Raw genomic sequence first — 57,671 nt, 5'->3', positions numbered from 1 at the left:
CGGGCGCACCTGCCGCCATCAAGCCGGTAGTCGCCAAGGCTAGCGCCTCCGCCAAGCTCGCCATCTCGGGTAAGACCGTCTCGCTCACCACCGCCAAGGCTGGCATGGTCGCTGTCGAAGTGTTCGGCATGAACGGCAAGCGCGTGGCAACGCTCTACAAGGGTAACCTCGCCGCAGGCACCAGCGCATTCAGCCTCGCCGATATGCCCAAGGGCCGCTACATCGTACGCGTCAAGGGCGCAGGCCTCGCTGCCACTCAGCCGGTCTTAATCAAGTAAGTTTCTCTTCATGACTCCTGAATCCCCGTGGTCGACGCAAGTTTGCCGCGGGGATTCTTCTTTTCAGAACACTTTTTTTAGGCTACAAAATTTTCAAACCGGGAAAATTAAATTATTTTAAAAAGAACCGGAGGTTGTATGAACACCTATCATTTTTTAACCGCATCAGCACTCGCTTTATCGACCTACTCCATGGCCGCAGCCATTCGCGTTGAGGCCGAAGCCGCTGTACCCGCCGACGACCACAAACTTGAAACCGTTGCAGACGCAAACGCTTCGGGCGGCAAGTACGTCGAAATGGGTGAAGGCGATCTTGCGTTCTCCGTAGACATGCCTAGCGACGGTTACTACACGCTGTATGTGAACTACAAGCTCCCTACCGATCGCGGCAACAAGACTCAAAATTTGACTTTGAACGGAAGCTCCGCCGGCCAAATCACCTTCGGCTCTGCCGATGAATTCACGACGCTTAAAGCTGCAGGAAAAATCAAGCTGAAAAAAGGTGAAAACACCATCGGGATTACGCATTCCTGGGGATGGGTCGGCATTGACTATATCGAAATCACCGAATTCGAAGCGACACCTTGGAACATCAGCCCCAAGCCCGTCACTCCGGAGCCCACCGAAAGCGCCCAGAAGCTCTACAACTTCTTGTACACGAACTTCGGCAAGAAAGTCATTAGCGGCGTGATGACCGAACGCCCCTTCGAAAACGACGGCAAATACACCCCGCAAGATTTTGACACCCAGACCGAACTCAGCTACATCAACAAGGCAAGCGGCAAGAACGTGGTTCTCGTCGGTTTTGACTTCTTGCATTCCTCCGGCAAGAATTCCGATCAACAATGGTATCAGGGTTACACGCATGCTTCCTTAGAAATGGCAAAGACCGTATGGAAGAAGGGTGGCATTCCGCAATTCAACTGGCATTGGAAAGACCCGATGCACACCGTAGAAGCATTCTACACACAATCGAGCGGAAACGATCCCTACACCGAATTTAGCATCGGCCTCGCTTACGACACCACTACCGGCAAGTGGAAAACCGACAGCGACGAATACAAGGCCATTATGCGCGACATGGAAATGATCGCCGATTCCCTGCTCACGCTCCAGAAAGAAGGCGTAGCCGTGCTGTGGCGTCCGCTTCACGAAGCAAGCGGCAAATGGTTCTGGTGGGGCACCGACGGCGCCAAAGCCTGCGTAGCCCTGTACAAACTCATGTTCGACACCTTTGTGAACAAGAAAGGTCTGCATAACTTGATTTGGGTTTGGACCACTGACGAAGCGCCCGATGCACTGGATTGGTATCCCGGCGACGAATACGTAGACGTGGTGGGTCGCGACTATTACTACTACCCGCGCGAATCAAATCACGCCTCGCTCATTAGCTCTTTCGAAAAAGTCAAGGATACGTACGGTGCCAAGAAAATCGTCACACTATCTGAAAACGGCTCCGTGCCCTACCCCGATGAAATGAAGGCCGATGGCGCCAACTGGAGTTGGTTCATGCCGTGGTACGGTGACTACGCCATGGAAGGCTGGGCAAACGACAACAATGCTGAAAGCTGGAAGACCGTCATGAACAACGAATACACATTGACGCTCGAAGACATGCCCGGCTGGAACAAGTACGAAATGCAGACGACCGTGATCGCCTCCGCCAAGAAAGCAGCCTCTACAATCCAGCTTGTCGGTCGCGATTTGCAGGTAAACTTGAACGCCTCAACGGCACAAGTCTCGATTTATGATTTGCAAGGAAACCGCGTGCTCGCGAAAAAGATGAGCCAAAACGGCACGATTGCGCTTTCTCGCCTCGCCCGCGGACCGTACCTAGTGCGTATCCAGGCGAACAGTTTGACTCAAAACCACAAAATTACGCTAAAATAAGCAAATTTCACTAAAAAACGCCTTTTAGGCTATTGCGGAAAAGACAACATCTTTTCCGCTTTTTTGCTTTCAAAATGAAAATCGCGGCCATTCGAAGGTATATTTAAGGCATAAATTAAGGAGTGTTGTATGGGATGTAAATTACTCGCGGCGCTGTCCGCATTCTCTATGGTGTCTGCTTTTGCAGCCCCCACCATGTACGAAGCCGAAGATTTGCCTGGCGCAAGCGTTGCCGAAGGCGCCGAATTTTCGGGCGGAAAATACGCAAAGACCGCAGACCCTAGCGGCATCACGTTCACCGTCAAGGTTGAAGAAACCGCCGTCTACGATATTACCACCAAGGTTTTAATCAAGCAATACGACTGGACCACCTCTAAAATCGCGGTCAACGGTGTGGATGTAGGTTCCATGCTTACCACCCCGCGCAACTGCGATTCGAGCTACGTGGTTTCGGCATCGGCCAAAATGAAGGCCGGCGAAAACAAAATTACCGTGGGTAACCAGGCTCTTGGCGTGGACTACATTACCATAGAACGCCACCCCGACCCGACATTCAACATCGGAACTGCACCAGTCACGCCGAACGCAAGCGAAAGCGCCCAGAAGCTCTATAGTTTCCTGCGCGAGAACTTCGGCAAAAAGACCATTAGCGGCATGATGATTAGCGACCAGAATTTCAACTACAATTATGGCGACATGAAACTCTTGGGCCCCGGCGAATGCACGCCCGCAGACTCTTGCAAGTTCAGCGACGAAGAAGTCTCGTGGAAGGGCCAGACCGACATCGCCGAATTCTACAAGCGTAGCGGCCACTACCCCGCTATTGGCGGCTTCGACATGCTGTTTGCCGCAGGCGGCCACCACGAAGAAGGCTGGTTCAAGGGCTACACCGAAAACAACCTGTTCATGACCGAAGACCTGTGGAAAATGGGCGGCATTCCGACTTATACCTGGCACTGGAAGGTGGGCGAAGACACCGTATTCTACACGCAGGGCACTCCCGCAGGCTTTAACAACCCCGGCTGCACCGAAGGCGTCATGGGCACTTCGAACACAAATACCTGCTTTAACTACACCAAGGCTTTCAAGGGCGACAAGTGCCAAGAAATTGATGAAACCTCACAGGAATACAAGGACATCGTCGCCGACGTGGACATTGTCTCGGGCTACTTCAAGCAACTGCAAGACAAGGGAATTGCCGTCGTATGGCGCCCCTTGCATGAGGCCAGCGGTGGCTGGTTCTGGTGGGGTACCGCAAGCGCCGAATGCTATGTACAGCTGTACCGCTTGGTATTCAAGCGCATGGTCGAAACCAACAAGCTCAACAACTTGATTTGGGTCTGGAACATCAATACCGACCCGAAATTCGGTTACGACTACAGCGCACTGAATGCAGCCTGGTACCCGGGCGATGAATACGTGGACATTGTCGCTGTTGACATTTACGACCCGCTGAACGACCACAACTCTGCCGCCAATTACTACAACAAGATTGTGAGCGACGTGGGCACAAGCAAGATGATTGCCTTGAGCGAAAACGGCGCTATTCCGGACATCGACAGCATTGCCGAAGACAAGGCTTATTGGAGCTACTGGATGACTTGGAGCCAGACCTGGAGCGGAAACTTCTTGGAAAAGACTCCTGCCGACATGTGGAAGCGAAACCTGGACGACGAACGCATTATCGCTCTCGACAACATGCCCGGCTGGGACAAATACATCGCCGAAGTTACCACAAGCGCATTCAACCGAATTTCAAATAAATTAAGCATCACGCTGCAAGGCAACAACCTGAACATCACCATTCCGCAAGCAGGCCACACAAGCATCGCGCTCTTTGACATGCTCGGACACAAAGTAGCAAGCCTCGCCAAGGGCAACCTGCCCGCAGGTTCCCTGCAATTCAGCCTCGAAGGCATCGCCAGCGGCAACTACATCGTACGCGCCAAAAACGGCACCGCAGGCTACGCGCAGAGAATCAGGGTGAAGTAGGCGAAGCAAAAAATATTCCCAATTTTCCACAAACAAGGACTCGCTCAGGCGAGTCCTTCTGTCTACTGTCAACTGCCTACCGCTCACTATTTTTTATATTTGTTAACATGGAAAAGAAGCACCCCCTTTATTTTACGATCCACGGTCACTTTTACCAGCCGCCTCGTGAAAATCCTTGGACGGGCGTTATCGAGAATCAGCCGAGCGCACGCCCTTTCCACGACTGGAACGACCGTATTGCAAGTGAATGTTATAGTCCGAATTCCGCCAGCCGTATTTTGAGCCCGAACGGACGTATTGTCGATATTGTCAACAACTACGATTTTATGAGCTTCAACATGGGTCCGACTCTCATGGGTTGGATTCGCACGAACGCGCCCGACACCTACAAGCGCATTCAAGAAGCCGACAAGCGAAGCGCCGAACGCCTAAATGGTCATGGTAACGCCATTGCGCAGGTGTACAACCACATCATTATGCCGCTCGCATCTGCCGAAGACAAAAAGACGCAGATCCGCTGGGGCATCGAAGATTTTAAGTTCCACTTTGGCCGCATGCCCGAAGCCATGTGGCTCGCCGAAACCGCCATCAACTTCGAGACGGTGGTGGAACTCATCAAGGCCGGTATCAAGTACACGATTCTTTCACCCACGCAGGCCGACAAGTTCCGCAAGCTGGGTGATACCGAATGGACCGGCTGCAGCAACACCGATATCGACACGACTCGCCCGTACCGCATTTACCCGCGCAACAAAGACGGCGTACTCGTTTGCGACGGCTACCTGGATGTATTCTTCTACAACCCGTGGCTTTCTTCTGCCGTGGGCTTTGAACACTTGCTGCGCGATGCAGGCACCTTCGGCAACCGCATCAGGGATGCCTGGGACGAAAAGCGCACCGACCCGCAGCTGGTAAGCATCGGTACCGATGGCGAAAGCTACGGTCACCATGAACCGTTTGGCGACATGTGCGCCGCCTGGCTCTACAACCACTACGCTCCCGACCATAACATGGTGCCGGTAAACTACGGCTGGTTCCTCGAAGAATTCCCGCCGCAGCACGAAGTATTGCTCAAGAATTTCTACAGTGAAGGTTGCGCCTGGAGCTGCGCCCACGGTGTTGGCCGCTGGTACCGCGATTGCGGATGCTCGACAGGCGGCGGCCCGGGCTGGAACCAGAAATGGCGCGGTCCTCTGCGCGACGCATTCAACCACCTGAAAAAGCTCGCCGACGACATCTTCTACCGCGAATTCGAAAAGATTTCGGATGTGGATCCGTGGGAAGCCCGCAACAACTTTGTGGAAGTCCTGGTCGCTCCCGAAGACGAATCCCGCATCAAGGCGTTCCTCGCCAAGACCGTCAAGGATCCGAACGATCCGGACATGTGCGCGAAAGCTATCCGCCTGCTTGAAATCCAGAAGTTCTGCCTGTTCAGCTTTACGAGCTGCGGCTGGTTCTTCAACGACATCGAAGGTCTGGAACCGGTGCAGAACATGCGTTACGCACTGCGTGCCATGGAGCTTCTGGAACCATTCCTGCCGTACGGTCACCATATCAAGAACGAAGTCATTAGCATTCTCGCCCGTGCCACGAGTAACGAACACAAGTGGAACGGCGCCGAAGTGTTTACGAACTACGCCGAAGAAAAGGTTCCGGTGGTCGTGAAGGAAATGGCCGAACAAGCCGCCATGTTCCACTTGAACCTGGAAGACGATTCGGAAAAGAACAAGAAGATTGTTGCCACGAAGATTGCTTCTCGCAGACGTCAGACGCTTGTACGCACCGAGTATTACGACAAGTACATCAACGAGCGCCGCATTTCGACGGTGCTTGCCATTACCGACATGCTCGGCCGAATCAACCTGGTGGTTGCCGATGGCGAAAACGAACAGAACGGTCTCAAGTTCGTCGAAAACCCGAACATGAGTACCCAGGAACTGCAGGATACCTACCCCACCGCCTACGTGGTGCGTATGCGTAACCTTATGAGCGACTCCATCAAGCGCATCAACCAGATTTCGACTAAGAAGTACCTGAACGAAATTACGGAATCGTTCTCAAACTTCGCCCTTTCGCATGGCCTTTCAATCGACAGTCTGGCCGACCTCGACCATACCCTGCCGGACACCATGCGCAAGATTCTTTCGCTCGAAATCAACTCCAAGATTCACCATCTGGCGCTCGCCTACATGGAATCTGACGACCAAAAGGTCTTCGACGAAATCAAGGACCTGATCGAAGAAGCAAAGGCATTGCATACCCACTTCTCGTTCGGCGGTACAGGTCGCATGTTCCATGCCAAGCTCGTAAAGCTGATTGATTCCGTGTTCGAAAGTTTCGACCCGGCTGCAGTCAAGCACATTACGGGCCTCATTACCGTGGCCGACTGGCTTGGCCTCGGCATCGACAAGACGAGCCTCGAAAACAAGGTGTTCCCCGCATACCAGGAATACGTGAAATACCCGACCAGCAAGATTGCGGCACTCAAGCCCATGTTCAGCTGGCTGAACTTTGAAACGTAATTCCTTGAGGAGTAAAGCATGTACAGGATGTCCGAAAAACCGCTGATTGACGCAACCGAGATTCATGAACGGGTGGCAACGCTTGCCCGTGAAATCGCTGCGGCTTACGATTACGACATCCTGATTTCGGCACTCACCGGCGCCTACATGTTTACCGCCGACTTGACTCGCGAACTCGCCAAGGTTCAAGGCATAAATGCGACTCAAAAGAGAATCGCCTTCATCAAAGCCTCTAGCTACGGCGAATCCATGGAATCGAGCGGCAAGCTCCAGGTGCAGGGTCTTGAAAGAATCAACCTTCAGGGCAAAAAAATCCTGATGGTCGATGACATCGCCGACACAGGTTCCACACTGCTCGGACTTTGCGAAATGCTCCGGGAAGCGGGCGTCCAAGACGTTCGTACCTGCGTTTTACTGAACAAACAGGAGCGTCGCGAAGTAGACATCACGGCAGATTTTGTAGGTTTTGAAATAGCAAACGAATTCGTGGTAGGTTACGGGCTCGACTACGCAAACAATTACCGATTCCTACCGGATATATGGACACTACAGGAGACCAACTAAATGGAAAACAACGATTTAGATGACGTCCGACTCCATGCCACCCAAGCTTTCGAAGCTGTAGAACGCAGCTACAACAAGCTCGGCCGCGGCAAACGATTCCTGATTAACCTGGGCGTATGCTTGCTATTCTTTATTGCAGGTTTCATTACTTGTAGTGTGTTCACCAGCATTCCGAACGAAGGCATTATCGAACGCGTGGCGGCCCAGCCCGACATGCCAAACAAGTGCAAGTACCGCTACGATCGCGCCATGGAATACGCCATTATGCACGAATGCGTTTTTGGCAAGGGAACTCCCGGCAGCGAAAAGTCTTTGATACAGCGCATCAACTACTGCACCTGCGCGCTCGAAAGCGTGCAGAAGAAAAAGCCCTACCAGAAAATGTTTGAAAACAACCTCGTTGACTTCACCTTCAAAATCCGCGAAGAAAACCTGTGCCGCGAAAACAAGGTGATTCCCACTTTGGATGACGAAGAAGAAGACTCGAAGGACAAGGCAAAGAAATGAACGTCGAAGAGATAGAACACAAAATTCGCTGCGAAGCCGAAAAACTGGTTCACGACGAACCGCTTTCGGTGCTGATGATTACGGAGCAAATTCTTAACAGCAAGAACTTTGCCGCGATGCTTTCGGTCACTCTTTCATGTCAGCTTGCAGGCGAGGTGATTGACCGCGCCGAACTTGAAAAGGTTTTCGGCATTCTTTACCTCAAGTATCCGGAACTGGTCACATGCGCTGGCAAGGACTTGTACGCTACAGTCCTCCGCGACCCGGCTTGCACGAGTTTTCTGGAACCGCTTCTGTTCTTCAAGGGTTTCCAGGGTCTGCAGGCTTATCGCGCCGCCCATGCCCTTTGGCAAGAAGGTCGTTCCTTCCCCGCCAAGATGCTCCAGAGCATCATTAGCCGCAAGTTTGGCATGGACATTCATCCGGCCGCCAAAATCGGTTACGGTCTTTTGATTGACCACGCCACAAACATCGTCATCGGTGAAACCGCTGTCGTCGGCAACAACGTCAGTTTCTTGCACGGTGTGACCCTCGGCGGTACCGGCAACGAAGTCGGCGACCGTCACCCGAAAATCGGCAACGGCGTGATGCTTGGCGCCCATGCCCAGTTGCTCGGCAACATACACATTGGCGACGGTGCAAAAATCGGTGCTGGCGCAGTGGTGGTGAGCGATGTTCCGGCGCATACGACTTACGCAGGCGTCCCCGCCGTACAAGTCGGTAAGCCGCACGACGAAATGCCCAGCTTCAACATGCAGCAGGACTTCACTCGCGACTGTGAATAAATAGACGAAAGAACGGCGCAAGCGCCTACAGACGAAAGACGAGAGATTTTCTAAGTGAAAAAAGCTGATAAGATAAAATTCATCAGCGAGACGCTCGACGAGTTGCTTCCGGATCCGCCGATTCCACTGGATTACTCTGACCCTTACACGCTCCTCGTCGCAGTCGTGTTGAGCGCACAATGCACCGACCTCCGCGTCAACCAGGTGACCAGAGAACTTTACAAGAAAGCGAAAACGCCTAAGGCCATGGTGAAACTCGGCGTCAAAAAAATTACCGAAATCATCAAGCCCTGCGGCCTTTCGACTACCAAAGGCAAGAACATTTTCAACTTGTCAAAGATTCTTGTCGAAAAGTACGACAGCGTAGTCCCGCAGACCTTCGAAGAACTCGAGGCGCTTCCCGGCGTAGGCCACAAGACAGCTAGCGTCATGATGATTCATGCGTTCAAGATTCCCGCCTTCCCGGTGGACACGCACATTCACCGCCTCGCCAAACGCTGGGGACTTTCCGACGGTTCTTCAGTTGAACAAACTGAGAAAGACCTCAAGAAAATCTTCCCCGAAAACGAGTGGGAAAAGCGCCACTTGCAAATCATCTTGTTCGGGCGAACTTACTGCAAGGCGCTCGGCCACAAGCCCGAAAACTGCCCCATCTGCAGCAAAATCTAGTCGCTAAAATTTAGTCGTCATTTCGCTGGAAAAACCAGTAGTAGAATAAGCTCCAGGCGCCCCAAAGCACGCAAAGCCACATTCCCACATAGCCTGCGGTATAGACGGCATTTGCGATCGTATCGTACTTGAGCAACAATCCCATCTCGGACAGAATAAAATTCCAGTCATGGAATCCGTAAGGGGCTTCGGCACCGGTGCCACCACTAATGAGCATCAGTTTCATATGCAGTGCGTCATCAATGTACACGGCCACATCGATAAAGTTTTCGAACGCCCACCAAAGCGCAATAGATGCCCCTAAAATATCGCGCGGCTTAATCCACAATGCAAAGCAGAATACGAGCGGCATAATAATCTGGAACAGCGAACCGCCCAGCGAATGCAACACTCGGTTCCCGAAAATCGAAAACACCAAGTGCCCTGTTTCATGCACCGGCAAATTCAAACAATGCAAGAACTGCGCCACCCATGCATCGTACCCTTCCTGCACCAATTGAACCGAATAGAAAGCCATCATCACAACCAGAAACGCCCTGACTATAAAAAATGGAGTTCCCGCAAGCGTTTTAGGGTAAAGAAAAAACTGCATCACAACCGGCCAAGAACCCGGTTCCGCCAAGCTAAACGTCGACGGCGTTTCGTGCTTTACCGACACCAAATGCAAAGGCACATCATCCGTAGCCTTTGTGGGGCGCACCATCTGTCTAGCCGGTCGCTCTTCTACAATTCCAGATTCGTTTTCATCCTTCATAGGTTTAAATATACCCAAAAACTTACAATATGGGATTTCCATTTTCTTTTTTACAATTCAAGGGTAAACAGAACCGAAAAATAAAGCTATTTTCAACCAAAATTTGGAGTTGTGTTATGATGAAAAAATTGACTACTGCAGCCCTCGCTGCAGCCACAATCGCTTCTGCAGCAAGCATTACTGTCGACCCGGCCGCAACCAAGCAAGAAATTGTCGGTTTCGGCGGCGGATCCGTTTACTACCAAAGCTGGATTACGGCACTTGCCGACAAGAACAAGCAAGCCCTTTTTGATACAGCCTTTACGGGCCTCAACCTTTCTCTTTTGCGCGTGGGCAACTGGCTCCAGGCCGATACTGCCAAGGTCAGCCAAGACGATATCGAAATCGTGCAGGCAGCCAAGCAGCGCCTCGGCAACCACTTGAAGATTGAAATGTCCAGCTGGTCTGCACCGGGCAACCTCAAGCCGAGCGGCAGCGTGAACGGTAAAGACGGCTCAAGTTCGGCCGACAACTCCCTGAAAAAAGTCAGTGGCGACGCCTATGGTGCTTACGCCTACAGTGACTTTGCCGCCTGGTGGAAAAAGAGTCTCGAAACATACAAGGCCGCAGGTATCGCACCCGACTACATCAGCATTCAGAATGAACCGAACATGAACGCCGATTACGAAGAAACCCTGTTCAATCCCACCGAAACAGACACAGCGGCAGGTTACAAGCAAGCTTTAAATGCGGTCTATGACGCCGTGAAGGGCACCACGAAGATTCTCGGCCCCGAGCCCCTCGGCATCGGCTATAACAACTTCCAAAAGTACGCCAAGGAACTTGACGAAAACAAGCTGGACGGCTATGCCTACCACCTGTATCACGCAGGTGACGGCAACGACAACTCCGGCAATAACTACCTCGCTCCCGAAAACTTCCGCAAGGCCATGAAGTCCATCGGCTCCACCTACGGCGGCAAGGGCAAACCCATTATCATGACCGAGTTCTGCAACATGCTCGACAAGACCCGCGAAGAAGACATGGTGGGCCTCGCCCACATTATGCAGGTCGGCTTTACCGATGGCCAGCTCGGCGGCTACATCGCTTGGGAACTCTTCTGGGGCGAAGGCCGCGGTCAGCTCATCGGCGTTTGCACCGAAGGCTGGGGCAGCTGCAAGAAGGACGAAATCGTCATCGGCCCTGAATACCACGCCATGCGTCACTATTCCAAGTTCGTGAATCCGGGCTGGAAGGCAATCTCTGCCTCCACTACTGAAAATGACCTCAAGACGGTCGCTTTCGCAAACCCCTCCGGCGACTCCGTTTCCGTGGTTGTCATCAATACCGGCAAGACCGCCATTCAGCTTGACGCTCCGGCAATCAGCGGCATGAATGTCGCAACCGCCGTGCAGTCCAAGGAAAACGGTTTCAAGAGCAAGAACATAACCATTGCCAGCTGCTACATGCTCCCTGCACGCTCGGTAACGACGCTCGTTCTCACCAAGACCGCAGCAGCCTCGACCGTCGCCGCCTGCCAAGACGAAACCACCGACCCGAACTACACAGAACCGGTCATTACCCCGTCTGCAGACGTCGTGATTCTCGACTACTCCAAGACCACCGACGTTTCCACCTGGCAGGCCATGAACGACGACCTCGGCGCCGTCACCTACGAAGCCGGCGAACTCGACGGCATTACCGGTTATGTCAGCGTGCCGCTCGCCGGTTGCGACCAGGCCGATTGCGGTTACAAGAGCCAGCTCGTGAACATCAGCGAAGAAGGCGCCGCCGCACTGGCAAGCTGCACCGAACTAGTGATTACCATGCGCAGCCAGGACAACTCCAACGCTTATGTGAATGTGGGCGCCGCAAACGGTGGCAGCTGGGTTGACTACCAGTATGGCCGTACAGCCGCTGCAGGCAAGTGGAGCGAAACCACTGTGGATCTTGAAAAAGAAGGCGACAACGGTTCTACCGCCCTGCACTTCAACAGCGACGCTACCGGAATCTATATCGCAAAGATTGTGGCCACGGGTTGCTCTTCTAGCGGTATCACCAAGGCACCCAAGTTCGTGGCCAATGACCGCTTTGCCCCCGCCAAGGTCTTCGACCTGAACGGCAACCTCGTGTGGAGCGGTATCAAGGGTCAGGCTCTGAATGCCGACGGCACACTGCGTCTCGACCTCCGTCAGGGCATGTATTTGGTGAAGACCAAGTCCTCAACCGTAAAGGCTATTAAGAAGTAGGAAGTAGACAGTATTTTTCTTCCTACTCAACAAAAAAAAGCGGGCTTTAGCCCGCCTTTTTTTTGCTTTAGCAACTCAATTAGCCTTCTTCCAAGGCTTCCTTGAATTCATCGACCGTAGCGATGTATTCGTCGATCTTGTCTTCCTTGGAATCAAGGTAAGAAAGAATCTGTTCCAGATGTTCCTTCTTGAACACGGCCTTAAGCTGGCGAGATGCGTGACCGCGATAGCCCCATTCCTTGAGGATTTCGTCGGTGACCACGAAGGCGTCGTTCATCGAAACGAAACGCATCGGGCCATAAACAGCCCAGTTGTGTTCCATCTGCATGCATTCCGGTTCCTGGAGTTCCGGATTAGCCATGTAGCGCTGGATGTGGCGGGTACGCACGTCCTTGATCTTGTCGACGCGCATGTAACCCATAATCAAGTACTTGTTGCGGAGTTCGGAATCGCTCAAGCCTTCGTAACGGGTGCCAAACAGAATATAGCGGCTCTTTGCCTTGAGGATTGCGTTGATCGCCTTCACGTTATAGCAGCTCATCAGGCCATAGGTGCTGGTTTCGTAGTTGGGTTCGTAAAGAAAACCCTTGCCGTTTTCGTTGAGCTGGTCGCGGACCGGCATTTCGGACTGGTGGCTGGTTTCGACGTAGAGCAAGCTACCGGCTGCGTTACCGCGGTAGTCCTGCCAACCTTCGAGATTGATCTGTGTTTTAGGCATTTGTCATCCACTCTAGTTAGGTTAAACTTTGGGAACCCCGAACTTTAGGCCCGGAGTCCCCTTTTTATATAAATCTTACAATCGGACTACTTGTGGCAGTCCGTTGCTTATTTTCAATATGCAAGATACAAATTTATAAGCTAAAAGGTAATTGATTCCGCCGAAAAACCGGTCATTCCAAAGAGAGAGGCCCCTTTTTCGAAGAATTTCGCGGTATCGGTCGTCAAAAACCGGGTTTTTCCATTTTTTGTAAGACGGCATTCCATTTCCGGATGACGTTTCAGGTAGTCCACCGTCTTTTCGGAAACGATGTCGCCCTGGAACACCAGCTTCACCTTTTCGGGGAGGGCGGCACGTATAGCCCCTTCCAGAAGCGGATAATGGGTACAGGCCAGCAGAAGCGTATCGATTTCCGGATCTTCCTTCAAAAGGGCATCCACGTCCTTCTTTACAAAGAACTTCGCCCCTTCGGATTCACGTTCGCCGTATTCGACCAGAGGCACCCACATGGGGCAGGCATGCTGCGTCACCTTAAGGTCCGGGAAGAAATGGTTGATTTCAATCAGGTAACTCCCCGAAGACACCGTACCTGCCGTACCGAAAATGCCGATATGGCCGGACTTGCTGAACTTGCCGATTTCTTCGGCGGTGGGTCGCACAATGCCAAGCACGCGCTTATCGGGGAATTCATACGGGAGCACGTCCTGCTGGATGCTACGGAGCGCCTTGGCAGATGCCGTATTACACGCCAGAATCACCAGGGGGCAGCCGCGGCTGAACAGTTCACGCACGGCCTGCAACGTATAGCGAAAAATCGTCTCGAAGCTGCGGGAGCCATAAGGAGCACGAGCGTTATCACCCAGGTAAAGGTAGTCGTACTGCGGAAGAGCCTTCTGCAGGTTCTTTAAGATCGTCAGGCCACCAAAACCCGAGTCGAAAACGCCTATCACAGGGCTTCCTCCATCATCTTGTGGACCATGGGGAGCATGTGAACCTTAGGGTCGAACTTTTCGTTTTCCTTGCGGCACTCCAGAACATCGATCGGCGCCAGCACCTTCACGTTCACCTTGCAGCGCTTGGTATCTTTACGGCGTTCCCACACAGGGCCAGAGCCCTTAATGACAATCGGCAGCATAAAGGCATCGTTTTCGCAGGCAAAGCGGAACACACCGCTCTTGAAAGAGCCGAGCGCACCCGTCTTACTGCGGGTTCCTTCAGGGAAAATAAACACACGCACCGACTTGCCTCTTTTTGCAATCGCATCACGGACAGCCTTTGCGGCACCACCCTTTTCGCGATTCACCAGAATGCAACCGATCTTATGCATCCAGAAATTCAGGAACGGAATGCGAGCGAGAGACTGCTTTGCCACAAAACCGACCGTCTTCTGGAGAGCCAGAAATACAATCGGAATATCGGCAAACGAATTGTGGTTCCCGACAATGAACACCGGGCGACTCCAATCAACTTTACCGAGCTGAGCCTGGTCTTCAATCGTCAAATCGACACGCAGCACCTTCATGCAGAATCTTGAAAAATCCTGAATCTTACGATCAAGCCATGCGTCAAAATTTTTTCCGTAATAGGGCTTGGTAAACGGAAGTGTGAGGATATAAAACAGCATATACCCCAGCACCGACACCGCGACATAGATTTTAAACAAGATTACAGGCATAAACGCTACCGAATAATTTTTTGATTCCTTAGGCAAAAACCTTGAGCGCCTAAAACGACGCAACCGGCCTTTCCAGAATCTACGCTTGCAATATAACAAAAATAGGCACGCCTCGGCACGGGTCACCCCGACGTAGTAAAGCCTACGTTCCTCGTCCAGTTGCTTTTTACGGGCCTTGCGGTCGCCGGTACATTCTCCGGGAGTGAGTTTTTCACATAAGCCCGCATAATACACCACCGCATACTGGAGCCCCTTGGAGGCATGCACCGTTTCGATATGCACGCCGTCTTCAATAGTTACCTCGGGCGAAGACTCCCCCGCCTCCGTCACCACATCGCCAGCAATAGGAATTCCATAGTCGCGAAGAGCTTGCTCGTAGTAAAGGCGCTGCCGGTTGTAGCGAACGAGAATCGCAAAATTTTTCCAGGCAAGGTCGTAACCTTCACGAAGTTCTTTGATGGACACGACAATCTTCTGGATTTCTTCGACAGGATTATCGGACACCCAAATTTCGGGTTTGCGATTTTCCTTATAGAGCGGATTTCCGCCGGACCCTTTCAGGTTTCCTGCACGCAGCATCTTGCGCAAGTGAATCGGCTTGTTCTTGAAAATGTCATTCGCCAAGTACAGCACATTCGGTACCGAACGATAATTCCATTCCAATCGAATTTGCGTGCTTTCCTTGAAGTCTTCGCAAAAGCGCTCGATGTTTCCGATGTCGGCACCGCGGAATCCGTATATGGCCTGGTCGTCATCGCCCACGACAAACAATTGCTTTCGTTCGCCGAGCAGTCCCTTTACCAAGCGGTACTGCGACGGGTTGATATCTTGGTACTCGTCCACCAAAATCTCTTTCCACTGTTCGCGAAAATAATCCCGCGCCACCTCGTTGGTTTCAAGCAATTGAATCGCCGAATAAATCAAGTCTTCGAATACGACTTGTCCCGATTCCAAAACCGCCTCGCGAAGCGGTTGCAACTTCGCCGACACCGCTGCACCGTAGCAATCCGAAAACAGGTTCTCCCGCGACACCTTGACTTTCAACTTGAGTTTCGACAGCGCCTGCGAAAATTCACGCTCCGACGATTCCGTCGGCACAGGCATTTTCTTGAAACCCAAAAGTTCATAAGCTGGGCACTCACCGCCCGCACCATTCGGCACATTACACTTCAGCATGTACAGCGCCAGCGAATGGAACGTACACAGCCGCACGCCCGCATTCGGGAACAACTTCTGCACGCGTTCCCGCATCTCGGCGGCGGCCTTTGCGGTGAAGGTCAGCGCTAGGATTTTTTCGGGTTCTACACCGCAAAGAATCCTGTACTGGATTCGCTTGGTCAAGACGGAAGTCTTGCCCGAGCCGGCACCCGCCAGAATCAAAAGTTGCGCACCTTTTTCATGGTCGTGCAGCACCGCCGCACGCTGGTCAGAATTCAACCCTTTCAGGATTTCTTCGGCGTCCATAACGCCTCTTATGGAATGGGGCGAAGTACATGTAAATCGCCACCGCTATCTAAAAACCGACGCACGCCCCAACGTCTGTTCAAGGCCTACGCCGTCGAATTATTTCGGTTCGCCTTCAGTTGCCAAGTCTTTCGCAGGAGCGTTCGCCACAGGCGACCCTCCAAGCAAAAACACAAATGCACCGAACAGGCTCAGCAACAAGCTCACAAAGTAAGCAAGCAACTGAATCACCACCGATTCAAGCCCCGGCACTCCGGCACGAGCAAAAAGCGACTGCGCCAAAAGTTCACGCGGACCAAAGCCACCAATCGAAATCGGGAGCGCACTCACGATCGCAACCAGCGGAATGTAATAGAAGTACCACGAAATCGAGAGGTCGACACCGACCGCGATTCCGCAAAAATAATGAACCAAGATTCGAAGGCCCTGAGTCACCGCCGAAAGCAAATTGATAGAAGCGAACAACTTGACCGAGCGGAAATGCTGGAAACGTTCGAACATATGTATCAAGCGCTCGTTAATTTTTTTCGGGAAAACCTTCGTCAAGATTTTGCACAACAGGCGACCGAGTCTACGGCTGCAAAGAGCGGCAAACAGCGCACAGAAGCCGAGGAAAATCCACACCGACGGCCACATGAACGAACGCTGCGCTTCGTCGTGCATAAAGAACAGAAGGCCCATCGCAAGCGCAAACAGCGTAATAAAGAACAGCCCGTAAAGGCGGTCAAAGAAGGTTGCCGTAAGTCCGGCGCCAACCGTATCCTGACCACCCTGCATACGGATATCGTAAATCTTCTTGGCATCGCCGCCCACGTTACCCGGCATAAAGTTATTAAAGAACAAGCCCACATAATAAAGCTTGAGCAAATGTCCGTAACCGAGTTTCACGTTCTGCTTTTCAAGCAAAAGCTTCCACTGCAAGCACGCCGTAAAATTCGAAAGACCCAGACACAAAAGTGCAACAATCAAAGGCCAAACGCTATGCGTACTGAACAGACGATACAAATCGTCAACGCTCCAGTCCGGAGCCATCACGATGTTTCGGTACACAAAGTAGGCGGGAACAATCGTCACCACCAGCTTCAAACAAAAAATCAGAGCCGACTTCAGTCGACCATCTATTTTACTCATCTCCTCCCCCTACCTGACGCTGGATAATAGCCTCTTGAATCAAGTCAAGAGTCTGTTCCGCAGCGCAGTCCCAACGGAATTCCCCCGCATAGCTTTTGGCTGCCTGCGAAAGTCTCGTACGCAGGTCGTCATCGCTATAAAGCCTATCCATTTCCATGGCACAAGTGTGTGCATCTCCCACCGGGAACAAAAGTCCCGTTTCACCATTTCGCACACTGTCCCTGAGCCCAGGCACATCGCTGGCAATCGTCGTCGTTCCGTGCTTAGCAGCCTCGACGACAGTCAAGCCCCAGCCTTCCTTGAAACTCGTCTGCAAAAGTGCCACCGCATGTGCAAGCAGTTTCTTTTTCTTCTCAGACGAAACAAACCCCAAAAGTTCAACGTGTTCTTCGAGTCCCCGTTCCTTAAGCCAGGCGGGAATCTTTTTCAGAAGCGGACCGTCACCCGCCACCACCAGCTTTACATCCGGATGGTTCTCGGCAAATTCTTCAAACGCCTGAAGCGCCGTCCAAATCCCCTTGTAGCGATGCACACGCGACAGCCACAAGAAGTAAGGTACAGAAGATTCTTCTTCAACCGGAGCAACATCAGGAACAGATGCAGCAACATCATCATCGGAGCCGTTGTAAATAACCGAGATGCGGTCTTCGGCAATTCCGATTTCTTCCAATTCTCGCTTGGTACTTGGGCTCACCACCACAAACGGCTGCTTGCGATAGAACCAGGGAATCATCCGTTCAAAAGCCCACACCACAAAAGCGACCGGGAACGAGGCCTCGTGGAAAATCGAGCCACGCCACAAGTGATGCATTTGCACCACCACCGGTTTCTTGATTAAGAAGGGAGTGAACAGAGGAAGCTTATTCAGGTCTTCGACCACCAAGTCAAAATTAAACTCGCGATCCAGCTTGCGGATATTCATCGCCACCGTGAGCTGGAACAGCAGGTCGCCACCCTTGCGCACCACCTGGATGCCATCGACGACTTCGCGTTCCTTACAGCCAGCAAAGGCAGTCGTCAGGAGCACCACCTGGTGTCCCGCTTCTGCAATCAGAGAAAAAATGCGGTGTAAGTGTTTCTCGGCGCCTCCCGCGGCGGGGTGCAACCGATCGCGATAATTTACGACAAGGATGTTCATCGGCTAGGGCTTCTTGCCCAAGACTCCAATGCACAACTGCGTGTAGTGCATAAGCGAATTGTTTTCGAGTGCGTCCAGAATTGCGTCCTTGGCCTTCTGGTAAGCAGTCCCCTGCAGCGGATACTTCGGCAACTCCACGCCCACCTTGAAACCCACTTCGCGCAAGATGCGGTAGAACAGGTTCGGGCGCATCCAGTCGCCATACTGGTAAACACATTCAAAGCCTGCATCAGTCATGAGCTTCTTGAGCTGCGGCATAGTGAACTGCTTTTCCCAACCGGCAAACCACTTGTCCATCGCAATTAGAATATGTTTGATGACGGTGTAAGGGTGAACCGTCTGCGGCACATCGCACAGACAATGACCGCCATGCTTCAAGATGCGGTAGTTTTCCTTGATCAGCGGGAGCGAATCCTTGAAGTGTTCGGCCAGACCCTGATGGAACACCAGGTCAAAAGTGCAATCCGGGAACGGCGCCTTGAAGGCATCGCCACGGACCAACTTCAAATTGTCGTAAAGGTTGTCTTTGGCTCGAATGGCATCTACAATCTTCAAACTATTTTCAGCGTAATCGAGCACGTAGACATCGGCACCCAAGCGAGCAAGTTCGGCACTATCGCGACCGGTACCGGCGCCAACCTCCAAAACCTTCAGGCCTTCGAGCTTAAAATTCTTCTTAATCGTATTCAACACGGACGGGGACGAAGGGTAAACCTTGTCCATATCGTTCTTCTGTTGCCAAAATCTGTTCCAGACAGACTGATCAGGTTCTTTAATAGACATAGCGTGTAAAATATACGAAAATATTGAAAACAAATTCGCAAACGCTACGCCTATGGGGATTTCACGCCAAGCGCCGGATTTGTCATAAAATCACGACAATAGTTGAAAATCAAAGACAATTTTTCTAAATTTAGAGACAGAATTCACGAAAGTGTGACAATATACGGGAAATTTGATACACTTTGCAATTTTTTTACACTTTTGGCACGCATCTTGCTTTAAAAAAAGCGATATTAAGGATGTAAGGTTATAAAATGCATATTGATTCTACTGATACTACTCTAAAACGTTACCTCGAAGATATTAGACGCACCGCTCCCCTCTCTCGTGAAGAAGAGCAGATTCTGTTCCAGAAAGCTAAAGAAGGCGACAAGATCGCCCGTAAGAAGCTTATTTCTGCAAACATGCGTTTTGTTTTGAAAGTCGCTATTCAATACCGTGGTTGCCCGATTCCGCTGCCGGACTTGGTGAGCGAAGGCGCTATGGGTCTTGTACGTGCTATCGAATCCTTTGAACATACCCGTGGTCTTAAGTTCATTAGTTACGGCGTGTGGTGGATCAAGGCTTACATTACCCGCGCCATCAACGAACAGGGCAACCTGATTCGCTTGCCGGCTAACCAGCACCTCCGCGTGCGTAAGGCTTTGCACGAACAGAGCCGCGGTAAGGAAATCAACGAAGAAATCCGCGAACTTATCCAGATCGGTCAGCGCGGCGTTTCGTTTGACAGCCCGCTCAAGGCAGACTCCAAGGCAACCTACGCCGAAGTGCTCCCCGACGGTACCGCAACGAACCCGGAAAACGAATCCGAAATCCAGAGCGTCGAAGCTTTGGCTCGCGACCTCATGGAACAGCTTCCGGAACGCGAAGCCAAGGTGATTACCGGCATCTTCGGTATCAACCAGGAAGCTCCGCAGACGCTTCGCGAAGTGGGCGAATCCATGAACATCTCTCACGAACGTGTCCGTCAGTTGCGCGACCAGGCTCTCCGCCGCATCCGTAAGTACAACAGCAAGGAATTCTTGCAGGACAAGAAGGACGCCTTCCTGGCCGCCATTAATAAGTAATGGCAGCCCTAGACGCATGGGGCTCCGCCCCCTGGACCCCTTTTCCACAAGCTGACTAAAATCAACAAATAACAGATATGAGCTACGAGCTCGCTCCCTTCGGGAACTTTGGGCTTTGAGACAAAAAAAACATTCAGCTACCGCCGAATGTTTTTTCATATTCTACCCACAGGGTGCTTTGCACCCGGGCTCACCGCTCAAAGGGCGAAGCCCGTGCTCAATGCTACTTTTTGTGTTTCTTGCGGCGGACGCCCCACTTGTCCTTGATTTCTTCGACAATCTTCTTGTCTTCGTAACGGACCACCATCTTGAACTGAACGTTGTAAACGCCGGTTCCCACGAAGCGTCCCTTGTGATCCTTGAAGTTCCAGTTCACAAAGACCTTCTTGTCGGTTTCAAGGCAGTTGCCGCCGAACTTCGGGCTATTACAAGGCACCGTGATAATGGTGTCGTTCACGTACTGGCCCAAGTGATCGAAGTAGTTCACAATGAACGAGATATACACATCTTCGGGCTTCAAGGAATCAAGCACCGTCGGATCGTAAGATCCATCGGCAGAAACCTGCGCACGGTCCAGGAGCTGCGGCACAAAGCGCTCGCCCAGCTGCACCAACTGACCAAGGGCACCTTCTTTTTCCATATCTTCCTTGGTGGTCGAGCCCGGCATATAGCGCAGGTTCACAGAGCTTACGGTCTGCAAGGTATACGTCTTGCCATCAGCATCTTCCCTCGGAGTATCATCGTTCAAGTCAAAGCTACCCATGGTCGTCGCTTCAACCAAGTGGTTCAACAGGCCGCCGATAATGACCGACTGCGGATTTTCGCCGGCGATGTTATCATAGTTATCCTTGATGGCATCCTTGGCACCCTTGCGCACCATAATGGAGTCACCCGGCATAATCGTACCATCGCTACCGTTAAACACCAGCTTTGCGGAAAGGCCGTCTGCAGACCAGTCGATTCTCGTGGGATTCAGTTCAATCACCTCTTCACCATGGACGTAAGAGAAGTAATCCACTCCCTTGAGGTCCTTGGAATGAATCGGTTCAGAGAACACCACCAAAAGCGTGTCAGCCTTCTTGCCATAATCCAGCGTAGCGCTAGCCACCACAGGAGCCATCTTGTCGACCAGCGGAGCGACATCTTCGTTCACGAAGGTTTCACCGAAGATCTTGTAGTAGGTATAGATATTGGCCTGCGGCAGGTCTTCGCTAATGCTTGTCACACCCGAGGCAAGTCTCGTTGTGGCAAACACTTCCCAAATAACGCGGGTCGAATCCTTCGGGTCAATCCTCAGATCAGCCGGCTGAGCTTGCAGCTGAATCATCATACCGCGATAGCTGTACCACGGGAACGTCATATAGAGAGTACTGTCGATATCGTCCTTCGTCAACTTCTTGTCAAACACGGCCACGATCTGGTCAAGAACACCATCGCCATCGGTATCCCAGTATTCCACATTCTGGACCTGCGGGAACCTGTCGACCACCTTGACGGGCACTTCGCGTTCGTATTCGTCAGAAGTAATGTAAGGCAGGTTCGTGAAGGTTGCACCCGGATACAGCGACACACTATCCTTGTAGTCACCCTTCAGCTTGAAGCTCTTGCCCACAAAGATCACGATATCCTTAGCCGGCATGTAAACCTTCTTGATCTGGTCCACATCGAATCCATAGCGTTCCGCATCCTGCTTAAGCATCACCATCATTTCAGGAATGCTGACGTCAACCGGGAATAGGTCGATATTGTACTGCAAGAAGAGGGAGTCCATTCCGTTTACGCTGCGAATTGCATAGGCATCCTTGATGACATTGCTACCCACTTCCACAATCGGGGATTCACGCACGTAAGCCGCATCGGAACCAGCCTTGTCGCGATAAGACACCAGAGCCTTGGCATCCTTCGGGAATTCACCAACCGGCGGAAGCACCAGGTATTCAGAAAGTTTATCCACATAAATGCGGTCACGAGCCGTATTCAGCTCAGGATTCACGCAATCATAAACCTTGCCGTCAATAACAAGCTGGACACCATCCAACACGTAGCTCTCGGGCAGCGAATCCTTCAAGAGGATTTCTACATAATCCAAAGACATGTCGCCATCGGTATCCTTGATGTAACCGATATAGGTGTCCGGGATTGGATCGTAGAAGTTGATGTTATCGATAATGACCATTTCATTACCGCCGAACACCTTGATGGAACCACCCTGTACCACCTTGTCGGCAGTCACGAAGATAGTAACGGAACCATCAGCATTCACTTCGAGGTAATCCGTCTTTTCACCCGTCGCAGGGTCAATCAACTGGACATCTGTCCTGGACACAATTTTCAAGGAATCCGGATCGCCAAAATACTTCTTCACCTTATCCGGATCCAACGTGATAGCGACAACGTCGCCCACCTTGGCGGAATCTAGGCCGGAATTGTAATGCAAATCCAAGGTATCGCTTACCGGACTATTGGTCAACTTGTAGCTGTTGCCGTTGATTACAACCACATTCGGGTCATCCGGATTCGGATCTGTCGGAGCAAGCACAACCGTCTTCGAGACAATGGAGTCGCCCTTTTCGAAGCGTTCCATAGTCGGATACATGTCGAGACCATCGTCATCGTCATCATCTTCGTCTTCAACGCCGTAGTACTTATTAGAAGAACTGGAATAATCACCTTCATCTTCGCCGCTACCATGGTTCTTGCTCGAAGAAGACTTGCCGCCTTCATCTTCGCCGTTGCCATTTCCACCACTCGAAGAATTTCCTCCGTTGCTGTTGCTGCTGGAGTGGCCGCCATTGCCGCCGGAACTCATGTTAGAATCGCCTGCGCTGCTGGTGCCGTCATTACCGCTGCTACCGTTTTCGTTACCGGAACTGTTGCCGCCATTACTATCAGAGCTAGAGCCGTTACTATTGGAGCTGCCACCATTGCTGTTGGAGCTACCACCGTTGCTGTTAGAACTTCCGCTATTGCTACCGGAGCTAGAAGCATCACCACCGGAACTGTTGCCATTACCGGCAGAACTCATGCTGGTTCCGCTGCTGGAACTACCATTGCTATTGGAGCTGCCACCATTGCCATTGCTGCTGCTAGACTTTGCACTGCTGGAAGATTCATGATATTCCACCAGCGAAGAGCTGCTCTGAGAGCTGCTAGACAATTCTTCGTCGCCTCCAGAATGACCGCCTTCGCGAATCACACCCACGCCCGAAAGAGGAGCCAAATCATCAAGATACTTGTCGACGTACTGCACATGGATCAACACGTTATCGTTAATTAGCTTTTCCGGATTCGCCGCAAAGTCCACAAAGACCATGTGACCCGTATTGGACGCCACAAAAAGATGTCCGTAGCCATCCGTTGTACCCTGGTCCAATCGCCAACCCACGGGGCCGCCATCCCAGGTTCTCGGTTCCGGCATGTTCGCATAGGATTCCACAAAGAAGTACTTACGCAAGTCAATCGTCGCCACGACTTCGGCAGTAACATTCTTCCCGTTGACATGGGGTCTAATCTGCACAATGCGAGCACCGCCGAACACGAAGATGGTCTTGGAATAGGTATCGTAGGTACCACCGTGAGCACCTTCCAAGCCATCGATCAAAATCTTGGTTCCGACAGATTGAATGACCTTGTCACCAACCTTTCCACCTACGTCTTTTTGATTTTGCTTAGTAACATCTACCCAGGTCGTATCGGTAAACACACCGAAATAGGCTTTCTTGTTTTCTTTTTTGCGTTCAGATTCCGTGCATTCGCCGTAATCATTTTTACCGTAGTCGTACTTTTCGCAACCACCGCCCTTGTAGTCCGAATAGGTAAAGAAGGCTCGACCTTCGCCATCCCAAATAACAGTCGTCAACTGGTCGTTACCGGATCTTTCGAAATTCGGTCTTAACTTCACGTAATACCCATTGGAAAGATTCGATGTCGCCGCATCCGTAGCCGTCGAGAAACGATACAAATGTCCCGGAATGCCTGAAGCCCACAGCCAAGGTTCCTTCGGGTCCATCATCAAATGCCAAAAACCATTGGTACTCTGGGTTGGTTGAGCAGTCCTGACCAAGCAAACGCGACCACTATCCTTGGCGGTCTTACTAATCTTGTGAATAGGCGTACCCTGAGCCGCCACCAACAAATCGCCATCGGTGTGGTGAACAATACCGTCGGCACCCTGCATACCATCATCTGTCGTACACAAAGTCTTTCGGTCCGAAGGTTTCATCAACAGGTAGCCAGCGCCATTGTACTGGTAACTAATACTTTTAACACGATCTTTTTCTCTGAACTTGGTATAGTACAGAGTCGCCTTGGTCGCAGCATGGGGCACGATATCGCCAATCTGCTGAATCCAAATACCCGTCGCCGGGTTTTCCGGGGCGGGAATTTCAATGTCCGCGGCAAAGCATGCCACCGCAGACAACAAAAGCATCGGTATGAATTTAATCGTATTTCTCATGTTCGTACCCTCTAAAAGAACCTTTACTTGGATCTCTTTGCAGAAATGCCCCATCTAAAGATTCTTTCAACCTTAAAGTCTTCTTTAGCTCCGTAAACTTTTACTCTGAATTTTGCGAGATAGATTCCGGCGCCCACCTTGCGGCCATTGTCGGCGCGCATGTTCCAGCGAACGTAGAGCTTGTCCGGATTTTCAAGGCAGTTGCCGTCAAAGAACGGATCATCGCAAGCGATGCTGCCCGAAGCGCCACCCACATAGTTACCGATGTTGGTGTACACATAGAGTTCCCAGTGAAGTCCGATATCTTCCATATTCGGCACCACGTCACCCGTAGAATCCTTCGCCATAATGGTAGAATAACCGATATCCATGAGCACGCCCAGAGAAGACTGGTCAGACGCTTCCTTGGCTTCTTTCACGTGTTCGATTGTGAAAGGCTTTACGCGGTCGCTCAGTTCTTCGGCCTTGTTCAAGTCTGCAAAGGAATTGGTCTTCATAATGACGCGGGGATCGCCTTCAACCATGACGGCCGGCGACTTTTCAGAAACCTTGTTGCCCTTCTTGTCCACAAGACCGCTAGTAAAGTTGTCAAAGCGTACGGAGTCCGCCGGGTTCATGCGAGTAGCGAGATCCAAACCCGCTTCCATGTACAACGTAAGCTCGGTACCTTTTTCGTTCCATTCTGCAGAAGTCAAGCTGTAGTGAACCCATTCCCCGTCTACATAGAAGGCGAGGCAATCATCCGTGAGATTCACGTTCTTCTTGTCCATGGCTTCGGAGAAGGTAATCTTGAACTTATCCGGTTCCATCATCTGGAACGATTCCGGATTCAGGAACGTGGAAGAAATCACCGGAGCCATGTAGTCGTTCATACCGTACAAGGAATCCGGATCTTCGATGCTCTTGCCCTCGACGGTAATCGTATTCTTGACGACGGCGTAGCCATATTCAATCTTGCCACCCTTCGAATAGGACTTGTCAATTCCTGTCAGCATATTCTTGACATCGTACTTTTCAGGATCAAGTGCAAAGCCAAGCAGCGTGCCGTCAGACGAAATCGTAAGGTCCGCAAGGTTCGGCTTGATGGCAACGAGTTCGCCATCGTTATCGAGCCAGTAGAAGGCAATGTCCATCTTCTTGAGGTCGTCTTCGGTAATGGGAGTTTCAAAGCCAAGCGAGGTGGAATCCATGCGGCCATCACCGTCGCGGTCATAGAAGCCGTTCTTGTCGTTGTCCACGTAGATACGGCCCGCATTCTGCACCGGCACTTCCTGGTTGTTCGCACTTGTCGGAACGCCGTCGGCAGCCGTGAGGATTCCATCGGGGCAATCCTTGCTGGAGCAGATCGTCGAAATCTTGAGCATGTCGCCAACCGACACGACACCGGATTCCACCGTGAACACCCACTGGTTCCCCTTCTTGGAAATCGCATTCACATCAATCGGATTGCTGTTGAGCAGCAAGCCAAGACCGCTCGTCCAGGACGGGTCCATCTCCTTGTTGAAGCGGACAATCATGGTATCCGTTCCATCGCCGCCCTTGAGCAGCGTCGCCGATTGAATAGCGGCACCGATACTGTCGGCCAGAGAAGTCTTCAACCAGTCGCAGCGGTTACCGACCGAGCACACATAAGCCTTGACCGCACCCGTTGCAGAATCGGTCTGCAGTTCAACCTTCACTCCGGGAAGTCCATACACATCGCCATCGCGCGTTTTATCGCCAGCGAATTCCTTGAAGGACTTGTCATCCGGCCAGCTGTAGAAGAACGAATCCACCGACATGGAATCGGTCTTACCGCCGAACCAGGTCGCAATGCTGTCACCAATGCCATCGCCATCGCGATCGTAAATGGCGGCATTATCAAGAGTCGGCATGTCGGGGTTTGTAAACTGGTATTTTCCCGGGAACGGTTCCGTCAAAATAAACTCAGTCGTGTCCCTGGGGTTCTTGTAAGCGTTCATGCTAAAGCCGGAACCATCGGTGATGGCCTTGGGCGCAACGATCATGAACTTGCCACGGCCGTCGATAATATCCAAGCGGATGGTTTCATCAGAAAGCTTCAAGTCTTGTCCGCCTGCGCTCAGGAACTTCAGGTTTTCGCTTTCGCCAGAGGGTGCAAAATAGAACGTCTTCGTAAGGCCGGAATCAACGAGGCCTTTTTTGGGGCCCATCGGAATAATCGCCTCTACATCGACATGCATGGTATCGCCCACTTCGTACTGAAGTTTGGACACGTCGGTCACTTCTTCGCCTTTGACGATGTACTTAAGGCGGGGCACGTAAAAGTTATAGACAATGCTTACAATCGGACGGGTCGCCACATCGTCGTCCGATGTACCCAAGTTAATGTTGTACACTCCATAAGGGCTCGAGACACCGATCTTTACCAAGCCATCATCGGCCGCTGTCACCGCCGTAAGGTTCTTGACTTCGGAATCATCGGATTTGAGTCGGAGCTTTATGGAATCGAGTTTCTGTTCCTGCGGAGCATACACAAAAAACTCGGCACCTGGAACGGCAAGGGATTTATCCTTAGGATCTTCACCTTCAGGAACAACCCAGAGGCTAGCCGTACGGCCATCGTTGATTCGGTAGAACTTGCAAGGATCTTCTGATTCCAGCGTTTCCAAGGTCTTTTCGTCTACACAACGAATCAAGTCATCAGCAAAAGAGCCTGTCGAAAGACAAAGCATCGACAGCCAAGCAACCGAAAGAAAATGACCTTTAAGGAAACGCATTACAACCTCAATAAAAGCGACCGATTTCTGCAAACATTTCTTTGCAAACTATCCTTTCCAAAGATATGATTTTTTTTCAGAAAACGGACAACAAAAATTTACGTTGTGACACGAATCGCAGGATATTTCCGAATTTGATTATTCCAAGTTGGAATAAGTATTTGCAAGGTCTGTAACGATGTCGTCCATAAAAATCCAGCCGCGTCCTTCAAGGCGCAAGCAAGATTTACGTTGTAATAAATTTGACAGATTTTCGTGCTTTAGAAAGCCCTTCGAAATCCAGCGTTCACACACCGATTTATCCAAAGAAATTCCCATTTTTTTGAGGTCTTCAGAACAAATTCCTCTAGATTGACGTAGCGAAAGCCACAGGAACTCCATAATGGCAGCTTCCCTATCCAGCTTATCCAGAGAAAGCATGGATTCCGGGCAGTCCGACTGCACATATTCCCGCCAACGGGGGTAAATTTCAGGAGCATAATAGCGAATTCCACGCAAATAGCTGTGGGCGCCTGGTCCAAAACCGGCATATTCGCCCCGATTCCAGTAATTTTGGTTGTGGGCGCTTTCAAAACCAGGTCGGGCAAAGTTCGAAACCTCGTAACGCATGAGTCCCTTGCCCTCCAGGATTTCTACGCCCCCTATGTACATCGCTTCGTACAAGTCCTCGTTTACCGCAAGTTCCCCGCGAGCCACCCGGTGCCCGAGTCTAGAGCGGGGAGAAACGTTCAAACCGTAAAAACTCACGTGATTCAGCGGATAGTCCGAAAGCCTGTCCACATCAGCCAAAAAACCTTCAACAGTCTGCCCCGGCAAATCGAACATCAAGTCCGCATTTACCTGCAAATTCGGCGTAGAAGTCAAAAGTTCCAGGGCCGCCACTCCCATTTCTACCGAATGGGATCGGCCAACGGTCTTCAGAATTTCAGGATCGAAGCTCTGGAGGCCGAGACTGACGCGATTGACGCCAAAATCCAATGCGTTTTGCAGCGTAGCCTTATTTGTCGATTCCGGGTTGAATTCCATGGAAAATTCTTTCAATTTCGAAGAATCCACCCCTACCGACTGAAGGCAGCCCAAAATTTTCTCCAAAAATTCCGGCGGTAATTCCGAAGGCGTCCCCCCGCCCAAATAAAGGGTTTCCGCGGTCGAAAGCAGCCCCGGATGCCTATTTTTAAAACATACAATTTGCTTACACAACAAATCCGCGTATTCGCCAAAAAGCCTCGACTGCGAGGGCATTACGCGAAAATCGCAATAATCGCAAATATGGCGGCAAAAAGGGATGTGAACGTAAACACAAAACATCTTTTACAAACGAATAAAAATATTACAATAAAACTTTTTTATAAAATTTAGATTATATAGATAGATATGGATACCAGGAAAAAAAATAATTTCAAGAAAAAATTGAAGAAGCGGATCCCGCTCCTGATTTTCCTGACGTTATCTACCACCATCTTCTTTTTGGCATCGACCCTTCTTTTGGACGAATCGTACAAAGACATCATCATTATCGCCATGATTTGGGCGTTGCCGCTATTTATCCACTGAAGGTGCTATGGCCATTACCCGATTAACGCAGCGTAAGTGCAAAGCGATTGCTTTCTATATCTTGACCTGGGTTGCTTTTACCTTGAGCGCCTCGGCCCTTTTGACTTACGGCTCCGGCAACGGATTTGATTCGACCCGGATGCTATTCATGCTGCAGTTGTCCCTACTCACAGGCCTTTCTCACGCCATTTACGACGTGATGATTCTGCAAGACGAAATGGACAAAAGGCCCGTTGCAGCGGCCCTCATTATCCGTTCCTGGTTTTTCTTGGCAAGCATCTGCGCAAACCTCATTCTCTGCATTCTCATTTGGGATATCGACCGCAGCGAAGGCCTGATTAACGAAGCCGCCCTGCAGCACGTACAGAACGTCTTTAAACAGCCCAAGACCCACATTCTGATATTCGAGCTGTTTATGCTCGGACACCTGATTACCTTTATCCGTTCGGTCCACAAGAAATTCGGAACCCGCGTCTTCATCAACACCCTGCTCGGCAAAAACCAGGATCCCAAAGAAGAAGACCTGGTATTCATGTTTATCGACATGAAGCATTCCACCGAAATCGCCGAAGAACTGGGACACGTCAAGTACAGCAACTTTATCCGTGACTACTACCGTCTGCTTTCAAACTGCTGCGAAGAAAACCACGGCGAAATTTACCAGATTGCAGGCGACGGAGTCTTCCTGACCTGGAAGATCAGCGACTGCCGAAAACAGGCCAGACCCATCGACTGCTTTTACGATTTTGCCGAATGCCTGGAACGCACTGCATCGGAGTCTTCCTGACCTGGAAGATCAGCGACTGCCGAAAACAGGCCAGACCCATCGACTGCTTTTACGATTTTGCCGAATGCCTGGAACGCACTGCATACAAGTTCAAGAAACGCTACGGCGTAGTCCCCGCATTCAAGGCGGCCGCCCACTGCGGGAAAGTCATCTCCACCGAAGTCGGAAACTTCGGCAGCGAAATGGCCTACCACGGCGACGTACTGAACACCACCTCCCGAATCCAAACCCTCTGCTCCAAACTCGGCCAGGATTTCTTGATTTCCGAAGACCTTTATATACGCCTGCCACTACCCCTCCCCCACGGTTTTTTGAGCGTAAAAGCCGGATTTTTCGAATTAAGGGGCAAAAAGAACGGAATTTTGATTTTTTCTCTGCATAAGCCCTTGACATAGTGAATTTATTATTCTATAATTGGGTCACCCCGCGGGAATAGCTCAGTTGGTAGAGCACGACCTTGCCAAGGTCGGGGTCGAGGGTCCGAGTCCCTTTTCCCGCTCTAAAAAAGAAACGCCACCTTAACGGTGGCGTTCTTTTTTATTCGCGTGACGGGACTCGGAGACGAGAAGAGGGGCCGACTAAATAATGAGTTGCGCGAAGCGCGTGCGAATTATTTAGGAACTCACGCCCTAAAGGGCGGGAGGCCCGCCAGGGTGAGGAGCTAGCCGGTCGCAGACCGGAGACTAGCGACGAATCAATCCCTTTTCCCGCTCTAGCATTCCCCACCCACCCATCCCCAATAGCAAACATCTTTTTACATCAAAAACGACCCTCAACTGCTCGAAAAAAGCGTGTATATATAAAGATAGGGACAGTCCTTATTCGCCCAACGGGGGCGTACCCGGCTTTTGGAAAAGAAATGACTTCTGAAAACAACGGCATTTTGCCGATAAACTTGGTCAACAGGAATCTCAGCCACGAATTTCTAGTTGAGAAAACTGTCGAAGAAATCAAGAAACACAAGTATATCAATCCACTTTACGACGCAGGTTTCAAGGCTTTCTTGAGCGACGAACACACCCTTCTCAGTTTCTTGAACGGTGTCTTTCAGACAGATGAAAGAAACAGGATTGAATCCGTAGTTATCAAGAACACCGAAATCAACATCATCTTCCCCGCTGTAAAGCAGTTCAGACTCGACATCCGTGCCACAACTTCAAACGGACTTTGTTTTAATGTCGAAATGCAGAAAGCTAGGCCGGACTATTTTGTGGATCGAGTCCTTTTGCAGCACAGCGCTTTTGTACTACAAAGTAAATATGAATGGGACCAGATTAATTTCGGCCAACTTTCCGTAGACATTTCTGACGAAGAACGCGCCAAGCGTGAAGTTCATCGATATGAAATTCCACCCACGTACGCCATTTGGATTTGCGACTTTCCTGTGGGCAAACAAAACGACTTTCGTGGGACCTGGGCGGTACGAAACGAGAAAGGCTTGACATTGAGCGAAAAGATTAAGTATATTATGTATGATCTGACGAAGTTCACCAAGACCTTTGAAGACCTCAAAAATGATGAGGACCGCTGGCTTTACTTGCTCAAGCATGCGGGCTCGGCCGAAAACCTCCCAGATTTCAATGACGATGTCATTGCAAAGGCAATCAACAGGCTGCTGGTAAACAAAGCGTCAGACAAACTACTCAAGGAACAGGCAGACGACATGGTATTTACGGAAGAGCAATTGGACCGTATGGCATTGGCAAGGGTTCGCGCCCGTGCAATTGTCCTTGCTGAAGGCGAACAAAAAAAGGCTCGCGAAATGGCTCGGGCACTTAAAACCATGGATGTTCCCATTGAAAAAATTGTCGCAGCGTCAGGACTTACTCAAGCAGAAGTCGAAGCTTTGTAATTATCGCAAAAAAAAACAAGTCTATTGAAGAAGAGTTTCTTGCTCTGAAACCATAAATCTTTTGAACCACTAGCCTCGCTAGTGGTTTTTCTTTACCCATCCCGTATAAAAAATTTCCCGTTTCTTGATTTTATACGCAAAATTATACATTTTGAATTAAAATCGTAATTTTTGTATAGAATCACATCTCTCACCCACATAATAAATCGGTATATTTAAGATATAATGAAATCTGTGATTGAGTACGAAGATTACCGTTCGTTCATGAACGATTACTACCAATGGAAAAAGCGGACGTCTGCTTTTTCTTGGCGTGATTTTACAAAGAAGGGCGGATTTACTTCACCCAATTATATGAAACTTGTGTGTGAAGGCAAGAGTGGCTTGTCGAAGAATGGAATAGAACGTGCCGCTGACGCGATGGAGCTTGTGGGTGCAGAAAGAGAGTATTTTAGACAACTTGTGAAATTTGGACAGGCAAAGAGTGATGCTGACAAAAAGGCCGCCTATACAGAAATGAAGGAAATTGCCTGTGCTCACAAGGTTCGTGTTTTAGAGGGGGAATCAGTCTCTTTTTACGAATCGTGGAAATATCCTGTGTTGCGCGAACTTGCTCCCATGATGCCCGGAGCGAAGCCTTTGGAAGTTGCCAAGGCGTGTGGAGGTGCTTTCTCAGCCGAGGAAGTTCGCAATGCGTTGGCGTTTTTGACCCGAGCGAAGTTCTTGAAGAAGACTGCGGATGATGTGTACGAGCAGGTGGATCGGTCGCTTCAGATGTCAGTTGCCGCCATGCCGGTGCTCGTTCGCGAAATGCATAAGGAAATGGCTGATTTTGCAAAAGAAGCTATTGAAAAATACCCCATAGATGAGAGAAATTTTACGGGCATCACTATGGGAATAGACGATGAAGACTATGCCGAAATTTTAAAAGAACTGGAAACTTGTCGCAAAAGAATCATATCTATTGCGACAGCAAAAAAGGGCGGAAACCGAGTGTACCGATTGAATATGCAAATGTTCCCGCTTACAGAAAAAATTCAGAACAATGAAACCTCACTTAAAAATAAGGAGCATAACCATGAATAAACGAATCATTATTTCTGCCGCAGCAGTGATTGCTCTTGCTGCTTGCTCCGAAGATAAAGGAGCGGGAACTTCCGTTGGAATAGACTCCACTGCGGAAACACTGTCCGATGCTGACATCGCGTTCATGAACAGTATGCTGGATTCCTTTGGGAGTAGCAATAAGGCTGTTGTTTCTGACGATGTTAACGACGTGACACCGACAGATGATCCGACGCTCACTCTCTCGCCGGTCTTGTTTACGTTTACGACCGGGAAGGAAGTTGTGTACAACGAGATAAAGTCCAGCGGAAGTTGTTGGGTAAATCTGTATGATGAAGAAAAAGGTATTTCCTTTTACAAGTCTAAAAAGGAAAAGATTCCTGGCTATAGCACCATTCTTGATCAATACGATGATGCAACCATTCTCCTCAAGGAAAACGAAGGGTCGCTTTATATGCAGGATTTGCACTATAAAACCTTTGCAGGAAAGACGGAACTTTGTGTGTCCGATAGCATAGATTTTGTTGCCGAATGCAACGAGAAAGGCGGCATTTATAGGATTTACAATGACGGTTGCGGCGCTTCCCTCGAAATGTCCTGTGTAGTCAAGGCCGCGGACCAGACTGAACTCAGGACTATCGCCAATACATTCAAGGGCGAATGCGAATCGTTTATTGCAAATCTCCCCGAAGCGGAAGAATTGCCTACCGTGCATTGCCAAGGCGATACGGAAAACGAAATGGTCTGCGACACAACTTGGAACGAGTAAGGAATTTTTTAGGGTTTCTTGACAATGAGATTTGATTCCGGATTACTATTGCTTTGTTCGCTTACTTTGTTGCTGGAATCTTGTTCTGAATCGAACAAGGTATCTGGCGGTACAATCGAAGACCAGAATGCTCTTTTAGAGAAACAGGTGAACGATTGGTATGATTATGGCTTGGATTTGAACGAGGCTGCATATGCCAAAATAGACGGAGGTAGGTTGGCCGTTTTGGATGATGGCTCGGGCGCTCGTGCAGAGTGTACCGCGGATAGTGCTTCCATAGCGATGACCATACAAATTTCCGGTTCTGTTGCGGTGACAACCTTGAAAGCGGAAGGACTCGAACAATCCTGTGATTCTGCTTTTGCCGAGTTCAAGACTAATTGCGATAATAAGTCTAATAGCGAATTCTTTAGCCTTAGTGAAGGTTGTAAGGAAGGAGCATTTGATGCCGCTTGTCGAGTAAAGGCAATAGGATCTGATTCTGCGAATATCTTGATAACTTATTTTAGCGCTATCGCTACAAATCGGTGTTTTGAAATGTCAAGGAATGCCCAAAATTCAACGGGTAGAGGGGTAACACCGTCTTCTTCGTCAAAAGGGGGTGAAAGTTCAAGCTCTTTTAGTGCTGGCGGGCGAGAGCCTTTGTCAACTATATCTCCTAGCGATACGGCAATAACAATCAAATATGATCAAACACTCGAAAATTATGTCTTGCAGTATGCTTCGAGTGTTGAACAGCTTTCTTTTGACGAACATGTAATTGCATACAACGGATTGCCAAGTATGAATTGTATAGATTTTGCGGAATTGACGTTGAATGTAAACACGATGGAGCTAAAATCGCCTTTAGTTAAAATTGAAGAAAACGACGTTTCACGGTGTTTTCCGATGACGGCGAAAATAATGAAAAATCGTCTAAAAGAAAAGAATGAAAGTTGCCAATACTTTATAACGTTTGTAGATGGCGGCGGCTTGCTTACTGGAAGTGTTTTGAGTCATGTTGCCGATGGCGAACTGGAATTCACGAAAGTGAAACCTAGTGGGGAATGTGTCTCTACTGATGATTATTTTTCTGTATTCTTCCTAATTGAAGATTGCGAAAATGAAATAATGTCAACGGAACCGCAAGTCAACCACAAAACTTATGAAAGCGAATTCTGGAAATGTGAAGATGGAAACTACAGCCCCAGTCCGAAGGCGAACCCTTATGGGGAGTGGTTTAGAGGTTCGTTGCTTTTATAGTTAATTAACAGAATTTCCGAGTGATGTCTGCGTTTTGTATGGTGCTAGCCCAACTAGCACGTTACTCTCTAGTGGGTGGATTCGCCTTTGTCATTGATTTCGGGCTTTTCGCACTCTGCCTGTACGCCCTTGAATGGCATTATCTGCTAGCAAACCTTATGGGTTTAATAGCTGGGCTCACTTTAAATTACGCCCTAAGCATAAGCTGGGTATTCTCCGATTGCGAACGACGACTAGAAAATCGAAAACTAGCAGAGTTTTCCGTATTCGCCATTGTGGGTTTCATCGGTGTTGGAATCAACGAACTATTGATGTTGCTACTAGTCAACTTTTTCTGCGTACAAGAAATGATTTCGAAGATGATTGCCGCCACCATAGTCTTGTTGTGGAATTTTTGCAGTCGTAAACTGATCTTATTTAAGGAAAAGAAAACGGATGACTTCGGGAAAAGAGACTAATAAAATTGCCATTATCGCAGGCGCAGGTCCAGCAGGATTGACTGCAGCCTTAGAATTGCTCCGTACAACAGATATAAAGCCCCTTATTTTCGAGATGGACGATATCATCGGTGGAATTTCGCGCACAGTCAACCACAACGGGAATCGAATGGATATTGGCGGGCACAGATTCTTTAGTAAGAATGACTCCGTTATGAGTTGGTGGCTAGATATATTGCCCTTAGAATCTCCGAATGAGCCCAATCCGGAGAAGGACGACTTGGTAATGCTTTGTCGCAGTCGACTTTCCCGGATTCTCTTCTTAAGAAAGCTATTTGATTACCCCATCAGTTTAAACCGAGACACCATTCGCAATCTAGGTCTTTGGCGGATGTTCAAGATTGGCATGAGTTACCTGAAAGTGCAGCTACTCCCCAAACGCAAAGAAAAAAGCCTTGAAGATTTTATGATAAACCGCTTTGGCGTCGAGCTCTATCGAACATTCTTTAGGGACTACACCGAAAAACTTTGGGGAGTTCCCTGCAACAAGATTAGTCCAGAATGGGGCGGCCAACGTATCAAGGGGCTTTCTATCACCAAGACCATTCTTCACGCACTCAAACAAACATTCGCAAATTCCTCCGACATCCATCAGAAAGACACCGAAACAAGCCTTATCAAACAATTTCTCTATCCGAAATTCGGTCCTGGTCAGCTTTGGGAAACCGTCGCCGGGAAAGTGACGGAGTTGGGAGGAGAAATTCACATGAATGCGAAAATTGTTGGCGTGAACCGCAACAAGAATGGCAACCGCATAGAAAGTGTCGTCGTTGAGAGCACCGATGCAGATGGTTTAATCACAAAAGCGACCTATCCATGCGATTATTTTCTCAGCACCATGCCGGTAAAAGACTTAATCGCAGCGTTGTCTAACGGAGCAACTCCCGTGCCAACAGAAATCAGGCAAATTTCAGAAGGTCTCGTTTATCGCGACTTTATAACTGTAGGGCTACTGCTTGACAAATTGGAAATTGGCACGACCGACAACTGGATTTATGTTCAGGAAAGTGACGTGAAATTGGGTCGCATTCAGATATTCAACAACTGGAGTCCTTACCTAGTTAGCGACCCATCCAAAATCTGGATTGGACTTGAATATTTTGTCAACGAGGGCGATGACATGTGGACAATGCCGGACGCCGATTTCATTCAATTAGCAATTAACGAGCTGGACAAGATTCACGTCGCAAAGCCTCAGTCTGTCCGAGATTCTGTAGTATACCACATCAAAAAGGCATACCCCGCCTACTTCGGAACTTACGGAGAATTCGCGAAGATTCGCGACTATCTCGACACCATCGAAAACCTATTCCCCATGGGCCGTAACGGCATGCACAAATACAACAACATGGACCACAGCATGCTTACCGCCATGGAAGCGGTCACGTGCATACGCGAAGGCTTCTCCGACAAGACCAATCTCTGGAATGTAAACACTGAAGAAGATTATCACGAGAAGAAATAACCATGAAAAATTTATCCAAGTCTTTAGAACTCTATTGCGTCATCGGCATTCTAATATGCTTCGGCATTCTCCATTACGGACAGGTTCGAGTAGAAAACATCGTTCTGCACCAAGGACTTACAGAGAGCCCCATTATACTCCCACTATCGCAAAGTATGGGTGTAGGCGAAAGATTCAGCGTCAGCTTTGTTGTGTCCAATCCGTTAAATGCACCCTACGACATCAACATTATTCCCGATGATTGCGCAGAATCCATTATCGTCAATGGCAACGCAATTTCTTTAATGAACTACGACCGATGCAACTTCGGCAAAGGCTTTTGGCTTAAAGACTCCGTTACATCACCGCATCGCGTAGGAAACAGGACTCATTACGAAATAAACTTGATGAACAAAGGAGGAATCGCAGGAATCAACATTTTCCCGAAAGATTACAGTACGCTATTGTTCTTTATGAAGCTGATGATAGCGATTTTCACAGGATTAACCGTGGCATCGATCGCGAAGCGTTTTAAGCTGAATAGATTTTTACTTCTATGTATTCTTATCGGTGTATTCCTACGTTTTGCGATGTTCTACGCCATGCCATACACCCAGTTTACGATGGACGTGGAAGGTCACCTCTCCTATATTCAATATATCGTAGACAATCATTCTATTCCTGACGCAAAAGACTGTTGGACTTGTTACCACCCACCCGTTTACTACACAAGCGCAGTTCCTTCATTTTTGCTTAGCGGGCTGATTGGCTATGCCTCTAGTTCAGGAGTACAGGCGTTCAGCCTAGCCCTCTCAATCTTCTTACTGTTATGCGGTTTAATCATATTGAAAAAATTTGTTTCCGGCATTCCTCTGCAAATTGCGGCTATACTTTGGACCGTTTGGCCCACCCTACTCCTAGTCGCACCAAGAATCGGAAACGATCAACTATTCTATGCATTACATGTTGCATGCCTATTAGCTGGATTCAACTATATCAAAAACGGAAAAGGGCTACACCTCATTGTCGCAACCACAAGCGCAGCACTTGCGGTTTGGACAAAATCCACAGGCTACGTCACTATCGGTCTTGTAATCTTATTCGCCTTTATCGGCTTTGTAAAAACGAATCAGCTGCATCGCCCCTACAAAACAGAAATTGTCGGATGGGTTTTACTGTCGCTTGTTTTTATTGGAATTGTCGCAGGGCATTTATCTCATGACGGTAATTTCGTCGCCAACGCAAGCAGTTTAAATTCTAGCCTAAGAGTCGGTAACGAAGCAAAGAACTATCTGTATTTCGATTTGAAATCATTTTTGACGGAACCTTACACCAACGGATGGGCCGATGGGTTCGGCAGGGAATACTTCCTTAATTTCGCTTTAAAGTCATCTTTATTTGGTGAATGGAAACTAGTCAACACTTCAACCGGAAACACCCTTGCATTGTTAATGAGCCTATCGCTACTCGGATTAATCATTTTCGCAATTCGAGGCTGGTGGAAAACTAAGCTTGACATTTACCATTGGATTTTGTTCATTCAAGGAGTCGCATTCCTCGCCGCTCTCGCCTACTGCCGCTACAAATATCCTTATGCCTGCAGCAACGATTTCCGCTATATTATGCCCGCCCTACTTAGTTTTCTGCCTTATGTTGGGCTTGGTGTTAACCAGAACGGGTTCTCCCTAAAATGGAAAATTCTCGGAATGATTACGGTAATGGTCTTTGTAGTATGCTCCGCGATGCTGATGAGCAACATCTTTAGTTAAGGCCTGCTGCACATTCTCCAGCAAAAAAGCACCCCGCTCGTTTAGAGCAGGGTGCAATTTCTCGCGTGAAGATGAAGCTAGGCTTCAGCTCAATTAAGCAGCCTTCACAGTTTCGACGACCTTGGCAAATGCTTCCGGATCGGCGACGGCCATATCGGCGAGAACCTTGCGGTTCATCTTGATGTTGGCCTTGGAAAGCTTGTAAATGAACTGGCTGTAGCTGATGCCGAGTTCACGAACAGCGGCATTGAGACGAGTGATCCACAGAGAGCGGAAGTCACCCTTCTTGTCGCGGCGGTGAGCGTAGGCATACTGACCGGCGTGGGCTACGGCGTCAATGGCAAGGCGAAGGTTGCTCTTGCGACGGCCATAGAAACCCTTGGCGGCCTTGAGGATTCTTTTGCGGCGTTCGCGGGAAGGAACTCTGGTTTTAGCGCGTGGCATTCTTACACTCCTTATGCAACGACAAGCAGACGCTTGACATGGTAAACATCAACTTTCTTAACGAGAGCGCCCTTACGCAGGTTACGCTTACGCTTCGTGGACATCTTGGCAAGAATGTGGCGCATGCCAGCACGCTTGAACTTGACGTGGCCGGAGCCAGTCAGGCGGAAGCGCTTCTTAGCACCGCTGTGTGTTTTCATCTTAGGCATTTTTACCTCTTTAGGTTATTAAGTTGAAGCCTCACCTGCTGCCATGGGCTCGGTTACGGGCTTTGGTGCCGGGGCCTGCTTTTTGGCAGTACCTGCACCGCGTTTTGGACCATAGATAGAAAGCATTGTGTTGCCTTCGACCCTGGAGTCCATTTCCAGATCGCCGTACTGGAGCAAGTCTTCTTTAGCACGCTCCATCAGGCGTTTGCCGTAGTCCATGTGCGCCATTTCGCGCCCACGGAACTGCATAATAAGCTTGACCTTCATGCCATCCTGCAAGAACTCAGCGGCCTGCTTGATCCTGTACAGGTAGTCGTTCTCGGCAGTCTTCGGGTGCATCTTGATTTCTTTAAGCTTCACCACGTGCTGCTTGGCCTTTGCGGCCTTGGCCTTCTTGATCTGTTCAAACTTGAACTTGCCGTAGTTGATGATACGGCATACAGGCGGCTTAGCATTGGGAGACACTTCCACCAGGTCCAGTCCGGCGTCCTTGGCCATCTGGAGAGCCTGTTTGGTATCCATGATGACGGCCTCGCCATCTTCCTTTACAAGACGGATCGGGGAAATGCGAATGTCTTCGTTAATGCGGGTTCCGTCACTCTGTCTGTTCGGCATGCGACGGTCGCGGGGGTTTTGTAACGCCAAGTTAAGCTACCTCTAGGTAAAATTGTTATTGTGGCGGTAAATATAGTTTTTTTAATAAAAAATGCAAGAACTTTTTAACGAACCCCTTTGAAAATAGGCGGATTTTTGTATAATTGGACTTGCTCGCGGCGGTAGCTCAATGGTAGAGCCTTAGCCTTCCAAGCTAATGGTTGCCGGTTCGATCCCGGTCCGCCGCTCTTAGACCCTTCTTCGGAAGGGTCTTTTTTGTACAATCAGCTATTCCTTGTCCTTCATACAGCGGATCGAAAGCCAGTAATCCGTGTAATAAGACATAGAAGCACCTATTTTAAATGTTTTGTCGAGAGTGGTAACCGACAAGATACGGGTCGTATCCGAGGCCGAGGAGTCGACTGTATAGTAAATAGCAATGTATCCGTAAGACACGTAATCCCCAGCTCGTTCCTTCTTTACCCCAGCAGGGTAAATAGTCAAGCCCAAGGCATCGTATGCAAAGGACCGGTCCGCACCCCAGCGGGTTGTCGACTTGAGCAACGGTTCGACAGATTCAATTCCTCCGTTCGTCGCAATCGCATAAGCCTTCAGCTTATCCCAATCATTAGTCGAAGGAATTCTCCAGCCTTCGGGACAAGCCTCGAAAATATCACTCTGCTTATACAGGCGCCCCAAGAAATCACAATAGGATTCGCTTCTTTCATAGCAAGCGCTATTTTCCGTCGCATAATTGATGTTGCTGGACATCCAGACTTGGCTATCAGTTTCAATCGTATTATAAACGTGCCCATCACGTTCATCCACATATTCGCCAAAAGGCCCCGTATATTTCTGAATAGCCGGGGGTTCGGTCCAATCTTCAACGACTCTCGGGCCGGCTCGAACTTCGTCAATACCAGCAGGCAAAGCTACGGAATTGTCCTTGATGCAACGCACGGAATACGCATTATCATAATTACCGGCGGCATTCACAAAGTCAATGATGCTAAAATGCACCACGCTATCATCGGTTTTGTAGGTTTGATAGGCTCGCCTAAAAGGATACCCGCCGTTAAGGTCACTTTCGTTAGAGGTGATCATGTGGGCCGCAATACCTGCGTCATAATAGTTTCCATTGGGATCGCGATAACCCGCCGGAAGCAAGGCGAACCCGTACAGATCCTTGCTAGGCATATCATACGTCCAGCCGAAAGTCGCCCCGAGATAATTTTCCGTCCAATCACTCGGATATTCCGGAGCACCCAAGTGCTGTTTAAGAAACGCTACAGCGCCGTCATATTCGTTTTGCGACGGAAGATGCCAGCCCGAAGGGCAAACGGTATTAGCTACTGCATAGGTGTAGAGCCTTCCGTATTTTGCGCAGTTCGGTTCGTAATCCTGGTAGCAGTATCCTTCAGGAGCATAATCCAGGTTTTGTCCGAACCACAACGTACTTCCAAGGAGCACCGTTCTGTACGTCTTGCCATCTCTGGGATCCGTAAAGGTCGTATCAAAATCCTGAACAGCAACCACACGACTTGACGATGATTGCTCGTAAGACGAAGAGAAGTACAGCTCCAAAGACGAAGAACTCTGCACGCCCTGAGACGAGGAGCTTGAATTGCCTGCAGATGAACTGCTAGAAGTCCCTAACGAACTGGAGGACACCTCGCTAGAAAGTCCATCATCCGGATACAAATCGTCATCGTACGGTCCCGAGCTGCTTTTTCCTTTGCAGCTCACCAAAACCATTGTAGCGGTCAAAAGCACCGAAAGTTTAAGAATAAGATTCATAGTTTTCCCCCTTACCTATCCAAAACGCAGCGTACAGAACGGCCCTGCTTTTTATCCTTGACCAGTTTCGTCACGCTCTTGGACCCAACAGCCATCGAATAATAGTAGGCAGTACTGTCATTGTAGGCGTTGGCAGTCCAGAAATGAGCCTCGGTCTCCAGGCCATGATACGCCGTATCGACAACGCCCGCACCAAGAGCCGAGAAGCCGTAGTCATTCTTGTTCATAGGACCGCTCTTGTAGAAGGCAGGATCCTTCAGCAGTTTACCCACACTAGGATCGTTCCCGACGGCGTTTATGAGATTTTCCCAATCATCCTTGGTAGACACATGCCATTTTTCGGGGCACGAGCCCTGCTTTGTGCCGTTGAGAGTCGCCGCATTCCAGCTGTAAAGGCGGCCATAAACCTTGCAGTTGCTTTCATCATCTTCATAGCACCAGGATTCTTCAGCAAGCAGATCGCTGTCGCCTGCATAAGCCAGGTTCTCGGCCATCCAAGTATCTTCGCCGATTTTCACCGTTTTGTAAGTCTTACTGTCACGTTCATCTACATAGCTATCATACACAGCATGAGACACATAAAAACCAGGTTCATTTCTCAGACAACGAACGGCATGGAATTTATACTTGGACCTGAGATAAGGCTTTTCGGCAACATTGTCATGCCCCTCCGAAATGTACAACACATCTGCAGAGTCCGCATGATTGTTGGTTTTCCAGAAGGTGGCGTAATCTGTGATATTATTTATTCGTTCCCATTCATCGTAAGTGGAAAGAGGCTTGGCATTAAAGGAATAATCATCTTCAAGCGGGGCTCCATTGCGCCACAAATCGACGGACTTTAAATTCTTTCCGGCATGATTGAAGCCGCCTGTATGCGAAATCAACGTGTCAAATTCAGCCTTCGTAGGCAAGTGCCAACCCTGCGGACAAAGCCCCTGGTGCATCAAGGTATCGTCATATTGCTTTTCGGCGTACACATAGGGAATATCCATGGCACCAGACCAACGGTAAAGTCGACCATAGTCTTCACAATAAAATTGCATGTCCCCAAAGCAGCGGCTACGATCCAAATCATCGGCATAGCCCCCTTCCGTTACATAGTTCAGGTTCTCTGCCATCCAAATTTGAGTACCGATAACCACCGTCTTGTAGACTTTGTTATCGCGTAAATCCGTCAAGGTATTTTCAAGGCTATCGTATACGGAGCCTTTTTGGGGGGCAGCCGTTTTGCCTTCATCAAAGTCCCTATTTTCAAGACAACGTACCGGCAAATATGCATCTCGGGTATAGCCGCCAATAGTTGCCTTTGAAGTTTTGTCGACACCCAAACCGAAGGCATAACCGCCCATATCAGGGAGGGAAGACCAGAAAACGTTTTCTGTCGCATCGCCAAACCAAGTGGATGCGCTGTATCCTGCATACCGGAGATCATCCGTTATATAACCGACGAATACAATCGAAAAGCCAAACTCATCTGTCGGCCTTTCTTCGTCTTCTTCTTCGGGCCAAGCGTTGGGGAACTTTGATTTAAGAGCTGTACCCACATGTTCTTCGCCCACCTTGTTAGCGACAAAGGTCAACAACTGCTTGTATTCCAAAACAGTCGGAATGTGCCAACCAGGAGGACATATACCCGTGTGGTTCTCGGGAAGAATGGAATCCTGAATCTCGCTAGCGAAGGAATCATAGTTGTGTGAAGAATCAAGGCCAACAGCATCGGGCCATTCATAGAGGCGTCCTTCCACATATCGGCTTTGTTGGCAGCGTTCCGTCTTGACATTCAGATTTTGCGCCATCCAGTTCTGGACGCCGATTTTCACGGTCTTGTACTTCTGGCCATCGCGGAGGTCAATCAATTCGCCATAGGAGATTTCCGGATTCAAGACTTCGTCGGCAGATGCAATCGAGGAACTGTATTCCGTCACATACCTATCGCTGCTACTGCTATAGCTGCTCGAAGAATTATTCTTTTCAGTGCCGCTGGAACCCTTATTGTTTTCGGAACCCTCGGATCCACCTTCGTCGTCTATTTCGGAATAGCGGTCGTCTTCCGTATTCGTAGAGCCGTTTCCGCCACAAGCAGAAAGAACTAGAAAAGCAGATGCAGCCAAGACTGCAGCAGGGAATTTGAATCCCATATGTTTCCTCCTATTAGCTAGCTTGAAATATAAAAATTTCTAAATTTGTTTCATGCTCTTCGAACAAGCCATTGCACATCAGATTCCGGGCTATACCCGCGAAGCCGATTCCGCCCACGGCGAATCGCTCGCCATGCTCGACTACAAAGACGAACTCCGCATTAAAGACGAGGCCATCCGCGAATTTTGGGATGTAAACCGCCTTGCCGGAAACCCACAAAAAGTTATCGCGAGCCCGCTCCCCCGCGCTTACCGCACCACGAGCAAGCGCCGCGTGTTCATGCAACCGGGCAACCTGCAATTCGACCGTCAGGAATCAATGCTGGAACCCGAAGAACACAACAAGATTTACGATTTTCTGTTTGAGAAGCTGATTACGCCGGCCTACAAGCCGCTCGCCTACGCACTCAACTGGATTATTATCCGCGGCACCTACCAGTATCGCGTGGTGATTTTCAACATCAAGAAGATTGATGCAAGTGTCGTGCGCAAGCTCAAGCTGATTTCAGAAGCATTGCAGGCTTCACCCTTCCACGTAACCGCCGCCCACGCCTACGTGGACACGACCGAATCGGATTACTACCTGGAAGCCAAGCGCCCCACCGAAGGGCTGAACTTCAAACAGCTTTTTGGTCCTCGCGAAATGAGCCTTTCTTTGGGCAAGTTTAGCCTCAAATACCCGGTCACGGGATTCAGCCAGATTAACGAAAGCCAGATCCACAACCTGATCAAGGCCGCTAGCCGCGTGCTTTCGCTGACCAAGGAAGACCATTTCTTGGATTTGTACTGCGGATACGGACTTTTCAGCTTTGCTCTCGGCGAAGCCGCCAAGACGGTACTGGGCGTGGAATGGGAAGGTCCATCCATCGAAAGCGCCAAGGCCTCGGCGAAGTACCTCAAGAAAAACTATCGCTTTATCGCAGGCAAGATCGACGAAATGTTCGTACAGACGAGGCTTCCGCGGCCGGTCCCTGGTGAACCGGAAAAGATTCTTCTGGACCCGCCGCGCAAGGGTTGCGAACCGGGCGTGATTCACGCTCTCGCCATGCGTAAGCCCATCCGCGTCGCTCATATTTTCTGCGGCACCGACGAAATTCCCGAATCGCTCCGCGAATGGGAACGCTACGGCTACCGAGTACGTGAAGTGCAGCCGCTGGACTTGTTCCCCGGCACACCGCACCTTGAAACCATCGTGATGCTCGAGAGAAAGTAGGAAGTAGACGGTAGGCAGTAGGAAGGGACATGTCTAACGGAAATTTGACAAGCGCATTATCCGAAGAAAAACCTCCACTTTGGACGCGGAATTTCGTGACGGTTGCCGCCGCGAACTTCTTGCTGTTCTTCAGCTTTTACCAGCTGCTCCCGATTCTTCCGCTCTACATTATTGATAAATTCCAGACGGACAATGCCACGGCAGGCATCATCATCTCGCTTTATACAATAGGCGCGCTTGCCTGCAGGCCCTTTGCCGGATTCCTAGTGGATACACTCAGTCGAAAGCCCTTGTACTTTTGGACTTTTTTCGCATTCACTGCCTGCTTTGTGGGCTACAAGGCCGTCAGCATCATCGTGATTCTTGCCGCAGTCCGCTTTTTGCATGGATTGTTCTTCGGTATTTCAAGTACCGCGAGCAACACGGTCGCTATCGACGCCCTGCCCGCCTGCCGCCGCGGCGAAGGAATCGGCTATTTCGGCATCAGCGTGAACCTCGCATTTGCAACGGGCCCCATGACCGGCATGTTCCTATACGAAGCATTCGGCGACACCATCGTATTCATCATCTCGATTGCCCTTTGCGTCATCGGGCTTATTCTGGTGCAGACCTTGAAAATCGCCCCGAAAGAAAAGAAGCCTCATGCGCCCCTTTCGCTGGACCGATTCTTCTTAACCCGCGCCATTCCGCAGTTCGTGAATTTTATTTTCGTGGGTTTCGCCTACGGTCCCGTGACGAACTACATTGCGCTCTATGCCAAGGAACTTGGCATCGGAGGCTCCGGTTGGTTCTACGCACTCATTGCGGCAGGCCTCATTCTCAACCGCATCATGACCGGCCGCTTGATTGACCGCGGTTACTTGATCCATCTTGTTGGCACAGGCATGACGCTGAATGTAATCGCTTACTTCATACTCGCCATGAGCCACGCTTCCGCGACCTTCTTTATCGCGGCATTCCTCATTGGCACAAGCCTCGGCCTGATTTTCCCGGGCTACCAGACCATGTGCGTGAACCTCGCCCGCCACGACCAGCGCGGCACAGCCAACAGCACCTATCTGAGCGGTTGGGACATCGGTATCGGTTCTGGAATTTTGGTGGGCGGCGCCATGGCAGGTCATTTCGGAATGCACAGGCAAGTATTTTTCGCCTGCGCCGTAGCCCTAGTGATTGCAGACGTCCTGTACTTCACCTGGACCGCAAGGCATTATTTAAAGAATAAATTGGAAGGATAAGCGTTAGGAACGCTTGTCTTCGTACATCATCAAGTCGGCTTCGGCAACGCTTTGCTTAAAGCTAGAAGCTTTACCATCCCAAAGAGCATAGCCCAAACTGACGTTTACGGCATAAGTCAGCGAAGCCGGACGATTCGAAACTTCTTCTTTCACACAGGTTTCAATGACACGGACTGCAATTCCAGGCATTTCTGTCGGAACGACCATCAAAAATTCGTCACCGCCATAGCGGCACAAGAATGCCGATTTTCCTAGGCGGGAGCAAGCATTCTTCAGCGCCTTGGAAACAAGCTCCAAGGCCCTATCGCCTTCGACATGTCCATAAGTATCGTTAATCTGCTTAAATTTGTCTACATCCACCATGATTACATAATGGTCAATAGAATCATGCTGCGACAGAAGGTAACTTTCGAGCTGGTTACGGTTATGGAGCCCTGTCAAAGAGTCTGTAGAAATCAATTGGTTCTGCGAATTCAAATAGACAAACAGAATAATCATCGTGCACCAGAAACAGAAAATCGGTGTCGTAAGCGAAAGGAGAATCTGCGCAGAACCGGCCACAATACAACCCGGAGTGTAGCTAGCCACAATCAGATAAGTCTTTAGGCTCAGGTGGCTATGCGGTTTAAGTACGCGGCCAAAGCAACGGACGGTCACCGTCATGATATAGACAAACGGTAAGAAGACCAATATGAAATAATAAAGGTGTACCGGTTCCAAATTCTTGTCAAGCCAAAACTCGGGCACGGCAATGAACGAAACAAGCAACAATACGGATTCTACATAAATCGGAATTCTAAGACCTCTGCGAAGACGTTGAATTTGCAAGCGGGTCATTTCTGGCCGAGTACTTATTTCGGCATAGGCAAAGCAACAGTAAAATACAATAGCGATAATAACAGCATTTAAATAATTGACAGTCAAAACACTGAAAGCTGTTTTCGGAATAACATTGTTATTCACTAAAGCCCATACCGTGTCGCTAACAAAATAGATGATATGCCAAACGACCAAACGGGAGAACAGTTTGAATTTCAACTGCGGTGTCGGGAGTTTTTTGATGCTGTACAAAAGAAGCATCAAAATGCACGCACACATGACACTTACTTCTGCATAAAAAATAAAATCACTCATATTCTACACCTACCGCACCAATAATAGCAAAAATCTTACATTTCAATTACTAAATTGCCCCATATGAAACCCTGGAAACTTTTGAATTCGGAATATCTGGTAAACGCCCCGTGGCTGAAAGTCGCTAAAGAAACCTGCGAATTGCCCAACGGCAAGGTAATAGACGATTTTTATACCCTATGGCAACCGGATTGGGTGCTGATTTTAGCCCGCACCGCCGAAGGCAAATGGGTCATGACGGAGCAATACCGCCACGGTACCGGAAAAATTGCGCTGGAATTCCCCGCCGGAATCATTGACAAGGGCGAAACTCCGGAACAGGCGGCGATAAGGGAATTGCAGGAAGAAGCGGCATTCTGCAGCTCCGCCGAAAAAGTCACTTACCTAGGCACTTTCCCCGTAAACCCGGACAGGCACCGCGGCAAATTCCATGTAGTATTCATTGACGGAGTCGTCAAGGCCGGTACAACGCATTTCGACAGCACCGAAGAAATTGAAAGTTTGCTGCTTAGCGACGAAGAATTGCAGGCCAAAATGGCCGACGGTACCTTCAATCACCCGCTGCAAATGGCGGGGTATTTGAAGTATAAGTTAGCAGTAGGAAGTAGGAAGTAGGAAGTTTCCACTGTATACTGTCTACTTCCTACTGTCTACTATTAAACGCTCGGTGTAAATCCTTGTCGCCGTATTTATCTTCGGCGCCAGGCTTTAAATCTTCGACGGAATAACCGCTGGTAACGCGCAGCAGTAATACGCTGCGGGCCGATTCATCGTAGCTAAAGTGGATGCGGAAGGTGCGGTACGCAAGCACACCCGTATGTGCGGATTCGTCGACGGTTAAGCGGCGACGGGAACTGTCGAAAACATCTTTCGAGAAATTTCCACGGGAAAGTTGCACCTGAGCAAAGCTTTCCAAATCGAATTCGCTGCGTTCGGCAATCCAACGGTTCTGTTCCGCAAACTCTTCGGACATTTCGACCGACCACAAGTCACCCACTTGTTCTTCGACCCAGCCCGCTTTGGCATCGGGAAACGCATCTGCCATCGGAATGTAGGGCTTGATATCGAGTACAGGCGTTCCGTTCAGCAAATCCGCCTCATCTACATACAAAGTAAGTCCTTCGATTTTCAAAAGGCGCACGCAACTGAGCCCAATCGGATTCGGGCGGTAAGGGCTACGGCTTGCAAAAGTGCCCACGCGGTCTTTGCCCTTGGGCGGTACAGGCGGGCGCGTCGTCGGGCGCCAGCCCTCGTTCTCGTGGAATTGGAAAATCACCCAGATGCGTTCAAAGCCATCCAAGTCGCGGAGCGCCATTTCAAAGTTCTGCCCCGCATTCAATTCAATCCGGCCCGGATGCCCTGCAAACAGCCTCCCCTGCCGGGGAGCGTCGTACTTGTAAATGGCATCGCCATAAAATGTACCGATTGAAGAAATTTCCACAGCAGAAAATATAGAATTTACCACCCTTTTTCCTGTCTACTGTCTACTGCCTACTGTCTACATTTTCTACCTTTGCGCACGATGAAAGATAAAGCTAAAAAACTGATTGAAAAGTACGAAGAACTGGAATCGGAACTCGGCAATCCGGACGTTCTCGCTGACCAGGCTCGTTACAACAAGATTCACAAGCAGTACAAGGGTATCGAAAAGGCCGTTTTGAAGGCCAAGGAATACCTGCAGATGCTGAACGACCAGGAAGAATGGAAGGCCGCACTCGGCGATTCCGACCCTGAAATGGTCGCAATGGCAAAGTCGGAACTTTCCGACATCGAAAAGAAGTTGCCGGGAATCACCGACGAACTCCAGATTTTGATGGTGCCGAAGGATCCGTGGGATTACCGCAATGCCACGCTCGAAATCCGCGGCGGTACCGGTGGTGACGAATCCGCCCTGTTTGCGGGCGACTTGTTCCGCATGTATCAGGGTTACTGCAGCCGCATGGGCTGGAAGATGACCATTCAGGATGCAAGCGAAGGCACCGTGGGCGGTTACAAAGAAATCCGCGTGTTCATTGAAGGCGACAGCGTGTACGGAACGCTCAAGTTCGAAAGTGGCGTTCACCGCGTGCAGCGCGTGCCCGAAACCGAAACACAGGGCCGAGTGCATACCTCTGCCGCAACGGTCGCTATTCTCCCGGAAGCCGAAGAAGTTGACGTGGAAATCCGCGAAGCCGATATTCACATGGATACCTACCGTTCTTCGGGCGCTGGCGGTCAGTACATTAACAAGACGGACTCCGCCGTGCGACTCACCCACATTCCGACCGGCGTGGTGGTGAGCTGCCAGACCGAACGTAGCCAGTTGCAAAACCGCTTGCACGCTATGGAAATGCTGCGTTCCAAGATTCTTGACGCCGTGATTGCCAAGAAGGAACAGGAAGAAGCCGCTAGCCGTAAGGCCTTGGTGGGCACCGGTGACCGTAGTGCCAAGATTCGTACTTACAACTTCCCGCAGAACCGCGTGACCGACCACCGCATTGGTCTTACGCTGTACAATTTGGACAAAGTCATCACTGGCGACCTCGATGAAATCATCAACGGCCTGCAGATGGCTAACGCCCAGGAAAAGCTCGGTAAGTTCAACGCTTAAGGTTTTTATTCTATGCAGCAGATGACTGTACTTGAGATTTTGAATCGCACCAAGACCTTCTTCGAAAAGAAGGGGGTCCCCGACGCGCGATTGGACGCCGAGTACATCATTAGTCACGGGCTCGGTATGAAGAGCCGCATGGACATTTACCTGAACTTCGAAAAGCCGCTTACCGCCGCCGAACTGGATACGCTCCGCCCGCTCGTAGCTCGCCGCGCAAATCGCGAACCGCTGCAGCACATTATCGGCGACACAAGCTTTCGCGGATTCATCATCAAGTGCGACACGCGGGCGCTGGTCCCGCGCCCCGAAACAGAAATGCTAGTTGACATGGCGAAGGAAAGTCTCAAGGGCATTGAGAACCCATTCATCGTTGAGGTGGGCACGGGAACAGCCGCGATTTCTATCGCCTGCGCGAAAGAAATCGCCGGTGCGAAAGTGCTCGCCACGGACATTTCCGAAGACGCGCTTTCGCTCGCCCGCGAAAATGCCGATGCAAACGAGCTGGGAGCTAATGCCGAAAGCTCGAATCTAACTTTTGCCCAGGGCGACTTGCTGGACGCCGTCACCGCAACCGACAAAATCGACTGCCTGATTGCAAATCTGCCGTACATTCCTGATGGCGAAAAGGGTAAGCTCCAGCCCGAAGTCGACAAGTTCGACCCGGCACTCGCCCTCTACGGCGGACCCGACGGACTTGACCTTGTCCGCAAGCTTCTCTCGCAGACCGAAGGCAAGCTAAACGCAGGCGCCCCGATTCTTTTGGAAATCGGGTCTGAACAAGCTGAAGTCTTGAAGAACGAAGCTGCCAACTACCCGTGGCTCGAATTCTCCGGAATCCACAAGGATTACTGCGGGAATATCCGATTTGTAAGTTATAAGGTTAAATAATTACATTCCCACGTTGCAGCCGAGAGCGGAGAGCACGTAGGTTTCGTTTTCGCCCATACGGTAATAGGGCAACAAAGTCTCGTCATCTACAAAAATATCATCGAATCCATTCAGCTGCAGTTGTTCATCAATGCGGCGTTTGAAGGATGAAAAGCCGGAATTATTCCAAAGATTGTTATCACTATACATTTTTACCTCTATTTCTAGAAAAACACACAAACGTACCAGTGTTTTTCTGTGCAGGTAAATATAGAATCAAACAGATGTCATAATATGACATCTGAAATTTTCGTTAATTTGGGCTTTACTCAATCACCGTAGCGGTGACCTTGGCGTGGCCGACTTTATCAAGGCCAAGCTTTTTGCCGGCAGCAGCGCTCAAGTCTATAATGCGGTCACGCACATAAGGACCGCGGTCGTTCACGCGCACTTCCACGGAGGCACCGGTATCATCACGAACCACACGTAGTTTCGTTCCGAAGGGCAAGGACTTGTGGGCGCAAGTCATATCGTTCTGATTAAAAATTTCGCCGCTAGCGGTCTTTTTTCCATCGAATCCCGGTCCGTAATAGCTCGCCTGGCCCTTGAGAACCTTTCCTATCGGAGCTGCCTTTTTGCCCTTTTTACCCTTTTGAGGAGCTTGGGTATCTTCGGGGAACCGTTCGTAACCTTGGCGGGATGCAATCTTTGCATTTCCATCGGCGCAACTAGACAAAAGCATAGCTACAAACATCGCAAGCACAACGACAACGAAGCGCTTACTCAAAATCATACATGCTGTTGTAGGTGTTTTCAAGGATTTCATCTTCCTGGCTCTTGACTTCAGCCTGCTTTTCTTCAGGAGCCTTGTTCAAGTTTTCGTAATACTGGGCAGAAAGCCTGTTCACATGTTCTTCGCTGCTCTTGACGCGCTTGCGCAAGCGTTCCAAATCCTGGTCGGTAATGGTCAAACGGGTGTTCATCATGGAAGCAGCCTTCTTGCCCCAAGGCGTCTGACCGTACTTGTCGCGAAGGAGCTTGTAGGTAAGCAAGGTGCTGTCCACTCGTTCCGGATTCATCTGGAAGTACATGGCCTTCATGTAAAGTGCCTGGATACCCGACTGGGTTTCAGGATATTCCTGATACAAGCTATCAAAGCGCACAAACGCACGAGCATAAGCCGAATCCACCTGGTCCATCTTATCCAGAGGCATTTCTGCCGCAATGGTCCAGAGGCTTTCGGCTTCCATATACTTTTCCTTCGCCAAATCTTCGCGGGTCTTCAAAGTCACACGCATTCCCAAGTTCACCTGGGCTTGCTTTGCGTATTCCGTATCCGGATACTTTTCGATGATTTCCTTGTAGATTTCTTCGGCAGCATCGGGATCGTGCATATATTCGTCATAGATGAACGCCTTGGCGTAGAAGGCTCGCAAAGCCTTCGCACTATCACCCGATTCAATCACCGAATTCAAACGGGTAATGGCACTGTCGACTTCGTCCAGCTTGAACAGGAACAATTCCGCAATCAGGAATTCAGACCTGAAGAAATTGTCCACATTCGGGATCGAATCCTTACGGTCCTTGTCATTCTGGTTACGCATGGAAATCAAGCGCTTCAAGGCATCACGGCGTTCGCGGGCTTCTTGGCCCCACTTGCTGACGGTGCGAGAGGTAAAGCTGCTGTCGTAATAGACAACGGCCTTGTCGTAGTCGATCGTCTTGTGCTGTTCGTAATCGCCGAGGCAGAAATAGCTACGAGAAGCATGTTCGGTGCGGGGGTATTCCGTATTCACCTTTTGCAAGATGATAATGGCATCCGGGTAACGTCCGCCCAGCATGGTCAGTTCGCCGATGCGCACCAAGTATTCCGGCTGTTTAGACTCGTTTTCAGGATTCTTGTAGAGTTCCTTGTATTCGTCGGCGGCCTGCAGGAATTCCTTACGGTTAGCCAAACATTCTGCCGCCTGCTCCCCAGCCGTCTGCTGTTCGCGAGGATTCAGTTCCTTGATTTCTTTGGCGGTATAATGTTCGCGAGCCTTGTCCCAATTTTCTTTCTTAAAATAGAGGCCGGCCAATCTGAAATGGGCCTTGCCGCGCATATAAGGCGTTCCCGCCGTATCCGCCAAGACGGCTTCCAAAGAGGCTATGGCTTGGTCCGGGAATTCAGCCTGTTCGTCCAAAAGGGAAAGAAGATTCAATCCCTGGAAGTAATAGGGGTGATCCTTCGAGGCAATCACCGGTTCCAACGCAAAACGGCTGATATTATATTCGTGGTTACGATAAAGGCAATAAGCTCGCTGGTACTCCACCGCCTGCATGGAATCATGATCGGCAAAGTAGCGTTCAAATTCGTCGTACTTGGTAATGGCCTTGTTCCATTCATGCTTGTGGCGGAAGGCTTCACCAATCAAGAATACTGCCTCGGCGGTACGCTTCTTGTTCTTGGGGAAACGTTCCAAGACACGGGAACCTTTTTCGATAATCTTGTCGTACTTTTGGCGTTCTTCGGAACCGGGCAGGGAATTTTCGCTATCCGGAATGCTGTCCAAGCGGGCTTGGCGCATTTCGCCGGCCTGTTCATCCAAGCGTTCTGCATTGAACATATGGTTCAAGTAGGCACAGCAAGTACACCCCTCGAACACGAGGGCGACAATAGCTAATGCCAGAAAACGGAACATCATGGTGTAAAGATACAAAAATAGTAGACTGTAGACAGTAGGAAGTAGGCAGTATTTAGAAAATATGAGATGAGAAATTTAACATCTCACATCTCACATTTTACATTACACATCTGCTTTAATACTGATTCAAGTACTTCGTGTAATCGCACAGTTTGAGGCCCGGCGGGAGTGCCGTCTTGTCAAAGCGGACCATACGGACTTCGGCGGGTTTACCCACGACACGGGCAAGCATTTCGAAGTTATCCTGGGTTTCCCACACGGCAGCGTCGATAATCAAGCCGTCACCGCAATCCGTTTCGCCTGTGCTGTTGCCGATACCCGAGATTCTGGAGTTCTGCTTGAGAAGTCTGGTATAGACTTCAGGAGCGATTCCAAAATGATTCGAGCTAGAAGAAGAATCGTAAACGACCACATGAACTTCGCGGAAATGATTCAGGGAATCAAAGACAACCGTATAGGTATGCTTATAAGGCGACATGTAGAACGATTCCTGCCACACGTTATTTGCCACCGGCCTAAAGTTCGAGATGGAATACTTCTTGAAGAATTCCTTAGGCGTTGCACCGTAACGAACAACATAATGACCAAGCATCGTCGAGAAATCATGAACAGCAGACGGGGCAAGCGTTTCACGCAGGCTGTCTACGGCACGGTTCAAGTTTGCTGTCAGGCCGTCGTTCTTGGTAATCGGAGCTGGACGAGTAATATTGGATTCCTGAATGCGCTGCTGGATATCGGGATATTCCGGATCGATCTTCTGGATTTCCTGGAACTGAGAGCGAGCACGGTCGAACTGACGTCCCTTCAAGTAAGCGCGTCCCAAAGCTTCTTTAAGAGGAAGGTTTTCGGGATACTTTTCCACCATGGGTTCCAAAATATCGCATGCCGTCTGGGCACGGTCTTGCGGAGACAGCACCACGCCGTTACCCGGACCCGGCGGAGACTTTTCGCCCAGCGTTGCCGCTGCGGAACGGGCCGGAGCATAGTCAGGCATAAAGGCCAAAATACGCTGGTAAATCTTTTCGGCAGAATCGAAATGTCCCTGGTATTCATCCATGTAGCCCTGCAACAGCAAAAGTTTGACGTCCACAGGATACTGGGAAAGGGCGTATTCCACAAGGGCAGCACAGCTGTCCAGCTGGCCGCTACGATGATAAAGTTCCGCCAACATTTCGTAAGCCGCAGGCACATCGCCACTAGAAAGGCTTACCACCGTCTTGAATTCGTTTGCGGCCTGCAAAAAGCGATCCGTTTCCATCAAGAGCTGACCGTACCAAAGTCGCGTCTGGTAAAGAGCGGGAGCGCGTTCAGAAGCGACACGGGCCAATTCCAAAGCGGCCGACGTGTTACCCGTCTGGTAAATGCGACGGCTTTCCAAGTAGGCAGCAACGCCAGAACCCGGCAGACGGTCCTGCAGTTTACCAATCAATAACGAAAGGCGATCCTGCTGGGTTTCCGTCAGGGAATCCATTTCGAACAAAGTAGTCACCTGTCCCAGAAGGGCCGGCAAAAGGTCCGGGTACAAAACAACGACGCCATCAAAAATATCGTAGGCTGGCTGATAAGAACCCGCACGAGCAAGTTCCGTTGCACGGCGAAGTTCAGTCTGCACCTGCACCGGCACTTTGGCCATGTCGGCGGTCAAATCCGGGGTATCACCACGAACGATAGTCGTTCCTGCCGGAAGACCATACGGGATTCCGCCTACAGAAATTTTGCTGGGGCCATAAAGATCATAAACACGAAAGCCCGCAAAAGTAAGCAGGGCTCCGCAACAAAGTGTTAAAAACAAGTATGCGGCTCTGCGGGCCGCCGAGGACGAATTCGTCATTACTTTTCCAAAAAGTCAGCCAGTTTTTCTTTGTGTTCCTTGCTCTTCTGTAAACGGCGCAAGGTCTTGTTCTTAATCTGGCGCACGCGTTCGCGGCTGAGTTTCAGGTCTTCGCCGATATCCTTAAGTGTCGTATCTTCAACCGTATCAAGGCCGTAGAACATGCGCAGAATTTCTTCTTCACGCTGCGGAAGAGCGGACAAGGTTTCCTGGATGAGCTTACGGCGTTCATCTTTTTCCATGTCTTCGTCCTGGTTACCATCGGAACCCAAGACGTCCATGAGAGTACTGACCGTATCACCGCTACCGCCGACATTCGTGCTATCACCGATGGGGGCGTCCAGCGAAATGTCCACGATTTTTTCCATGACCTCGACGATGTCCTTTTCGAACGGTGCAAATTCGTCCATGGCAATGGTACGATCGTAGTCACCGTCGTTCTGCATCAAGGCACGTTTAAAGCGGTTGACCAAGGCAAGCTTGTTGGGCGGAATTCGGACCGCACCCACCTGTTCAAACAGGGCTTTCTGGATAGACTGGCGGATCCACCAGACCGCATAAGAAATAAACTTGACATCCTTACCCATATCAAAGCGTTTTGCCGCCTTGAACAGGCCGATATTTCCTTCGTTAATCAAATCAAGCAGGGAAAGTCCACGCCCCTGGTACTTTCTTGCGACACTCACCACAAAACGGAGGTTACCCCGAATAAGGCGCTGCAAGGCAGACTTGCGGATTTCTTCCGCCTGTTCGCTCTTGATAATCGCAAGAAGAGCCTCTTCCTCCTGAGGACTCAGGGTCGGAAACCTATTCAGGTCCCTAAAATAAAGCGCTTCGTTTGCATCACTCATAGAAATACATACCTTCAATTCTTCTAAGGAAATTTCCTTGAAGACTATCCAAATATGTCTTTTTACTTTGTTTTCGTCAAGTTATATAACTTTTCGTAAGGGTAAATTCCTGAATTGTGGCCATCGCTAAAGGTAAGGCCAGCAGCGTAGCGACCGATAGACTGAACTTTAACAAGCGAAATATCTGCAGGCACGGTAGAATCATCCAAAAGTTTTTCGCCGGTATGTTCATCGACACACAACGCACAAGGACAAGCCAAGCGGAGAGAGCGGATATCGCGTGCGCCGCGGCTACCGTCATTCCATTCAAAGCCCAGTTTTCCGTCAGCAGTTCTAAAAACTTTCTTAGGTTGAATCATTAGACCGCCTCCACCGGAAGTTGTTCGAAATCGTAGTTAAACGTCTTGAGCACGCCATCACCTTCGGATGCAAACATCGAAAGCGTGCGGACCGTCGCATCGGCCGCCTGCATAAACGCCTTGGCCGATTCGGAGTTCGGATAACGGAGCACCGCCGGCGTACCTTCGTCACCGCAGCCTGCGACTGCAGGTTCAAGAGGGATCTTCGCAATCAGGGGAACGCCCCACTTTTGGGCAATGCGTTCACCGCCGCCTTCGCGGAAGATATGGTGATGCTTGCCGCATTCATCGCAAATGAAGTAGCTCATGTTCTCGACGACGCCCACCACCGGAACGCCCACGGAATCGAACATGGCAAGACCCTTGCGACAGTCTGCGAGAGCCACTTCTTGCGGAGTCGTCACCACCACGGCACCTGCCATCGGGCAATTCTGCGTAAGCGTCAGCTGAATATCACCTGTTCCTGGAGGAAAGTCCACCAGCAGATAATCAAGTTTGCCCCAGCGCACATGATGAATAAAATGCTGGATCATCTGCGACACCATCGGGCCACGCCAGATGGTTGCCTTGTCGGAATCGGCGAACATGCACATCGACACAATGCTGATTCCGCCCTTCGCCTCGACCGGAGCAATCGTATTGTCATCAAATACTTCGGGAGCCTTGTCGATGCCGAACATAAGTCCCATACTCGGACCATAAATGTCTGCATCAAGGATACCGACGCGGGCACCGGAAAGGCTGAGCGCCATGGCGAGGTTTGCCGTCACGGTAGACTTGCCCACGCCGCCCTTGCCACTAGCGACCGCAACCACATGAGCGACATCTCCGATGTACGAAACTTTTGGAGCCTGCGCTGCCGTATTGGAGCTTTCTACGCGGCCTTGCGCCGTAAACGTCACGTTCACTTCGCTTGCGCCAAGCGCCTTGACAATCGTAATGCACTGGTCCTTGAACTGGTCACGGATCGGGCATGCCGGCGTTGTAAGCTTAAGGTCAAAGCTCACCTTGTCGCCATCAATCTTAAGATTCTGGACAAAGTTCAGTTCGACAATATTCTTGTGCAGATCCGGATCTTGAACCGCCTGCAAAGCCGTCAAAATAGTCTGTTCATTCAACTGCATTACGTTTTCTCCATCGAGAATTTAGGCATGCGGAGCAGATGCGTCATGCAAGGCGGCCACTCTTCTTCGTAATGGCTCACCAAGATAATCGTCGTTTCCTTCGAAAGCAACTGCAACAAGCTAAAGATTTTTTCGCGATATTCGCCCTTGAGGCCTTGGGTCGGTTCATCGAGCAAAAGCACCTTGGGCGGGCGTATTGCCGCACGCGCCATCAGCACCACGCGTTTATCAATCGGCGACAAGTCGCGGTAGCGGGC

General features: G+C 50.0%; 50 protein-coding genes and 2 tRNA genes (2 of these 52 cut by a window edge). 27 read left to right on the top strand and 25 right to left on the bottom strand.

Going from position 1 to position 57,671, the window contains the following annotated elements; translation table 11 throughout:
* The 8 genes from BUA40_RS08845 to nth form a co-directional block, all read left to right on the top strand.
* Positions 1 to 278 carry the 3' portion of a glycosyl hydrolase gene (locus tag BUA40_RS08845; protein WP_072800272.1) on the top strand. The gene continues 2,029 nt to the left of window position 1, outside the view, so only the last 278 of its 2,307 coding nucleotides appear in the window; its start codon lies beyond the left edge, outside the window; its stop codon occupies positions 276 to 278.
* A 138-nt stretch (positions 279 to 416) separates the two neighbouring features.
* Positions 417 to 2,168 (top strand): glycosyl hydrolase, encoded by a 1,752-nt coding sequence (locus BUA40_RS08840; protein ID WP_072800271.1) that lies wholly within the window; start codon positions 417 to 419, stop codon positions 2,166 to 2,168.
* Between the two features lie 129 nt (positions 2,169 to 2,297).
* A complete protein-coding gene (locus BUA40_RS08835; protein WP_083585346.1) occupies positions 2,298 to 4,160 on the top strand; it encodes a glycosyl hydrolase in 1,863 nt (620 codons plus the stop codon).
* A 107-nt stretch (positions 4,161 to 4,267) separates the two neighbouring features.
* Positions 4,268 to 6,682, top strand: a complete 2,415-nt coding sequence (locus BUA40_RS08830; RefSeq protein WP_072800269.1) for a DUF3536 domain-containing protein — start codon at positions 4,268 to 4,270, stop codon at positions 6,680 to 6,682.
* A gap of 18 nt (positions 6,683 to 6,700) precedes the next feature.
* Entirely contained in the window at positions 6,701 to 7,246 is a 546-nt protein-coding gene (gene hpt / locus BUA40_RS08825) for a hypoxanthine phosphoribosyltransferase (RefSeq protein WP_072800268.1), read from the top strand.
* Positions 7,247 to 7,753, top strand: a complete 507-nt coding sequence (locus BUA40_RS08820; RefSeq protein WP_072800267.1) for a hypothetical protein — start codon at positions 7,247 to 7,249, stop codon at positions 7,751 to 7,753.
* The gene (gene cysE, locus BUA40_RS08815; RefSeq protein ID WP_072800266.1) at positions 7,750 to 8,538 is read left to right on the top strand and encodes a serine O-acetyltransferase; all 789 of its coding nucleotides are present in this window, start codon (positions 7,750 to 7,752) and stop codon (positions 8,536 to 8,538) included. The genes BUA40_RS08820 and cysE overlap by 4 nt, the downstream gene beginning before the upstream one ends.
* A 54-nt stretch (positions 8,539 to 8,592) precedes the next feature.
* The gene (nth, locus tag BUA40_RS08810; RefSeq protein ID WP_072800265.1) at positions 8,593 to 9,207 is read left to right on the top strand and encodes an endonuclease III; all 615 of its coding nucleotides are present in this window, start codon (positions 8,593 to 8,595) and stop codon (positions 9,205 to 9,207) included.
* Positions 9,208 to 9,217: 10 nt separating this feature from the next.
* On the opposite strand, the gene BUA40_RS08805 is transcribed toward nth, so the two are convergent.
* On the bottom strand, positions 9,218 to 9,961 hold the full coding sequence (locus tag BUA40_RS08805; RefSeq protein ID WP_255369261.1) for a hypothetical protein: 744 nt from the start codon (positions 9,959 to 9,961) through the stop codon (positions 9,218 to 9,220).
* Between the two features lie 116 nt (positions 9,962 to 10,077).
* Here BUA40_RS08805 and BUA40_RS08800 point away from each other — a divergent pair, with 116 nt between their 5' ends.
* A complete protein-coding gene (locus tag BUA40_RS08800; protein ID WP_072800264.1) occupies positions 10,078 to 12,189 on the top strand; it encodes a glycoside hydrolase family 30 beta sandwich domain-containing protein in 2,112 nt (703 codons plus the stop codon).
* 79 nt (positions 12,190 to 12,268) lie between these two features.
* On the opposite strand, the gene BUA40_RS08795 is transcribed toward BUA40_RS08800, so the two are convergent.
* The 6 genes from BUA40_RS08795 to BUA40_RS08770 form a co-directional block, all read right to left on the bottom strand.
* Positions 12,269 to 12,907 carry a hypothetical protein gene (locus BUA40_RS08795; protein ID WP_072800263.1) on the bottom strand — a complete coding sequence of 213 codons (639 nt, stop codon included), beginning with the start codon at positions 12,905 to 12,907 and terminating at the stop codon, positions 12,269 to 12,271.
* Positions 12,908 to 13,047: 140 nt separating this feature from the next.
* Positions 13,048 to 13,857, bottom strand: a complete 810-nt coding sequence (gene murI / locus BUA40_RS08790; RefSeq protein ID WP_072800262.1) for a glutamate racemase — start codon at positions 13,855 to 13,857, stop codon at positions 13,048 to 13,050.
* The gene (locus BUA40_RS08785) at positions 13,854 to 16,046 is read right to left on the bottom strand and encodes a UvrD-helicase domain-containing protein (protein ID WP_072800261.1); all 2,193 of its coding nucleotides are present in this window, start codon (positions 16,044 to 16,046) and stop codon (positions 13,854 to 13,856) included. The genes murI and BUA40_RS08785 overlap by 4 nt, the downstream gene beginning before the upstream one ends.
* A gap of 99 nt (positions 16,047 to 16,145) precedes the next feature.
* Entirely contained in the window at positions 16,146 to 17,177 is a 1,032-nt protein-coding gene (locus BUA40_RS08780; RefSeq protein WP_072800260.1) for a lysylphosphatidylglycerol synthase transmembrane domain-containing protein, read from the bottom strand.
* Entirely contained in the window at positions 17,170 to 18,315 is a 1,146-nt protein-coding gene (locus BUA40_RS08775; protein ID WP_072800259.1) for a glycosyltransferase family 4 protein, read from the bottom strand. Before BUA40_RS08775 ends, BUA40_RS08780 begins: the two co-directional genes overlap by 8 nt.
* Before the next feature lie 3 nt (positions 18,316 to 18,318).
* Entirely contained in the window at positions 18,319 to 19,098 is a 780-nt protein-coding gene (locus BUA40_RS08770) for a class I SAM-dependent methyltransferase (protein WP_072800258.1), read from the bottom strand.
* Positions 19,099 to 19,352: 254 nt separating this feature from the next.
* On the opposite strand from BUA40_RS08770, the gene BUA40_RS08765 reads away from it, so the two are divergent.
* The gene (locus BUA40_RS08765) at positions 19,353 to 20,165 is read left to right on the top strand and encodes a sigma-70 family RNA polymerase sigma factor (RefSeq protein ID WP_072800257.1); all 813 of its coding nucleotides are present in this window, start codon (positions 19,353 to 19,355) and stop codon (positions 20,163 to 20,165) included.
* A 223-nt stretch (positions 20,166 to 20,388) separates the two neighbouring features.
* Here BUA40_RS08765 and BUA40_RS08760 read toward each other — a convergent pair whose 3' ends face one another.
* The 3 genes from BUA40_RS08760 to hemW all read right to left on the bottom strand — a co-directional run bounded on the left by BUA40_RS08760 (position 20,389) and on the right by hemW (position 28,667).
* Positions 20,389 to 24,621 (bottom strand): hypothetical protein, encoded by a 4,233-nt coding sequence (locus tag BUA40_RS08760; RefSeq protein WP_072800256.1) that lies wholly within the window; start codon positions 24,619 to 24,621, stop codon positions 20,389 to 20,391.
* Positions 24,622 to 24,644: 23 nt separating this feature from the next.
* The gene (locus tag BUA40_RS08755; RefSeq protein WP_072800255.1) at positions 24,645 to 27,359 is read right to left on the bottom strand and encodes a hypothetical protein; all 2,715 of its coding nucleotides are present in this window, start codon (positions 27,357 to 27,359) and stop codon (positions 24,645 to 24,647) included.
* 138 nt (positions 27,360 to 27,497) lie between these two features.
* Complete coding sequence (gene hemW, locus BUA40_RS08750; protein ID WP_072800254.1) at positions 27,498 to 28,667, bottom strand: radical SAM family heme chaperone HemW; 1,170 nt, start codon at positions 28,665 to 28,667, stop codon at positions 27,498 to 27,500.
* A 66-nt stretch (positions 28,668 to 28,733) separates the two neighbouring features.
* Here hemW and BUA40_RS08745 point away from each other — a divergent pair, with 66 nt between their 5' ends.
* The 11 genes from BUA40_RS08745 (at position 28,734) to BUA40_RS08695 (ending at position 38,338) form a co-directional block, all read left to right on the top strand.
* The gene (locus tag BUA40_RS08745) at positions 28,734 to 28,913 is read left to right on the top strand and encodes a hypothetical protein (RefSeq protein WP_072800253.1); all 180 of its coding nucleotides are present in this window, start codon (positions 28,734 to 28,736) and stop codon (positions 28,911 to 28,913) included.
* Positions 28,914 to 28,920: 7 nt separating this feature from the next.
* Complete coding sequence (locus BUA40_RS08740; protein ID WP_072800252.1) at positions 28,921 to 29,700, top strand: adenylate/guanylate cyclase domain-containing protein; 780 nt, start codon at positions 28,921 to 28,923, stop codon at positions 29,698 to 29,700.
* On the top strand, positions 29,667 to 30,095 hold the full coding sequence (locus BUA40_RS08735) for a hypothetical protein (RefSeq protein WP_072800251.1): 429 nt from the start codon (positions 29,667 to 29,669) through the stop codon (positions 30,093 to 30,095). The genes BUA40_RS08740 and BUA40_RS08735 overlap by 34 nt, the downstream gene beginning before the upstream one ends.
* A gap of 31 nt (positions 30,096 to 30,126) precedes the next feature.
* Positions 30,127 to 30,199: transfer RNA gene (locus BUA40_RS08730), tRNA-Gly, on the top strand.
* Between the two features lie 360 nt (positions 30,200 to 30,559).
* Positions 30,560 to 31,552, top strand: a complete 993-nt coding sequence (locus BUA40_RS08725; RefSeq protein WP_072800250.1) for a PD-(D/E)XK nuclease family transposase — start codon at positions 30,560 to 30,562, stop codon at positions 31,550 to 31,552.
* 225 nt (positions 31,553 to 31,777) lie between these two features.
* A complete protein-coding gene (locus BUA40_RS08720) occupies positions 31,778 to 32,638 on the top strand; it encodes a TIGR02147 family protein (protein WP_072800249.1) in 861 nt (286 codons plus the stop codon).
* Positions 32,631 to 33,386 carry a hypothetical protein gene (locus tag BUA40_RS08715; protein ID WP_255369260.1) on the top strand — a complete coding sequence of 252 codons (756 nt, stop codon included), beginning with the start codon at positions 32,631 to 32,633 and terminating at the stop codon, positions 33,384 to 33,386. Before BUA40_RS08720 ends, BUA40_RS08715 begins: the two co-directional genes overlap by 8 nt.
* 24 nt (positions 33,387 to 33,410) lie before the next feature.
* Complete coding sequence (locus tag BUA40_RS08710) at positions 33,411 to 34,628, top strand: hypothetical protein (RefSeq protein ID WP_072800248.1); 1,218 nt, start codon at positions 33,411 to 33,413, stop codon at positions 34,626 to 34,628.
* 23 nt (positions 34,629 to 34,651) lie between these two features.
* Entirely contained in the window at positions 34,652 to 35,086 is a 435-nt protein-coding gene (locus tag BUA40_RS08705; protein ID WP_072800247.1) for a GtrA family protein, read from the top strand.
* Entirely contained in the window at positions 35,064 to 36,590 is a 1,527-nt protein-coding gene (locus BUA40_RS08700; RefSeq protein ID WP_072800246.1) for an NAD(P)/FAD-dependent oxidoreductase, read from the top strand. The genes BUA40_RS08705 and BUA40_RS08700 overlap by 23 nt, the downstream gene beginning before the upstream one ends.
* Before the next feature lie 2 nt (positions 36,591 to 36,592).
* Positions 36,593 to 38,338 carry a hypothetical protein gene (locus BUA40_RS08695; protein WP_072800245.1) on the top strand — a complete coding sequence of 582 codons (1,746 nt, stop codon included), beginning with the start codon at positions 36,593 to 36,595 and terminating at the stop codon, positions 38,336 to 38,338.
* A 93-nt stretch (positions 38,339 to 38,431) separates the two neighbouring features.
* On the opposite strand, the gene rplT is transcribed toward BUA40_RS08695, so the two are convergent.
* From rplT to infC, 3 genes are read right to left on the bottom strand one after another with little or no spacing between them, the layout of a single operon-like run.
* Positions 38,432 to 38,782 carry a 50S ribosomal protein L20 gene (gene rplT, locus BUA40_RS08690; RefSeq protein ID WP_072800244.1) on the bottom strand — a complete coding sequence of 117 codons (351 nt, stop codon included), beginning with the start codon at positions 38,780 to 38,782 and terminating at the stop codon, positions 38,432 to 38,434.
* 11 nt (positions 38,783 to 38,793) lie between these two features.
* Entirely contained in the window at positions 38,794 to 38,991 is a 198-nt protein-coding gene (rpmI, locus tag BUA40_RS08685; RefSeq protein WP_072800243.1) for a 50S ribosomal protein L35, read from the bottom strand.
* An 18-nt stretch (positions 38,992 to 39,009) separates the two neighbouring features.
* Positions 39,010 to 39,636 carry a translation initiation factor IF-3 gene (gene infC / locus BUA40_RS08680; RefSeq protein WP_233247974.1) on the bottom strand — a complete coding sequence of 209 codons (627 nt, stop codon included), beginning with the start codon at positions 39,634 to 39,636 and terminating at the stop codon, positions 39,010 to 39,012.
* Between the two features lie 125 nt (positions 39,637 to 39,761).
* On the opposite strand from infC, the gene BUA40_RS08675 reads away from it, so the two are divergent.
* Positions 39,762 to 39,833: transfer RNA gene (locus BUA40_RS08675), tRNA-Gly, on the top strand.
* 40 nt (positions 39,834 to 39,873) lie between these two features.
* Here the strand turns inward: BUA40_RS08675 and BUA40_RS08670 are convergent.
* Both BUA40_RS08670 and BUA40_RS08665 read right to left on the bottom strand, forming a co-directional pair.
* Entirely contained in the window at positions 39,874 to 41,382 is a 1,509-nt protein-coding gene (locus BUA40_RS08670) for an FISUMP domain-containing protein (RefSeq protein WP_072800241.1), read from the bottom strand.
* An 11-nt stretch (positions 41,383 to 41,393) separates the two neighbouring features.
* Positions 41,394 to 43,523, bottom strand: a complete 2,130-nt coding sequence (locus BUA40_RS08665; RefSeq protein WP_072800240.1) for an FISUMP domain-containing protein — start codon at positions 43,521 to 43,523, stop codon at positions 41,394 to 41,396.
* Between the two features lie 52 nt (positions 43,524 to 43,575).
* Here BUA40_RS08665 and BUA40_RS08660 point away from each other — a divergent pair, with 52 nt between their 5' ends.
* Complete coding sequence (locus BUA40_RS08660) at positions 43,576 to 44,736, top strand: class I SAM-dependent RNA methyltransferase (protein WP_072800239.1); 1,161 nt, start codon at positions 43,576 to 43,578, stop codon at positions 44,734 to 44,736.
* Between the two features lie 29 nt (positions 44,737 to 44,765).
* A complete protein-coding gene (locus tag BUA40_RS08655) occupies positions 44,766 to 45,971 on the top strand; it encodes an MFS transporter (protein WP_072800238.1) in 1,206 nt (401 codons plus the stop codon).
* 3 nt (positions 45,972 to 45,974) lie between these two features.
* On the opposite strand, the gene BUA40_RS14795 is transcribed toward BUA40_RS08655, so the two are convergent.
* Positions 45,975 to 46,808 carry a GGDEF domain-containing protein gene (locus BUA40_RS14795; protein ID WP_255369259.1) on the bottom strand — a complete coding sequence of 278 codons (834 nt, stop codon included), beginning with the start codon at positions 46,806 to 46,808 and terminating at the stop codon, positions 45,975 to 45,977.
* Between the two features lie 360 nt (positions 46,809 to 47,168).
* Between BUA40_RS14795 and BUA40_RS08645 the strand changes: the two genes are divergently transcribed.
* The gene (locus tag BUA40_RS08645) at positions 47,169 to 47,720 is read left to right on the top strand and encodes an NUDIX hydrolase (RefSeq protein ID WP_072800237.1); all 552 of its coding nucleotides are present in this window, start codon (positions 47,169 to 47,171) and stop codon (positions 47,718 to 47,720) included.
* A 28-nt stretch (positions 47,721 to 47,748) separates the two neighbouring features.
* On the opposite strand, the gene tsaA is transcribed toward BUA40_RS08645, so the two are convergent.
* A complete protein-coding gene (tsaA, locus tag BUA40_RS08640; RefSeq protein WP_255369258.1) occupies positions 47,749 to 48,546 on the bottom strand; it encodes a tRNA (N6-threonylcarbamoyladenosine(37)-N6)-methyltransferase TrmO in 798 nt (265 codons plus the stop codon).
* A gap of 81 nt (positions 48,547 to 48,627) precedes the next feature.
* Here tsaA and prfA point away from each other — a divergent pair, with 81 nt between their 5' ends.
* Positions 48,628 to 49,695 carry a peptide chain release factor 1 gene (gene prfA, locus BUA40_RS08635; protein ID WP_072800236.1) on the top strand — a complete coding sequence of 356 codons (1,068 nt, stop codon included), beginning with the start codon at positions 48,628 to 48,630 and terminating at the stop codon, positions 49,693 to 49,695.
* Positions 49,696 to 49,707: 12 nt separating this feature from the next.
* Positions 49,708 to 50,586, top strand: coding sequence for a peptide chain release factor N(5)-glutamine methyltransferase (gene prmC / locus BUA40_RS08630; protein WP_083585345.1), 879 nt, complete (start codon positions 49,708 to 49,710; stop codon positions 50,584 to 50,586).
* Here prmC and BUA40_RS08625 read toward each other — a convergent pair whose 3' ends face one another.
* From BUA40_RS08625 to BUA40_RS08590, 8 genes are all read right to left on the bottom strand, one after another.
* Entirely contained in the window at positions 50,587 to 50,775 is a 189-nt protein-coding gene (locus BUA40_RS08625) for a hypothetical protein (RefSeq protein WP_072800235.1), read from the bottom strand.
* 115 nt (positions 50,776 to 50,890) lie between these two features.
* On the bottom strand, positions 50,891 to 51,358 hold the full coding sequence (locus BUA40_RS08620; RefSeq protein ID WP_255369257.1) for a septal ring lytic transglycosylase RlpA family protein: 468 nt from the start codon (positions 51,356 to 51,358) through the stop codon (positions 50,891 to 50,893).
* On the bottom strand, positions 51,345 to 53,249 hold the full coding sequence (locus BUA40_RS08615; RefSeq protein ID WP_255369256.1) for a tetratricopeptide repeat protein: 1,905 nt from the start codon (positions 53,247 to 53,249) through the stop codon (positions 51,345 to 51,347). Before BUA40_RS08615 ends, BUA40_RS08620 begins: the two co-directional genes overlap by 14 nt.
* A gap of 115 nt (positions 53,250 to 53,364) precedes the next feature.
* Positions 53,365 to 55,080 (bottom strand): tetratricopeptide repeat protein, encoded by a 1,716-nt coding sequence (locus BUA40_RS08610; RefSeq protein WP_072800234.1) that lies wholly within the window; start codon positions 55,078 to 55,080, stop codon positions 53,365 to 53,367.
* Positions 55,080 to 55,931: a sigma-70 family RNA polymerase sigma factor gene (locus tag BUA40_RS08605; protein ID WP_072800233.1), complete on the bottom strand. Its 852-nt coding sequence runs from the start codon at positions 55,929 to 55,931 to the stop codon at positions 55,080 to 55,082. The genes BUA40_RS08610 and BUA40_RS08605 overlap by 1 nt, the downstream gene beginning before the upstream one ends.
* Before the next feature lie 62 nt (positions 55,932 to 55,993).
* Positions 55,994 to 56,290 (bottom strand): DUF971 domain-containing protein, encoded by a 297-nt coding sequence (locus BUA40_RS08600; RefSeq protein ID WP_072800232.1) that lies wholly within the window; start codon positions 56,288 to 56,290, stop codon positions 55,994 to 55,996.
* On the bottom strand, positions 56,290 to 57,414 hold the full coding sequence (locus BUA40_RS08595) for an Mrp/NBP35 family ATP-binding protein (protein WP_072800231.1): 1,125 nt from the start codon (positions 57,412 to 57,414) through the stop codon (positions 56,290 to 56,292). Before BUA40_RS08595 ends, BUA40_RS08600 begins: the two co-directional genes overlap by 1 nt.
* Positions 57,414 to 57,671, bottom strand: the 3' portion of a protein-coding gene (locus BUA40_RS08590; RefSeq protein ID WP_072800230.1) for an ATP-binding cassette domain-containing protein. It continues 1,152 nt past the right edge of the window; 258 of the gene's 1,410 nt are visible here — the last part of the coding sequence; the start codon falls outside the window, past its right edge; the stop codon is at positions 57,414 to 57,416. Before BUA40_RS08590 ends, BUA40_RS08595 begins: the two co-directional genes overlap by 1 nt.

Source organism: Fibrobacter sp. UWT2, from assembly GCF_900142545.1.
Lineage (GTDB): Bacteria > Fibrobacterota > Fibrobacteria > Fibrobacterales > Fibrobacteraceae > Fibrobacter.
Note: the sequence above shows the minus strand (reverse complement) of the source record. Positions and strands in the feature narration are given on the sequence as shown.

Coding starts and splice junctions, on each gene's coding strand:
- BUA40_RS08665 (WP_072800240.1), bottom strand. CDS start 43,523: ATGGGATTCAAATTCCCTGCTGCAGTCTTGGCTGCATCTGCTTTTCTA.
- BUA40_RS08835 (WP_083585346.1), top strand. CDS start 2,298: ATGGGATGTAAATTACTCGCGGCGCTGTCCGCATTCTCTATGGTGTCT.
- BUA40_RS08720 (WP_072800249.1), top strand. CDS start 31,778: ATGAAATCTGTGATTGAGTACGAAGATTACCGTTCGTTCATGAACGAT.
- rpmI (WP_072800243.1), bottom strand. CDS start 38,991: ATGCCTAAGATGAAAACACACAGCGGTGCTAAGAAGCGCTTCCGCCTG.
- BUA40_RS08715 (WP_255369260.1), top strand. CDS start 32,631: ATGAATAAACGAATCATTATTTCTGCCGCAGCAGTGATTGCTCTTGCT.
- hemW (WP_072800254.1), bottom strand. CDS start 28,667: ATGTTTTGTGTTTACGTTCACATCCCTTTTTGCCGCCATATTTGCGAT.
- BUA40_RS08605 (WP_072800233.1), bottom strand. CDS start 55,931: ATGAGTGATGCAAACGAAGCGCTTTATTTTAGGGACCTGAATAGGTTT.
- BUA40_RS08775 (WP_072800259.1), bottom strand. CDS start 18,315: ATGAACATCCTTGTCGTAAATTATCGCGATCGGTTGCACCCCGCCGCG.
- BUA40_RS08620 (WP_255369257.1), bottom strand. CDS start 51,358: ATGATTTTGAGTAAGCGCTTCGTTGTCGTTGTGCTTGCGATGTTTGTA.
- cysE (WP_072800266.1), top strand. CDS start 7,750: ATGAACGTCGAAGAGATAGAACACAAAATTCGCTGCGAAGCCGAAAAA.
- BUA40_RS08600 (WP_072800232.1), bottom strand. CDS start 56,290: ATGATTCAACCTAAGAAAGTTTTTAGAACTGCTGACGGAAAACTGGGC.
- BUA40_RS08655 (WP_072800238.1), top strand. CDS start 44,766: ATGTCTAACGGAAATTTGACAAGCGCATTATCCGAAGAAAAACCTCCA.
- BUA40_RS08670 (WP_072800241.1), bottom strand. CDS start 41,382: ATGAATCTTATTCTTAAACTTTCGGTGCTTTTGACCGCTACAATGGTT.
- BUA40_RS08645 (WP_072800237.1), top strand. CDS start 47,169: ATGAAACCCTGGAAACTTTTGAATTCGGAATATCTGGTAAACGCCCCG.
- BUA40_RS08745 (WP_072800253.1), top strand. CDS start 28,734: ATGGATACCAGGAAAAAAAATAATTTCAAGAAAAAATTGAAGAAGCGG.
- BUA40_RS08800 (WP_072800264.1), top strand. CDS start 10,078: ATGATGAAAAAATTGACTACTGCAGCCCTCGCTGCAGCCACAATCGCT.
- BUA40_RS08695 (WP_072800245.1), top strand. CDS start 36,593: ATGAAAAATTTATCCAAGTCTTTAGAACTCTATTGCGTCATCGGCATT.
- BUA40_RS08755 (WP_072800255.1), bottom strand. CDS start 27,359: ATGCGTTTCCTTAAAGGTCATTTTCTTTCGGTTGCTTGGCTGTCGATG.
- prmC (WP_083585345.1), top strand. CDS start 49,708: ATGCAGCAGATGACTGTACTTGAGATTTTGAATCGCACCAAGACCTTC.
- BUA40_RS08615 (WP_255369256.1), bottom strand. CDS start 53,249: ATGATGTTCCGTTTTCTGGCATTAGCTATTGTCGCCCTCGTGTTCGAG.
- BUA40_RS08660 (WP_072800239.1), top strand. CDS start 43,576: ATGCTCTTCGAACAAGCCATTGCACATCAGATTCCGGGCTATACCCGC.
- BUA40_RS08625 (WP_072800235.1), bottom strand. CDS start 50,775: ATGTATAGTGATAACAATCTTTGGAATAATTCCGGCTTTTCATCCTTC.
- BUA40_RS08805 (WP_255369261.1), bottom strand. CDS start 9,961: ATGAAGGATGAAAACGAATCTGGAATTGTAGAAGAGCGACCGGCTAGA.
- BUA40_RS08725 (WP_072800250.1), top strand. CDS start 30,560: ATGACTTCTGAAAACAACGGCATTTTGCCGATAAACTTGGTCAACAGG.
- rplT (WP_072800244.1), bottom strand. CDS start 38,782: ATGCCACGCGCTAAAACCAGAGTTCCTTCCCGCGAACGCCGCAAAAGA.
- BUA40_RS08710 (WP_072800248.1), top strand. CDS start 33,411: ATGAGATTTGATTCCGGATTACTATTGCTTTGTTCGCTTACTTTGTTG.
- BUA40_RS08830 (WP_072800269.1), top strand. CDS start 4,268: ATGGAAAAGAAGCACCCCCTTTATTTTACGATCCACGGTCACTTTTAC.
- BUA40_RS08820 (WP_072800267.1), top strand. CDS start 7,247: ATGGAAAACAACGATTTAGATGACGTCCGACTCCATGCCACCCAAGCT.
- BUA40_RS08705 (WP_072800247.1), top strand. CDS start 34,652: ATGTCTGCGTTTTGTATGGTGCTAGCCCAACTAGCACGTTACTCTCTA.
- BUA40_RS14795 (WP_255369259.1), bottom strand. CDS start 46,808: ATGACCCGCTTGCAAATTCAACGTCTTCGCAGAGGTCTTAGAATTCCG.
- hpt (WP_072800268.1), top strand. CDS start 6,701: ATGTACAGGATGTCCGAAAAACCGCTGATTGACGCAACCGAGATTCAT.
- BUA40_RS08610 (WP_072800234.1), bottom strand. CDS start 55,080: ATGACGAATTCGTCCTCGGCGGCCCGCAGAGCCGCATACTTGTTTTTA.
- BUA40_RS08840 (WP_072800271.1), top strand. CDS start 417: ATGAACACCTATCATTTTTTAACCGCATCAGCACTCGCTTTATCGACC.
- BUA40_RS08595 (WP_072800231.1), bottom strand. CDS start 57,414: ATGCAGTTGAATGAACAGACTATTTTGACGGCTTTGCAGGCGGTTCAA.
- BUA40_RS08740 (WP_072800252.1), top strand. CDS start 28,921: ATGGCCATTACCCGATTAACGCAGCGTAAGTGCAAAGCGATTGCTTTC.
- BUA40_RS08795 (WP_072800263.1), bottom strand. CDS start 12,907: ATGCCTAAAACACAGATCAATCTCGAAGGTTGGCAGGACTACCGCGGT.
- BUA40_RS08785 (WP_072800261.1), bottom strand. CDS start 16,046: ATGGACGCCGAAGAAATCCTGAAAGGGTTGAATTCTGACCAGCGTGCG.
- BUA40_RS08760 (WP_072800256.1), bottom strand. CDS start 24,621: ATGAGAAATACGATTAAATTCATACCGATGCTTTTGTTGTCTGCGGTG.
- BUA40_RS08700 (WP_072800246.1), top strand. CDS start 35,064: ATGACTTCGGGAAAAGAGACTAATAAAATTGCCATTATCGCAGGCGCA.
- BUA40_RS08770 (WP_072800258.1), bottom strand. CDS start 19,098: ATGTCTATTAAAGAACCTGATCAGTCTGTCTGGAACAGATTTTGGCAA.
- prfA (WP_072800236.1), top strand. CDS start 48,628: ATGAAAGATAAAGCTAAAAAACTGATTGAAAAGTACGAAGAACTGGAA.
- BUA40_RS08780 (WP_072800260.1), bottom strand. CDS start 17,177: ATGAGTAAAATAGATGGTCGACTGAAGTCGGCTCTGATTTTTTGTTTG.
- BUA40_RS08735 (WP_072800251.1), top strand. CDS start 29,667: ATGCCTGGAACGCACTGCATCGGAGTCTTCCTGACCTGGAAGATCAGC.
- BUA40_RS08765 (WP_072800257.1), top strand. CDS start 19,353: ATGCATATTGATTCTACTGATACTACTCTAAAACGTTACCTCGAAGAT.